The organism is Streptomyces sp. NPDC057136 (assembly GCF_042670885.1).
Taxonomy (GTDB): domain Bacteria; phylum Actinomycetota; class Actinomycetes; order Streptomycetales; family Streptomycetaceae; genus Streptomyces.
Window position 1 is genome coordinate 1 of the sequence record NZ_JBHUUV010000032.1, and the last position, 55,565, is coordinate 55,565.

Annotated in this window: 54 protein-coding genes, 1 tRNA gene and 1 pseudogene (1 of these 56 running past the window's edge); 24 read left to right on the forward strand and 32 right to left on the reverse strand. The window is 69.6% G+C overall.

The annotated features are described in order from the left end of the window. Window positions 1-51 precede the first annotated feature (51 nt). The 6 genes from mmsB to ACFT7S_RS29515 all read right to left on the reverse strand — a co-directional run bounded on the left by mmsB (window position 52) and on the right by ACFT7S_RS29515 (window position 7,253). Complete coding sequence (mmsB, locus tag ACFT7S_RS29490) at window positions 52-1,284, reverse strand: multiple monosaccharide ABC transporter permease (protein WP_382737070.1); 1,233 nt, start codon at window positions 1,282-1,284, stop codon at window positions 52-54. 7 nt (window positions 1,285-1,291) lie between these two features. After that, window positions 1,292-2,836 (reverse strand): multiple monosaccharide ABC transporter ATP-binding protein, encoded by a 1,545-nt coding sequence (gene mmsA / locus ACFT7S_RS29495; RefSeq protein ID WP_382737225.1) that lies wholly within the window; start codon window positions 2,834-2,836, stop codon window positions 1,292-1,294. Between the two features lie 17 nt (window positions 2,837-2,853). Further along, window positions 2,854-3,957 carry a multiple monosaccharide ABC transporter substrate-binding protein gene (gene chvE / locus ACFT7S_RS29500; RefSeq protein WP_382737072.1) on the reverse strand — a complete coding sequence of 368 codons (1,104 nt, stop codon included), beginning with the start codon at window positions 3,955-3,957 and terminating at the stop codon, window positions 2,854-2,856. A gap of 15 nt (window positions 3,958-3,972) precedes the next feature. Next, on the reverse strand, window positions 3,973-4,974 hold the full coding sequence (locus tag ACFT7S_RS29505; RefSeq protein WP_382737074.1) for a hypothetical protein: 1,002 nt from the start codon (window positions 4,972-4,974) through the stop codon (window positions 3,973-3,975). A gap of 108 nt (window positions 4,975-5,082) precedes the next feature. After that, the gene (locus ACFT7S_RS29510; RefSeq protein ID WP_382737076.1) at window positions 5,083-6,102 is read right to left on the reverse strand and encodes a zinc-binding dehydrogenase; all 1,020 of its coding nucleotides are present in this window, start codon (window positions 6,100-6,102) and stop codon (window positions 5,083-5,085) included. Further along, window positions 6,099-7,253, reverse strand: coding sequence for a mandelate racemase/muconate lactonizing enzyme family protein (locus ACFT7S_RS29515; protein WP_382737077.1), 1,155 nt, complete (start codon window positions 7,251-7,253; stop codon window positions 6,099-6,101). The genes ACFT7S_RS29510 and ACFT7S_RS29515 overlap by 4 nt, the downstream gene beginning before the upstream one ends. A 111-nt stretch (window positions 7,254-7,364) precedes the next feature. On the opposite strand from ACFT7S_RS29515, the gene ACFT7S_RS29520 reads away from it, so the two are divergent. Together ACFT7S_RS29520 and ACFT7S_RS29525 are read left to right on the forward strand one after the other, a co-directional pair. Further along, window positions 7,365-8,144: an EI24 domain-containing protein gene (locus tag ACFT7S_RS29520; protein WP_382737079.1), complete on the forward strand. Its 780-nt coding sequence runs from the start codon at window positions 7,365-7,367 to the stop codon at window positions 8,142-8,144. Between the two features lie 6 nt (window positions 8,145-8,150). Next, window positions 8,151-8,759 carry a LysE family transporter gene (locus ACFT7S_RS29525; protein WP_382737081.1) on the forward strand — a complete coding sequence of 203 codons (609 nt, stop codon included), beginning with the start codon at window positions 8,151-8,153 and terminating at the stop codon, window positions 8,757-8,759. Here ACFT7S_RS29525 and ACFT7S_RS29530 read toward each other — a convergent pair. After that, on the reverse strand, window positions 8,737-9,336 hold the full coding sequence (locus ACFT7S_RS29530; protein WP_382737083.1) for a TetR/AcrR family transcriptional regulator: 600 nt from the start codon (window positions 9,334-9,336) through the stop codon (window positions 8,737-8,739). The two genes, ACFT7S_RS29525 and ACFT7S_RS29530, sit on opposite strands and share 23 nt — an antisense overlap. Window positions 9,337-9,458: 122 nt before the next feature. Here ACFT7S_RS29530 and ACFT7S_RS29535 point away from each other — a divergent pair, with 122 nt between their 5' ends. Continuing rightward, window positions 9,459-12,011, forward strand: a complete 2,553-nt coding sequence (locus ACFT7S_RS29535; RefSeq protein ID WP_382737085.1) for a glycoside hydrolase family 3 protein — start codon at window positions 9,459-9,461, stop codon at window positions 12,009-12,011. Between the two features lie 54 nt (window positions 12,012-12,065). Here ACFT7S_RS29535 and ACFT7S_RS29540 read toward each other — a convergent pair whose 3' ends face one another. Both ACFT7S_RS29540 and ACFT7S_RS29545 read right to left on the reverse strand, forming a co-directional pair. After that, window positions 12,066-13,088 (reverse strand): aldose epimerase family protein, encoded by a 1,023-nt coding sequence (locus ACFT7S_RS29540; protein ID WP_382737087.1) that lies wholly within the window; start codon window positions 13,086-13,088, stop codon window positions 12,066-12,068. An 11-nt stretch (window positions 13,089-13,099) separates the two neighbouring features. Further along, window positions 13,100-14,017, reverse strand: coding sequence for an SGNH/GDSL hydrolase family protein (locus ACFT7S_RS29545; protein WP_382737089.1), 918 nt, complete (start codon window positions 14,015-14,017; stop codon window positions 13,100-13,102). A gap of 372 nt (window positions 14,018-14,389) precedes the next feature. On the opposite strand from ACFT7S_RS29545, the gene ACFT7S_RS29550 reads away from it, so the two are divergent. Continuing rightward, a complete protein-coding gene (locus ACFT7S_RS29550; RefSeq protein WP_382737091.1) occupies window positions 14,390-14,884 on the forward strand; it encodes a DUF3145 domain-containing protein in 495 nt (164 codons plus the stop codon). Window positions 14,885-14,993: 109 nt separating this feature from the next. On the opposite strand, the gene fabF is transcribed toward ACFT7S_RS29550, so the two are convergent. From fabF to ACFT7S_RS29575, 5 genes are all read right to left on the reverse strand, one after another. Further along, window positions 14,994-16,256: a beta-ketoacyl-ACP synthase II gene (fabF, locus tag ACFT7S_RS29555; RefSeq protein ID WP_382737093.1), complete on the reverse strand. Its 1,263-nt coding sequence runs from the start codon at window positions 16,254-16,256 to the stop codon at window positions 14,994-14,996. A gap of 79 nt (window positions 16,257-16,335) precedes the next feature. After that, window positions 16,336-16,584 carry an acyl carrier protein gene (locus ACFT7S_RS29560; RefSeq protein WP_185301100.1) on the reverse strand — a complete coding sequence of 83 codons (249 nt, stop codon included), beginning with the start codon at window positions 16,582-16,584 and terminating at the stop codon, window positions 16,336-16,338. A gap of 62 nt (window positions 16,585-16,646) precedes the next feature. Then, complete coding sequence (locus ACFT7S_RS29565; RefSeq protein ID WP_382737095.1) at window positions 16,647-17,648, reverse strand: ketoacyl-ACP synthase III; 1,002 nt, start codon at window positions 17,646-17,648, stop codon at window positions 16,647-16,649. Window positions 17,649-17,661: 13 nt separating this feature from the next. Beyond that, window positions 17,662-18,576 carry an ACP S-malonyltransferase gene (locus tag ACFT7S_RS29570; protein ID WP_382737097.1) on the reverse strand — a complete coding sequence of 305 codons (915 nt, stop codon included), beginning with the start codon at window positions 18,574-18,576 and terminating at the stop codon, window positions 17,662-17,664. Between the two features lie 89 nt (window positions 18,577-18,665). Beyond that, window positions 18,666-19,865 (reverse strand): PucR family transcriptional regulator, encoded by a 1,200-nt coding sequence (locus ACFT7S_RS29575; RefSeq protein ID WP_382737099.1) that lies wholly within the window; start codon window positions 19,863-19,865, stop codon window positions 18,666-18,668. A gap of 93 nt (window positions 19,866-19,958) precedes the next feature. On the opposite strand from ACFT7S_RS29575, the gene ACFT7S_RS29580 reads away from it, so the two are divergent. After that, window positions 19,959-20,630 (forward strand): pirin family protein, encoded by a 672-nt coding sequence (locus tag ACFT7S_RS29580; RefSeq protein WP_382737101.1) that lies wholly within the window; start codon window positions 19,959-19,961, stop codon window positions 20,628-20,630. An 18-nt stretch (window positions 20,631-20,648) separates the two neighbouring features. Here ACFT7S_RS29580 and ACFT7S_RS29585 read toward each other — a convergent pair whose 3' ends face one another. Beyond that, entirely contained in the window at window positions 20,649-21,467 is an 819-nt protein-coding gene (locus ACFT7S_RS29585) for a serine hydrolase domain-containing protein (protein ID WP_382737103.1), read from the reverse strand. 76 nt (window positions 21,468-21,543) lie between these two features. On the opposite strand from ACFT7S_RS29585, the gene ACFT7S_RS29590 reads away from it, so the two are divergent. Next, window positions 21,544-22,005: a MerR family transcriptional regulator gene (locus tag ACFT7S_RS29590; protein ID WP_382737105.1), complete on the forward strand. Its 462-nt coding sequence runs from the start codon at window positions 21,544-21,546 to the stop codon at window positions 22,003-22,005. Beyond that, window positions 22,005-23,018 (forward strand): aldo/keto reductase, encoded by a 1,014-nt coding sequence (locus tag ACFT7S_RS29595; RefSeq protein WP_382737107.1) that lies wholly within the window; start codon window positions 22,005-22,007, stop codon window positions 23,016-23,018. The genes ACFT7S_RS29590 and ACFT7S_RS29595 overlap by 1 nt, the downstream gene beginning before the upstream one ends. A 127-nt stretch (window positions 23,019-23,145) precedes the next feature. Here ACFT7S_RS29595 and ACFT7S_RS29600 read toward each other — a convergent pair whose 3' ends face one another. The 7 genes from ACFT7S_RS29600 to ACFT7S_RS29630 all read right to left on the reverse strand — a co-directional run bounded on the left by ACFT7S_RS29600 (window position 23,146) and on the right by ACFT7S_RS29630 (window position 30,812). Further along, window positions 23,146-24,354 carry an acyltransferase gene (locus ACFT7S_RS29600; protein WP_382737109.1) on the reverse strand — a complete coding sequence of 403 codons (1,209 nt, stop codon included), beginning with the start codon at window positions 24,352-24,354 and terminating at the stop codon, window positions 23,146-23,148. After that, the gene (locus ACFT7S_RS29605; RefSeq protein ID WP_382737227.1) at window positions 24,351-25,403 is read right to left on the reverse strand and encodes an alpha/beta hydrolase; all 1,053 of its coding nucleotides are present in this window, start codon (window positions 25,401-25,403) and stop codon (window positions 24,351-24,353) included. The genes ACFT7S_RS29600 and ACFT7S_RS29605 overlap by 4 nt, the downstream gene beginning before the upstream one ends. 158 nt (window positions 25,404-25,561) lie before the next feature. Continuing rightward, window positions 25,562-26,242, reverse strand: a complete 681-nt coding sequence (locus tag ACFT7S_RS29610; RefSeq protein ID WP_382737111.1) for a response regulator — start codon at window positions 26,240-26,242, stop codon at window positions 25,562-25,564. Beyond that, on the reverse strand, window positions 26,239-27,573 hold the full coding sequence (locus ACFT7S_RS29615) for a sensor histidine kinase (protein ID WP_382737113.1): 1,335 nt from the start codon (window positions 27,571-27,573) through the stop codon (window positions 26,239-26,241). The genes ACFT7S_RS29610 and ACFT7S_RS29615 overlap by 4 nt, the downstream gene beginning before the upstream one ends. 81 nt (window positions 27,574-27,654) lie before the next feature. After that, window positions 27,655-28,605 (reverse strand): DUF4429 domain-containing protein, encoded by a 951-nt coding sequence (locus ACFT7S_RS29620; RefSeq protein ID WP_382737114.1) that lies wholly within the window; start codon window positions 28,603-28,605, stop codon window positions 27,655-27,657. Window positions 28,606-28,689: 84 nt separating this feature from the next. Continuing rightward, window positions 28,690-29,898 carry an alpha/beta hydrolase gene (locus ACFT7S_RS29625; protein ID WP_382737115.1) on the reverse strand — a complete coding sequence of 403 codons (1,209 nt, stop codon included), beginning with the start codon at window positions 29,896-29,898 and terminating at the stop codon, window positions 28,690-28,692. A gap of 239 nt (window positions 29,899-30,137) precedes the next feature. Then, window positions 30,138-30,812 (reverse strand): TetR family transcriptional regulator, encoded by a 675-nt coding sequence (locus ACFT7S_RS29630; RefSeq protein ID WP_382737117.1) that lies wholly within the window; start codon window positions 30,810-30,812, stop codon window positions 30,138-30,140. Between the two features lie 129 nt (window positions 30,813-30,941). Between ACFT7S_RS29630 and ACFT7S_RS29635 the strand changes: the two genes are divergently transcribed. After that, window positions 30,942-32,552 (forward strand): MFS transporter, encoded by a 1,611-nt coding sequence (locus tag ACFT7S_RS29635; protein ID WP_382737118.1) that lies wholly within the window; start codon window positions 30,942-30,944, stop codon window positions 32,550-32,552. A gap of 193 nt (window positions 32,553-32,745) precedes the next feature. Continuing rightward, window positions 32,746-33,108, forward strand: a complete 363-nt coding sequence (locus ACFT7S_RS29640) for a peptidase inhibitor family I36 protein (RefSeq protein ID WP_382737119.1) — start codon at window positions 32,746-32,748, stop codon at window positions 33,106-33,108. A gap of 63 nt (window positions 33,109-33,171) precedes the next feature. Here the strand turns inward: ACFT7S_RS29640 and aceE are convergent, their stop codons facing one another. Beyond that, window positions 33,172-35,913, reverse strand: a complete 2,742-nt coding sequence (gene aceE, locus ACFT7S_RS29645; RefSeq protein ID WP_382737121.1) for a pyruvate dehydrogenase (acetyl-transferring), homodimeric type — start codon at window positions 35,911-35,913, stop codon at window positions 33,172-33,174. Between the two features lie 481 nt (window positions 35,914-36,394). Between aceE and ACFT7S_RS29650 the strand changes: the two genes are divergently transcribed. The 6 genes from ACFT7S_RS29650 (at window position 36,395) to ACFT7S_RS29675 (ending at window position 40,960) form a co-directional block, all read left to right on the forward strand. Beyond that, the gene (locus tag ACFT7S_RS29650; protein ID WP_030564649.1) at window positions 36,395-36,832 is read left to right on the forward strand and encodes a DUF3052 domain-containing protein; all 438 of its coding nucleotides are present in this window, start codon (window positions 36,395-36,397) and stop codon (window positions 36,830-36,832) included. Between the two features lie 143 nt (window positions 36,833-36,975). Further along, a complete protein-coding gene (locus ACFT7S_RS29655; protein WP_382737122.1) occupies window positions 36,976-37,434 on the forward strand; it encodes a peroxiredoxin in 459 nt (152 codons plus the stop codon). A gap of 168 nt (window positions 37,435-37,602) precedes the next feature. Beyond that, a complete protein-coding gene (locus ACFT7S_RS29660; protein WP_185302899.1) occupies window positions 37,603-38,178 on the forward strand; it encodes a TerD family protein in 576 nt (191 codons plus the stop codon). 80 nt (window positions 38,179-38,258) lie between these two features. Next, a complete protein-coding gene (locus ACFT7S_RS29665) occupies window positions 38,259-38,834 on the forward strand; it encodes a TerD family protein (RefSeq protein ID WP_382737124.1) in 576 nt (191 codons plus the stop codon). Between the two features lie 67 nt (window positions 38,835-38,901). Then, window positions 38,902-40,053, forward strand: a complete 1,152-nt coding sequence (locus ACFT7S_RS29670) for a DUF475 domain-containing protein (RefSeq protein WP_382737125.1) — start codon at window positions 38,902-38,904, stop codon at window positions 40,051-40,053. A gap of 172 nt (window positions 40,054-40,225) precedes the next feature. Continuing rightward, window positions 40,226-40,960: a Tellurium resistance gene (locus ACFT7S_RS29675; protein WP_382737127.1), complete on the forward strand. Its 735-nt coding sequence runs from the start codon at window positions 40,226-40,228 to the stop codon at window positions 40,958-40,960. Between the two features lie 56 nt (window positions 40,961-41,016). Here ACFT7S_RS29675 and ACFT7S_RS29680 read toward each other — a convergent pair whose 3' ends face one another. After that, window positions 41,017-41,874, reverse strand: a complete 858-nt coding sequence (locus ACFT7S_RS29680; protein WP_382737128.1) for a TerD family protein — start codon at window positions 41,872-41,874, stop codon at window positions 41,017-41,019. Window positions 41,875-42,103: 229 nt separating this feature from the next. On the opposite strand from ACFT7S_RS29680, the gene ACFT7S_RS29685 reads away from it, so the two are divergent. The 3 genes from ACFT7S_RS29685 to ACFT7S_RS29695 are packed head-to-tail and all read left to right on the forward strand — an operon-like array spanning window position 42,104 to window position 46,567. Further along, entirely contained in the window at window positions 42,104-43,264 is a 1,161-nt protein-coding gene (locus ACFT7S_RS29685; protein ID WP_382737129.1) for an HpcH/HpaI aldolase/citrate lyase family protein, read from the forward strand. Window positions 43,265-43,274: 10 nt separating this feature from the next. Then, window positions 43,275-45,743, forward strand: a complete 2,469-nt coding sequence (locus ACFT7S_RS29690; protein WP_382737131.1) for a phosphoribosyltransferase — start codon at window positions 43,275-43,277, stop codon at window positions 45,741-45,743. Continuing rightward, on the forward strand, window positions 45,740-46,567 hold the full coding sequence (locus ACFT7S_RS29695; RefSeq protein ID WP_382737133.1) for an HAD family hydrolase: 828 nt from the start codon (window positions 45,740-45,742) through the stop codon (window positions 46,565-46,567). Before ACFT7S_RS29690 ends, ACFT7S_RS29695 begins: the two co-directional genes overlap by 4 nt. A gap of 87 nt (window positions 46,568-46,654) precedes the next feature. Here ACFT7S_RS29695 and ACFT7S_RS29700 read toward each other — a convergent pair whose 3' ends face one another. The 4 genes from ACFT7S_RS29700 to ACFT7S_RS29715 form a co-directional block, all read right to left on the reverse strand. Continuing rightward, entirely contained in the window at window positions 46,655-46,873 is a 219-nt protein-coding gene (locus tag ACFT7S_RS29700) for a zinc ribbon domain-containing protein (RefSeq protein WP_382737135.1), read from the reverse strand. Between the two features lie 37 nt (window positions 46,874-46,910). Beyond that, a complete protein-coding gene (locus ACFT7S_RS29705; RefSeq protein ID WP_382737137.1) occupies window positions 46,911-47,492 on the reverse strand; it encodes a DUF4383 domain-containing protein in 582 nt (193 codons plus the stop codon). Window positions 47,493-47,672: 180 nt separating this feature from the next. After that, window positions 47,673-49,043 carry a hypothetical protein gene (locus tag ACFT7S_RS29710; protein WP_382737139.1) on the reverse strand — a complete coding sequence of 457 codons (1,371 nt, stop codon included), beginning with the start codon at window positions 49,041-49,043 and terminating at the stop codon, window positions 47,673-47,675. A 71-nt stretch (window positions 49,044-49,114) separates the two neighbouring features. Next, window positions 49,115-49,891: a DUF4097 family beta strand repeat-containing protein gene (locus ACFT7S_RS29715; protein WP_382737141.1), complete on the reverse strand. Its 777-nt coding sequence runs from the start codon at window positions 49,889-49,891 to the stop codon at window positions 49,115-49,117. Window positions 49,892-50,100: 209 nt separating this feature from the next. Here ACFT7S_RS29715 and ACFT7S_RS29720 point away from each other — a divergent pair. Next, window positions 50,101-50,175: transfer RNA gene (locus ACFT7S_RS29720), tRNA-Val, on the forward strand. A gap of 194 nt (window positions 50,176-50,369) precedes the next feature. After that, complete coding sequence (locus ACFT7S_RS29725) at window positions 50,370-51,149, forward strand: hypothetical protein (RefSeq protein ID WP_382737143.1); 780 nt, start codon at window positions 50,370-50,372, stop codon at window positions 51,147-51,149. Between the two features lie 68 nt (window positions 51,150-51,217). On the opposite strand, the gene ACFT7S_RS29730 is transcribed toward ACFT7S_RS29725, so the two are convergent. From ACFT7S_RS29730 to ACFT7S_RS29740, 3 genes are all read right to left on the reverse strand, one after another. Then, entirely contained in the window at window positions 51,218-52,360 is a 1,143-nt protein-coding gene (locus ACFT7S_RS29730) for a tyrosine-type recombinase/integrase (protein ID WP_382737145.1), read from the reverse strand. After that, on the reverse strand, window positions 52,360-52,557 hold the full coding sequence (locus ACFT7S_RS29735; protein WP_382737147.1) for a helix-turn-helix domain-containing protein: 198 nt from the start codon (window positions 52,555-52,557) through the stop codon (window positions 52,360-52,362). The genes ACFT7S_RS29730 and ACFT7S_RS29735 overlap by 1 nt, the downstream gene beginning before the upstream one ends. Window positions 52,558-52,869: 312 nt before the next feature. After that, window positions 52,870-53,670, reverse strand: coding sequence for a DUF3987 domain-containing protein (locus ACFT7S_RS29740; RefSeq protein ID WP_382737149.1), 801 nt, complete (start codon window positions 53,668-53,670; stop codon window positions 52,870-52,872). A 106-nt stretch (window positions 53,671-53,776) separates the two neighbouring features. Here ACFT7S_RS29740 and ACFT7S_RS29745 point away from each other — a divergent pair. The 4 genes and pseudogenes from ACFT7S_RS29745 to ACFT7S_RS29760 all read left to right on the forward strand — a co-directional run. Continuing rightward, a pseudogene (locus tag ACFT7S_RS29745) lies at window positions 53,777-54,220 on the forward strand (N-acetylmuramoyl-L-alanine amidase); the annotation flags it as partial. Further along, on the forward strand, window positions 54,217-54,474 hold the full coding sequence (locus ACFT7S_RS29750; protein ID WP_382737150.1) for a hypothetical protein: 258 nt from the start codon (window positions 54,217-54,219) through the stop codon (window positions 54,472-54,474). The pseudogene ACFT7S_RS29745 and the gene ACFT7S_RS29750, both read left to right, overlap by 4 nt. Window positions 54,475-54,494: 20 nt before the next feature. Further along, on the forward strand, window positions 54,495-54,788 hold the full coding sequence (locus tag ACFT7S_RS29755; protein ID WP_382737152.1) for a hypothetical protein: 294 nt from the start codon (window positions 54,495-54,497) through the stop codon (window positions 54,786-54,788). Then, on the forward strand, window positions 54,788-55,318 hold the full coding sequence (locus ACFT7S_RS29760; protein ID WP_382737154.1) for a hypothetical protein: 531 nt from the start codon (window positions 54,788-54,790) through the stop codon (window positions 55,316-55,318). Before ACFT7S_RS29755 ends, ACFT7S_RS29760 begins: the two co-directional genes overlap by 1 nt. Window positions 55,319-55,470: 152 nt before the next feature. Here ACFT7S_RS29760 and ACFT7S_RS29765 read toward each other — a convergent pair whose 3' ends face one another. Beyond that, a protein-coding gene (locus tag ACFT7S_RS29765; protein WP_382737156.1) for a 4a-hydroxytetrahydrobiopterin dehydratase crosses the window boundary here: on the reverse strand, window positions 55,471-55,565 show its 3' portion. The gene runs 223 nt beyond the window's last position; 95 of the gene's 318 nt are visible here — the last part of the coding sequence; its start codon lies beyond the right edge, outside the window; the stop codon is at window positions 55,471-55,473.

Below are 55,565 nucleotides of genomic sequence, written 5' to 3' on the forward strand. Positions count from 1 at the left end.
GTACAGGGGGCGCCGCTCCTGATGCCCGAACTCCGTCTGTGAGAAGGGGTGTTACGAGCCGGCCTTGCGCTTGTTCCAGACGTCGAAGCCCACCGCCGCAAGCAGCACGAGCCCCTTGATGACCTGCTGGTAGTCGGTTCCGATACCGACCAGGGACATCCCGTTGTTGAGGACACCGAGGACCAGGCCGCCGATGACGGCCCCCATCACCGTGCCGACGCCGCCGCTCATCGAGGCGCCACCGATGAACGCCGCCGCGATCGCCTCCAGTTCGAAGTTGAGGCCCGCCTGCGGGGTGCCCGCGTTCAGCCGGGCCGCGTAGACGCAGCCGGCGAGCGCCGCGAGGACGCCCATGTTGACGAAGACGAGGAAGGTGACCTTCTTGTCCTTGACCCCCGAGAGCATCGCCGCGGCCTTGTTGCCGCCGAGCGCGTACACATGACGGCCGACGACCGCGTTGCGCATGACGTAACCGAGGCCGAGCAGCAGCGCGCACATGATCAGCATCACCACGGGCACGCCGTGGAAGCTCGCGAGCGTCAGCGTGAAGGCGACGACCGCGGCGGTCATCGCCACGCACTTCGCCGCCCACAGGCCGGTCGGGAGCACCTCCAGCTCGTACGCCAACTGGCGCTTGCGGTCCCGCCATTCGCGAAGGAGCAGGAAGGCGATCGTGGCCAGACCGATGAGGAGGGTCGGGTTGTGATACTGCGTGTACGGGCCCATTTCCGGGATGAAGCCCTTGGCGATCTTCTGGAAGCCCTCCGGGAACGGCGACAGGGACTGGCCCCCGAGCACGATCTGCGTCAGGCCCCGGAAGAGCAGCATTCCGGCCAGCGTCACGATGAACGACGGGATGCCGAGATACGCGATGAAGTAGCCCTGCCAGGCCCCGGCGGCCGCGCCGATCAGCAGCGAGAGGACGAGCGCGAGTACCCATGGCATGTCGTGTTTGACCATCATCACCGCCGACATGGCGCCGACGAAGGCCACCAGCGAGCCGACGGACAGATCGATGTGACCGGAGATGATCACGATCATCATCCCGATGGCCAGGATGAGGATGTAGCCGTTCTGCTGGATCAGGTTGGAGACGTTGTTCGGCAGCAGCAGCGTGCCGTCGGTCCATATCTGGAACAGCACGACGATGAAGACAAGGGCGATGAGCATGCCGTACTGGCGCATGTTCGACCGCACGCTCTGTGCGAGCACCTGCAGGGCGGGCTGTGTCACGGACGGCGGGGTCGCGTCCTTGGGTGGGGTGGCGGTGGCGGTGGTCCTCATGGCGGCCTCAGCTTCTGTTCTCTGATGTCTGGCGCGTCATCCGGCGCATCAGGGCTTCCTGGGTGGCGTCGGCGCGGTCGATCTCACCGGTCAGCCGGCCTTCGGCCATCGTGTAGATCCGGTCGCACATGCCGAGGAGTTCGGGCAGCTCCGAGGAGATGAAGAGCACTGCCTTGCCGTCGGCCGCGAGCTTGTCGATGACGCTGTAGATCTCGAATTTCGCCCCGACGTCGATCCCTCGGGTGGGCTCGTCGAGGATCAGTACCTCGGGGTCGGCATGGACCCACTTGCTCAGCACGACCTTCTGCTGGTTGCCGCCGGACAGCCGGCCCACCTGCTCGAAGACCGTGGGCGCCTTGATGTTCATCGAGGCGCGATAGCGCTCGGCGACCCGGCGCTCGTGATGCTCGTCGACGATGCCGCGCCTGGCCATGCCGGGCAGTGAGGCCAGCGAGATATTGCGGTTGATGTTGTCGATGAGGTTCAGGCCGTACGTCTTGCGGTCCTCCGTGACGTACGCGATGCCCGCCGCGACCGCCTCCGGCACGGTCTTCGTACGGACCGCCTTGCCGTTGACCTCCACGTCCCCGGCGACGTAACTCCCGTAGGACCGGCCGAACACCGACATGGCCATCTCGGTACGGCCCGCGCCCATCAGGCCCGCGATGCCGACGATCTCGCCCCGGCGCACGGTCAGCGAGACGTCGTCGACGACCTTGCGCTGGTGGTCGACGGGGTGCCGGACGGTCCAGCCGCTCACCTTCAGCGCCGTACCCTGCTCGCCCTCGTACCTCGTGCGCTCGGGGAAGCGGTGATCGAGGTCGCGGCCGACCATGCCGCGGATGATGCGGTCCTCCGACAGCTCCGGTTCGGCTTCCGCGTTCTCCCGCACCGTCAGCGTCTCGATGGTCCGCCCGTCGCGCAGGATCGTCACCGAGTCGGCGATCTCCCGGATCTCGGTCAGCTTGTGGGAGATGATGATGCACGCGATGCCCTGCTCGCGCAGCTCCCGGATGAGACCGAGGAGTTTCGCGCTGTCCTCGTCGTTGAGCGCGGCGGTCGGCTCGTCCAGGATGAGCAGCTTCACCTCCTTGGACAGGGCCTTGGCGATCTCCACCAGCTGCTGTTTGCCGACGCCGATGTCCGAGATCGGGGTCTGCGGATTCTCCGGCAGACCTACCCGCTTGAGCAGCCGCGAGGCCTCGCGCAGGGTGCCGTTCCAGTCGATGAAGCCGCGCCTGCCACGCTGTTCGTTGCCGAGGAAGATGTTCTCGGCGATCGACAGATGGGGGACGAGCGCCAGCTCCTGATGGATGATCACGATGCCGTGCCGCTCGCTGGCCCGGATGTCCTTGAACGCTACGGGTTCGCCCTCGAAGAGGATCTCGCCCTCGTAACTGCCGTGCGGATGAACCCCGCTGAGGACCTTCATCAGGGTGGACTTGCCTGCGCCGTTCTCGCCGCAGATCGCGTGGATCTCCCCGGCGTGCACGGTCAGATTCACCTCGGAGAGCGCCGTGACCCCGGGGAAGGTCTTGGTGATGGAGCGCATCTCCAGTGCGGGGCGGCTCACTTGAGCTGTCCTGCGGTGAAGTACCCCTCGTCGACGAGGAGATCGGTGTTCGACTTGTCGATGGAGACGGGCTTCAGCAGAAACGACGGCACGGTCTTCACACCGTTGTTGTAGTCGCTCACATTGTTGACCTCGGGCTTCTTCCCGGTGAGGACCGCGTCGCCCATCTGCACGGCCTGCTTGGCGAGCTTGCGGGTGTCCTTGAAGACGGTCTGTGTCTGCTCGCCCGCGATGATCGACTTGATGGAGGCGAGCTCGGCGTCCTGCCCGGTGACGACCGGCAGCTCCTTGCCGCCGTAACCGGCGCTCTTCAGGGCCGAGATGATGCCGATCGAGATGCCGTCGTACGGCGAGAGGACCGCGTCGACCTTCTCGGTGCCGTAGCTCTTGCTGATCAGGTCGTCCATCCGCTTCTGCGCGGTGCCGCCGTCCCAGCGCAGGGTGGTCGCCTGGTTCAGCTGCGTCTGCTTGCTGCGGACCACGAGCTGCTCGGACTTCAGATACGGGGTGAGCACCTTCATGGCGCCGTTCCAGAAGTACTTGGTGTTGTTGTCGTCGGGCGACCCGGCGAACAGCTCGATGTTGAACGTCTCGCCGGAGCCCTTCTCCGGCTCCTTCAGCCCCAGCCGGTCCAGGATGTACTGGCCCTGGAGCTCGCCGACCTTCTCGTTGTCGAAGGAGGCGTAGTAGTCGATGTTCTTCGTGCCTGTGATGAGGCGGTCGTAGGAGATGACGGGGATGCCCGCGTCGTGCGCCTTCTGGAGGACGTCGGAGAGTGCGGAGCCGTCGATCGCGCCGACGACGAGCAGCCGGTGTCCCTTGGTGATCATGTTCTCCAGCTGGGCGACCTGGTTCTCCACCTTGTCGTCGCCGTACTGGAGGTCGGTCTTGTAACCGGCCTTCTTGAACTGCGAGGCCATGTTCTGGCCGTCGGCTATCCAGCGTTCCGAGGATTTCGTGGGCATGGCGAGGCCGATGGTCCCGCCCTTGGCGTCATCGGCCTTGTAGCGGCTGCCACCCCTGGCCTCCTGGCCGCAGGCGGTCAGAACGAGCCCCAGGGTGACAGCGGTTGCGGCTACGGCGGCTCCGCGTATACGCATCGTGATCAGTGCCTCTCAGTGGTTCCGGACAGTTCCGGACAGTTCCGGGCTGGTGGGGAAGCGGTGCAGCTCGCCCGGCAGCCGTGAGCCGAGCGGCGACATGCCGCCGTCGGCACCGTGCCGCGCGAGCAGGTCGAGTACGAGCCGGCCGCGGCGGACCCGTTCCCGCGCGGTGGCGAGCGCGAGCTCGCGCAGCTGCCTGCCGTACGGGTAGATGCCGGGCGACTTGCTGAGCCCGAACTTCAGATAAAGCGGGGCGCCGCGCCGGATCAGCTCGGCCGCCTCGTACATCCGGACGTACCCGCCCAGGTCGTCCGGTGCCTCGACATACAGATCGAGGGGGACGCGACTGGCCCGCCGTATCTCCGTGAAGTGGGCGAGCGTCAGGTCGGAGGGCACGTTCACCGAGTCGGCGCCGAGCCGCTCCTGCACCTGTACGGCGGCCGGGTTCACCGAGCCGATGAGCGCGGACACCTTGAGCGTGGTGTCGGCGGGCAGCAGCCCTTCGTTCCGCATCCGGTGAAGGGTCCACAGGACCCCTTCGTCGGCGATGAGCAGGCACTTCACGCCCAGCTCGGTCGCCCTGACGGCATCCTCGATACACCCGGCCAGGGCGTCGTGGCCGCGGGCCCGCAGGCCCGCGCCGCCGGAATCCGTACGCGTGGACGCGCCGATGTCCCAGGTGCCGCGCGGTCCGGTGAACAGGCACAGCTCGATGCCGCGCTCGGCGCAGCCCGCCACCATCTCGGTGATCTCGGCGTCGCTGAGCATCCAGATGCCGCTGCCCTGGCTGATCCGGTGGACGGGGACGTCGAGTTCGGCGGACTCCTTCAGCACGACGGAGAGCGCCTCCGGGCCCTCCACGGACGGGATCTCGGTACGCCAGGTGCCGCCGTCGGGGAAGGAATGGGGCGAGGCGTCGGCGGAGGACAGGGCCGCGGCGCCGAGGCCGAGCGCGGTGAGCGCCGAGTCGCCGGGGCGGCGTGGGCCGGGGGGAGAAGCTGTGGCGTCGTTCACGGCTGGTCCTTCATATTCGATATTTCGGAACAAGGGAAGGGTGGGTGTACGCCGGTACGGAGGGTCGTCGGTCGCCTCCGTACCGGCGTACGGATCAGGGCTGAGCCGTCACGGGCGCAGCAGCACCTTGCCGGTCTCCGGGCCCCCGGCGCCGACGAGGGCCACGGCCTCCGCGAACTGTTCCAACGGGAATTCATGGGTGATCAGCGGCGCCGGATCGAGGAGCCCGGCGGTGAACGCCCGCACCGCGTACGACCAGGCCGCCGACGGCGCCCCGAACACGCTGCGCACGGTGAGCTGGCTCAGCGACAGATGCACCGGGTCGATGCCGACCGCCCCCGGGGTGAACATGCCGGTGAGCACCACGCGCCCGCCGCGCCGCGCCAGCAGGCACGCGTCGGCGGCGGTGGTCGCGGCCCCCGCGGTCTCCACGACCAGGTCGTAGCTGCCCCGCGCCTCCTCGGCCTGCTTCGGGGTACGGGTGTCGCTCGCCCCGAAGTCCAGGGCCAGGGAGCCCCGTTCCTCCCGCGGATCGATCACGGTCAGTTCCCCGGGCGATACGGCGGCCAGCAGCTGCACGGCGAGCAGCCCCAGCGTGCCCGCGCCCACCACCGCGACGCGCTCGCCCGGCTCGGGCGCCCCGGCCCGCACCGCGGCGGCGACCACCGCGGCCGGCTCCAGCAGGGCGGCGGACCGCAGATCGGCGTCGTCGGCCAGCAGGTGCAGCAGCCGGGCCGGGACCACGACATGGTCGGCGAAGGCGCCGGGCCGGGTGAACCCCGTCTCGTCGTATCCGGCCGTGCACAGCGAGGTCTCCCCGCAGCGGCACCGTTCGCACCGCCCGCAGGCCCGGAATCCCTCCGCGACCGTCCGCCGGCCGGTCAGCGCCGGGTCGACGCCCTCGCCCACCGCGTCGACGGTCCCGGACCACTCGTGTCCCGGCACCACCGGATAGCGGACGTAGGCCGCGTCACGATGGCCGTCGTACACCTCGCGGTCGCTCATACAGATCCCGGCTGCGGCGACCCGCACCCTGACCTCGCCGGGCCCCGGCTCGGGCAGGGGGCCCGTGGCGAGGCGGTGCTGCCCCGGCCCCTCGACGATCAACGCGCGTGAGAGGGGGCTCACTTGGGCTGCCTCTTCTCCCAGCCTTCGGCCCACAGGTCGAACCGGGCCTGCTGCTGCGGGAATTCGGCCGCGGCATCCACATCGAGTTCCACACCGAGCCCGGGGGCGTGCGACAGCTCGAAGCAGCCGGTGGCGGGGTCGACCTGCGGTGCGCCCTTCACGACCTTCTTGATGTCGGCGTCCGCGAAGTCGTTGAAGTGCTCGAGGATCTTGAAGTTGGGTGTGCAGCCGGCCAGCTGGAGGCTGGCGGCGGTCAGTACGGAGCCGCCCACGTTGTGCGGGGCGATCAGCGTGTAGTGGGTCTCGGCGGTCGCGGCGAGCTTGCGGGCCTCCAGGATGCCGCCGATGTGGCCGACGTCCGGCTGGATGATGTCGGCGGCCTGCGACTCGAAGAGCTCACGGAACTCGATCCGGTCGTGGATGCGCTCGCCGGTCGCGATCGGCAGATCGATCTTCTCGGCGACCTTGCTCAGCGCCTTGAGGTTCTCCGGCGGCACCGGCTCCTCCAGCCACGCGGGCCGGAACGGCGCCATCTCGCGGGCGATCCGCACCGCGGTCGAGGGGCTGAACCGGCCGTGCATCTCGAGCATCAGCTCGGTGTCGGGGCCGATGGCGTCCCGCACGGCCTCGATGAGGGACACCGCGTACCGGGTCTCCTCCTGGCCCAGCTCGAAGTGGCCCGTACCGAACGGGTCGATCTTCAGCGCGCGGTATCCGCGCTCCACGACCGCCTGCGCGGCCTTGTGGTACGCCTCCGGGGTCCGCTCGGTGGTGTACCAGCCGTTCGCGTACGCCTTGACCCGGTCGGTGACCTTGCCGCCGAGCAGCTGCCAGACCGGGACGCCCAGGGCCTTGCCCTTGATGTCCCAGCACGCCATCTCGATGACGGCGATACCGGACATGACGATCTCCCCGGCCCGCCCGTAGTCGCCGTACTTCATGCGGCGTACGAGATCCTCCACCGCGAACGGATCGGAGCCGGTGACGTGGTTCGCCGCCGCCTCGTGCAGATACCCGACCAGCGCGTCCGTACGCCCGAGCATCCGGGTCTCCCCGACGCCGGTGAGGCCCTCATCGGTGTGAACCTGGACATAGGTGAGGTTGCGCCATGGTGTGCCGACGACATGCGTGCTGATTCCGGTGATGCGCACGGAAGACGCCTCTCGGTTGTTCGATATTTCGTCACTCGTTCGAAATGCTGGCGTGACCGTAATGACGGGCCAGGGGACGTGTCAATGGTTGACACAAGTACGCTGAGCCGCATGAGCGATCTCGGGGTGGGCTTCGGCTATCTGATGAAGGGTCAGCGCTGGGCCTTCCAGCACGGCCGGTGGCTGGGATTCGGTCTGCTGCCCGGGCTGATCACCCTGGTCGTATACGCGGCCGCGCTGATCGGACTCGGTTACGGCGCCGACGACTTCGTCGGCTGGGCGACCCCGTTCGCCGACGACTGGTCCTCGCCCTGGCTCGGCCTTCTGCGCAACACCCTCGTCGTGCTGGTCTTCGTCTTCGGGCTGTTCCTCGCGGTGATCACCTTCACCGCCGTGACCCTCCTGGTCGGCCAGCCCTTCTACGAATCGCTCTCCGAGGAGGTCGACCGCAGCGAGGGCGGGGAGGTCCCCGAGTCGGGGCTGCCGCTCTGGCGCGAACTGTGGATCTCCGCCCGCGACTCCGCCCGTATCCTGCTGCGCGTCGCGCTGTACGGGGTGCTGCTCTTCGCCCTCGGCTTCATCCCGGTCATCGGGCAGACCGTGGTCCCGGCGATCGGCTTCTGTGTCTCCGGCTACTTCCTCGCCCAGGAACTGACCTCGGTCGCCCTCCAGCGCAGGGGCGTGGTCCTGGTCGACCGGCTCGCCCTGCTGCGCGGCCGGCGCCTGCTGGTCCTCGGCTTCGGCGTTCCGCTCACGCTCTCCTTCCTCGTCCCGTTCGTCGCCGTGTTCCTGATGCCGGGCGCCGTCGCCGGAGCCACGCTGCTGGTCCGCGACCTGGTGGCGCCGGCCGCCCCGGAGCCGTCGTCCCCGTACTCGCTGAACAAGGGCTGACCCGGTATGACCGAGATCTTCGCCGTCGCCGTCATCACCGTCCTCGCCGTCATCAGCCCCGGCGCCGACTTCGCGATGGTCGTACGCAACAGCTATCTGTACGGGCGCACGACCGGCCTCCTGGCCGCCACCGGAGTCGCCGCAGGCGTCCTCGTCCACGTCACGTACACGATGCTCGGCGTCGGCCTGCTGATCGCGTCATCCACCGCCCTGTTCACGGCGATCAAGCTGGCGGGAGCGGCCTACCTCGTCTACATCGGGGTACGCACGTTCTTCGCCCGCAACGATCTCTCCGTCGATCTGGCGTCGAAGCCCGAACTGAGCCCGTTCGGCGCGCTGCGCGCCGGCTTCCTCACCAATGCGCTGAACCCCAAGACGACGCTCTTCGTCGTCTCCACCTTCACCCAGGTCGTCGGCCCGGACACGGCTCTCTGGCAGCAGGCGGGCTATGGTCTCTTCATGTCCGTGGCGCACTTCGGCTGGTTCGGTCTGGTGGCGCTCTTCTTCTCGCACTCGCATCTGCGCACCGCGATGCTGCGCTGGCAGAAGGTCCTCAACCGGACGATCGGCTCGGTGCTCGTGGGCCTCGGCGTCACGCTGGGGCTGGCCCGCTGACCCGGTCCTGCCCGTCCCGCAGCAGCCGCAGGAAGTCCCGGAACGCTCCCGGCATGTCCACCGTGTCCGGGTCCAGCAGCCACTGGTACTGCAGGCCGTCCATCACCGCCACCATCAGCGTGGCCGCACGCTCCGGCGTCAGCCCGCCCGGCAGCTCCTCGCCGTGCTCGGCCCGGAGCGAGGCCGCCATGTCCGCGCGGACCTGCGTGTAGCGCAGGGTGAAGAACTCCCGCGCCGGATGCTCCTCCGTCACGCTCTCACCGAGCAGTGCCGAGAAGGTCTGGACGATGGCGGGGCGCATCGCGTTGTACTCCACGAGCGAGCCCAGCAGTTCGAGCGGCCACGCGCCGTCGCCGCGGCTTCCGCCGCCCCCTGTGTCCCACCGGTCGCGGTCCTCCAGCACGGCGACGAGCAGCGCCTCCTTGGTGGGGAAGTAGTGCAGGAGCCCCTGCTGGCTGAGGCCCACCCGCTCGGCCACCGCGCTCAGCGTGGCCCCGCGGTAGCCGCGCTCGGCGATGACTTCGAGGGTGGCGCGGAGGATCTCCGCCCGCCGCTCCTCGCTCCTGGCCCGTACCATCGCCGGCCCCTTCCGTGCGCATCCGCCCCCGTCAGCAGGACCGTACGGCATCCGGAGGGCGCACAGACCCTGGATAACGGAATGGTAACCAAAACTACCGTCTTACCTGGACCGACGTCACTATGGAGACCTTCGCAGTAACTCGACGAGGAGGTACGGCCGTGGCAGACGCGTCCACATCCAGCACGCCCGAGGCGGTCCGCGGGGCCGCGGTGGAAGCGGCGCTCGCCGCACTCGGCCTCGACGACAAGGCACGGCTCCTGGCCGGCCAGGACATGTGGTCGCTGCCCGCACTGCCCGCGATCGGACTCCGGTCGCTCGTCATGTCCGACGGCCCGATCGGCGTACGCGGGGTCCGCTGGACCGCCGACGACCCCTCCGTCGCCCTGCCCTCGCCCACCGCCCTCGCCGCGACCTGGGATGCGGGCCTCGCCCGCCGCGCCGGCAGGCTGCTCGCCCAGGAGGCCCGCCGCAAGGGCGTCCACGTCCTGCTGGCTCCCACCGTCAATCTGCACCGGTCCCCGCTCGGCGGCCGTCACTTCGAGGCGTACAGCGAGGACCCGTACCTCACGGGCGAGATCGGCACCGGCTATGTGCGCGGCGTACAGGAGGGCGGAGTCGGCACCACCGTCAAGCACTTCGTGGCCAACGACGCCGAGACGGACCGCTTCACCGTCGACAACATCGTCGCCCCGCGCCCCCTGCGCGAGCTCTACCTCGCCCCGTTCGAGCGGATCGTCAAGAACGCCCACCCGTGGGGCATCATGGCCGCCTACAACCAGGTCAACGGCTCCACCATGACCGAGCACCACTACCTCCAGAACGCGGTGCTGCGCGGCGAGTGGGGCTTCGACGGCTTCATCGTCTCCGACTGGCTGGCCGCCCGCTCCACCGTCGGCGCCATCACCGGCGGCCTCGACGTCGCCATGCCGGGACCGAGGACGGTGTACGGGGACGCGCTCGCCTCCGCCGTCAGGGCCGGTCAGGTCGACGAAGCGGTGGTCGACAGCGCCGTACGCAACGTACTGCTGCTCGCCGCCCGCGTCGGCATCCTCGCCGGCGCCCCGCCCGTCGTCGACCCGGCCGACCGGCCGACGGGCATCGACGGCGCGGCGCTGGCCCGCGAGATCGCCCGCCGCTCCTTCGTCCTCGTACGCAACGAGGGCGCCGCGCTCCCCATCCGCCCCGAGGCCGTCCGCAAGGTCGCGCTCATCGGCGCCCTGGCCCGGGACGCGCGCGTCCTCGGCGGCGGATCGGCCCAGGTCTTCCCCGGCCACATCGTCTCCCCGCTCGCCGGCCTGACCGCCGCGCTCCCGACAGGCGTGATCGACTACCGCGTCGGCGCCGACCCGAACGACGAACTCGCCGCCGCCGAGCAGGGCTTCGGGCTGAAGGCCGTCTGCCGCGACCGGTCCGGCACCGTCCTCGGCACGGCCCCGCTGCACAGCGGCTCCGTCCAGTGGGTCGGCACCGATGTGCCGGACGGCGTCACCCTCGACACGCTCCACAGCGTCGAGGTGACCGGCACCTTCGTCCCGCGCGAGACCGGCGAGCACACCTTCGGCACCCGTGGCACGGGCGCCCTCACCCTGAAGGTCGCCGGCCAAACCCTGTACGACGGCGTGCACCGGGTCACCGGCTCCACCGACCCGGGCGAGGCGTTCTTCGGCAGCCCCGTGGAACGCGGCCGCCTCACCCTCACCGAAGGAGTCCCGGTCGAGGTCTCCCTCCGCCAGGTGCCCGACACCCTCGGCGCCGACTCACCGATCCCCGGCGTCTCGTTCTCCCTCGTCCACCTCGGTCCGCGCCTTGACCCCGCCGAACTGATCGCCGAAGCCGTCGACGCGGCCCGCGCCGCCGACACCGCCGTCGTCGTCGTGGGCACCACCGAACATGTCGAGTCCGAGGGCTTCGACCGTACGGACCTGGCGCTCCCCGGCCATCAGGACGACCTCGTGAGGGCGGTCGCCGCTGCCAACCCGAAGACGGTCGTGGTCGTCAACTCCGGTTCCCCGGTGGAGCTTCCGTGGCGGGACGAGGTCGCCGCCGTGCTGCTCAGCTGGTTCCCGGGCCAGGAGGCGGGGCACGCACTCGCCGACGTCCTGCTCGGCGTGGACGGCGCCGAACCGGGCGGCCGCCTCCCCACCACCTGGCCGGCCACCCTCGCCGGCGCTCCGGTCTCGGGCACCGCCCCCACCGGGGGCGAACTCCACTACGACGAGGGCGTCTTCATCGGCTACCGGGCCTGGGAGCGGTCCGGCACGGCCCCCGCCTACCCCTTCGGACACGGCCTCGGCTACACCACCTGGGCCTACGAATCCCTGCACGCCACCCCCGAAGCCGCGACCGTCCGCCTCCGCAACACCGGCCCGCGCTGCGGTGCCGAGACCGTCCAGCTCTATCTGGCACCGGAGAGGGAGACGGAGAGGGAGACGAAAAGAAAGACGGAGACGGAGACCGCCGGACGCCCGGCCCGCCAACTGGCCGGGTTCGCCCGCGTCGAGGCGGCACCGGGCGAGACGGTCGAGGTCACGGTCCCGCTGGACCGGCGGGCGTACGAGATCTGGGACGAGAGCGCCTACGGATGGCAGCTGGTCCCCGGCGTCTACCAGGTGCAGGCGGCCCGTTCCGTCGCCGACATCCGGCTGACCGCCCCGGTGGAGATCAAGGAGTAGACAGCGGCGCCCCGTGGGCGGAGAAGTCCCTCCGCCCACGGGGCCCGGACGTGGTCAGCGCACCGAGAAGCCGTACACGGTCGTCGACACGTACTCCTCGCCCGGCCGCAGCACCGTGCTCGGGAACTCCGGCCGGTTCGGCGAGTCCGGGAAGTGCTGGGTCTCCAGCGCGATGCCCGCGCAGGGTCCGAACGGCTGCCCGTCGAAGTGATCGGCGGTGTACAGCTGCATCCCCGGCTCCGTCGTACGGACCGTCAGCACCCGCCCCGACCCGGGTGCGTACAGCTCGGCCGCGACCCCGTCCTCCGTGGACCCGTCGAGCACATAGTTGTGGTCGTAGCCCGCGCCCACCGCCCTCGGCTCCCTGAAGTCGAACCGGGTCCCCTCCACCGCGGCGAGCTCGCCCGTCGGCAGCGAGGCACCGTCCACCGGAGTGATCCGCCCGGCCGCGATCCGCAGCTCGTGCCCGAGCGCGCTCGTACCGTCCGCGCCGTTCAGATTCCAGTACGTGTGGTTCGTCAGGTTCACCACCGTGGGCGCGTCCGTCGTCGCCCGGTAGGCGATCCGCAGCGCCCCGTCGGCGTCCAGGCTGTACGTCACCGAGACCGTGAGCCGCCCCGGGAAGCCCTCCTCGCCGTCCTCGGCCACCAGGGAGAGGCACACGCCGTCCGGGACCTCCCGCGCCTCCCACACCCGCTTGTCGAAGCCCCGCGCCCCGCCGTGCACATGGTTGCCGCCCTCGTTCGGCGTGACCTGATGGGCCGTGCCGTCGAGTACGAAACCGGCGCCCGCGATCCGGTTCGCGTACCGCCCGACCAGGGCCCCGAAATAGGGCCCGGAGAACTCCTCGTACGCCGCGAGATCCGGCAGCCCCAGCGCCACCTGAACCCGGGCACCGTCCCGGCCGGGGACCTCGACCGACTGCACGATGCCGCCGTACGTCAGCACGCGCACCCGTGTGCCGTCCCGCTCCAGAGTCCAGCGCCGGACGGCCGCGCCGTCGGCGAGGGAGGAGTAGTCCTCCGCGTATATGTCCGTGCCCGTTGTACCCGACGTATCCGTCGTACCCGTCGTCATGATCAGGGACCCTACGCGGGCGGCCTGACGGCCGTGACATTGCGGTAAGCGATTTCTGCCAGCCGGGCCTGGCCGTCGCGGCCCGGGTGGAACCAGTCCCACTGGCTGAGCTGCTTCCCGGTGAACCGGTAGTCGAAGACCGCCCCGCCGTCGTACCGGCAGCGCGCGTCCTTCGCGCAGACGTCATTCAGGACCTGGTTGTACGCGATCACCCGCTTCCGTACCGTGTCCCGCCGCGTCACGGCCGCCGCGTCCATGTTGTCCGCGTCGCCCAGCATCGACCGGCAGATCCCGAGCTTCCAGATCTGCTTGCCCAGCTCATTGGTGCGCCCCGTCGACCAGAGGCGCTTCAGATCCGGCACGCTCGACACGTACACCTGCGCCTTGGGCGCGGTGGCCCGCAGCTGCCGCATCGACGCCTCGAACGAGGCCCGGAAGTCCGCCACCGGGGTCATGATCCGCGCCGAGTCCCGGCATGCGTCGTTGGCGCCGATCGTCACGGTCACCAGATCGGGCTTCTCCTTCGCCGCCAGTGCCATCTGCTCCGGCAACTGCGCTATCCGGGCGCCGGAAACGGCATGGTTCCAGCTGTGCGACGCCGCCTTCGAGGCGCCGAGCAGCCGCACCGCGAGGCTGCGCACCGCGCTGTCCGTACCGGTGGCCCAGGAGACCTCCGGGCAGTCGGCCAGCACCGAGCAGGCGTCGAAGCCACGGGTGATGGAATCCCCGACGGCGGCGAGCGAGGCCGGCGTACGGTCCCAGAGCGGCGCCGCGGCGGGGGAGGCCCGGCGCGGGCCGTCCGAAGCGCGTCCTGTCGGTCCCTCGGAGGCGCCGGAACAGCCGGCGAGCGAGAGGCCCGCGGTGAGCGAAACCGCCGCCAGCGCGGCAACAGCGGTGCGCCTGCGACGGCGTGACGAACGTTCCGGCATTCCTGGTCCCCTCCGGTCGAAGCCCCTGGTTATGCCGCTGGCCATGCCTCGGGCAAACCCCTGCGGTGCAGGTGGCGGGCCCGCGCGCCCTGCCGGGTGAAAGCTGTTCGAATCATGGGCCCGGGACCGACGGTACGTCACACGCCCGGCCCCGGCGCACGGTAGCTTTTCCCCGTCGGCCCAGTGGAGCCGTGCTCACCGCGTACATATGGGTGGCTCCGGTACGTTACATCTCATCACATACTGTCCCTTTTCAGGAGATTCACTCCCGATGCTGTTTACTGATGACAACCTCGGGAGCCGACCGGGAAGAGGCGGTACGGGTACGAGGCCGCTGGGCAAGGCGAACTTCGTCCCACACTGGAGGTCCCGGTGACGACACGTGGAGTTCTGTACGTTCACTCCGCACCGCGCGCGCTGTGCCCACATGTCGAATGGGCGGTAGCGGGTGTTCTCGGTCTGCGGGTCCAGCTGGACTGGATCAGACAGCCGGCGGCCCCCGGCACCTGGCGGTCCGAATTCTCCTGGCAGGCCAGGCCCGGCACCGCGTCGGAGCTCGCTTCGGCGCTCCGGGGCTGGGATCTGCTGCGCTTCGAGGTCACGGCCGAGCCGTCCGCGACGGCCGAGGGCGAGCGCTACAGCTCCACGCCCGGACTGGGCATCTTCCACGCGGTGACCGGTATACACGGCGACATCCTGATCCCCGAGGACCGGCTGCGGGCGGCGCTCGCGCGGTCCGTGCGCGGTGAGACGGACCTGGAGGCGGAGATCGCCAAGCTGCTGGGCAAGCCGTGGGACGACGAACTGGAGTCCTTCCGCCACGCGGGCGAGGGCGCGCCGGTGCGGTGGCTCCACCAGGTGGTGTGACCCTCTGGGGCTCCGCCCCCGGTCTGGGGCGGAGCCCCAGGTTGCAGCGCACGAGGCCCGCCTCCCCTGACCGGGGAGGCGGGCCTCGTAGCGTTCGTGCGACGCGCGATCAGGCCGAACGGAACGCCAGCACCACGTTGTGGCCACCGAACCCGAACGAGTTGTTGATCGCGGCGATCGGCCCCTCCGGCAGCGCTCGCGGCTCGTCGCGGACGACGTCCGCCTCCACCGCAACGTCGAGGTTCTCGACGTTGATGGTCGGCGGTGCCATCCGGTTGTACAGCGCCAGAACCGTGGCAACGGTCTCGATGCCGCCCGCGCCACCCAGCAGGTGACCCGTCATCGACTTCGTCGCGGAGATCGCGACATGGTCGAGGTCGTCGCCCAGGACCTTGCGAAGGGCCTTGATCTCGGCGACGTCACCCTGCGGGGTCGACGTGGCGTGCGCGTTGAGGTGCACGATCTCGGCCGGCTTGAGGTCCGTCGCGTCGAGCAGATTCTGCATCGCCGTGGCGATCCCCCGGCCCGTGGGCTCGGGCTGGGCGATGTGGTGCGAGTCCGCGGACAGACCCTGGCCCACCACCTCGCAGTAGACCCTGGCGCCACGCGCGGCAGCGTGCTCCGCGGACTCCAGGACGACGACGCCCGCGCCCTCGCCGAGGACGAAGCCGTCACGGGCCGTGTCGTACGGGCGTGAGGCCTTCTCGGGCTCGTCGTTGCTCTTGGACATCGCCATCATGTTGGCGAACGCCGCGATCGGCAGCGGGTGGATGGCCGCTTCGGTGCCACCGGCGATGACCACATCGGCACGGCCGGTGCGGATCATCTCGACGGCGTACCCGATGGCCTCGGCACCCGACGCGCAGGCGGACACCGGGGTGTGGACACCGGCCTGGGCGTTGACCTCCAGGCCGACGTTGGCCGCCGGGCCGTTGGGCATGAGCATGGGAACGGTGTGCGGGGAGACGCGGCGTACGCCCTTCTCCTTCAGCACGTCGTACTGGTCGAGCAGGGTGGTCACGCCACCGATACCGGAGGCGATGACCGAACCGAGCCGCTCGGGGCGGATCTTCTCGTCCTCACCGGCCTTGCCGGTGTAACCCGCGTCGGCCCACGCCTCACGGGCCGCGATCAGCGCGAACTGCGCCGAGCGGTCCAGCTTGCGGGCGAGCGGGCGGGGCAGGACATCGCCCGGGTCGACGGCCGCGAGGGCGGCGATCCGGACGGGCAGTTCTGCGAAGCGCTCGCCCTCGAGGGGCTTGACGCCGGAACGGCCTGCCATCAGACCTTCCCAGGTCGATGCGGTGTCGCCACCCAGCGGAGTGGTTGCGCCGATACCGGTGACGACCACGGTGCGATTGGTCGGGCTCACTGGAAAATCTTCTCCACGTGTAGAGGGTCGTGAATCAGCGGCGCCACCGCCGGGTGGCGACACACGAACCTGGGCTGGATCAGCCCTGGTTCTTCAGGATGTAGCCGGCAGCGTCGCCGACGGTCTTGAGGTTCTTGACGTCCTCGTCCGGGATCTTGACGTCGAAGCGCTCTTCGGCGGCGACGACGACCTCGACCATGGACAGCGAGTCGACGTCCAGGTCGTCGGTGAAGGACTTGTCCAGCTGGACGTCCTCGACCGGGATACCGGCGATCTCGTTGACGATCTCGGCGAGACCGGTGACGATCTCTTCCTGAGTGGCGGCCATGTGGCGCTCCTTCGGTGGTTTTCTGCGGGGTTCTGGCGTACGGACCGGAAGGTCCGGTGTGACTAGGGGAGGGTAACGACCGTCGCGGCGTAGACGAGACCCGCCCCGAAGCCGATGACGAGCGCGGTGTCGCCGCTCTTCGCCTGACCGGTCGCCAGGAGCCGCTCCATTGCGAGCGGAATCGAGGCGGCGGACGTATTGCCGGTGGTCTCCACGTCACGGGCGACCGTGACGTGCTCCGGCAGCTTCAGGGTCTTCACCATCGAGTCGATGATCCGCATGTTGGCCTGGTGCGGAATGAAGACATCCAGGTCGTCCGCAGTGATCCCGGCCGCCTCCAGCGCCTGCTGGGCGATCTTCGCCATCTCGAAGACGGCCCAGCGGAAGACCGCCTGGCCCTCCTGCGTGATGGCGGGGAACTTCTCCGGACGCTCGGCGTGGAATTCGTCCCACGGCACGGTCTGCTTGATCGTGTCGGACTTGTCGCCCTCGGAGCCCCAGACGGTCGGGCCCATGGCCGGTTCCTTCGAGGGGCCGACGACGACCGCGCCGGCGCCGTCGCCGAACAGGAAGGCCGTCGCGCGGTCTTCCAGGTCGGTGAGGTCACTCAGCCGCTCGACGCCGATGACGAGCACGTACTCCGCCGAGCCCTCGACGATCATGCCCTTGGCGAGCGTCAGGCCGTAGCCGAAGCCCGCGCAGCCGGCGGAGATGTCGAAGGCTGCGGGCTTGCCCGCGCCGATCTTGTGGGCGATCTCGGTCGCGACGGCCGGGGTCTGCTTGAAGTGCGAGACGGTGGAGACGATCACTCCGCCGATCTGCTCGGGCGTGATCCCGGCATCGGCGATCGCCTTGCCCGACGCCTCGACGGACATCGCGGACACAGTCTCCTCGTCGGATGCCCAGTGCCGGGAGGCGATGCCGGAGCGCGAACGAATCCACTCGTCGGACGAGTCGATCGTCTCGAGGATCACCTCGTTGGGCACGACACGGGTCGGGCGGTAGCCACCGACACCCATGATGCGTGCGTACGGGGCGCCCTTGCTGGGCTTGATCTTCGACATGCTCTCGGGCTCCTTAGGCGCCTGCGTGCTCAAGCATGAGCGCGCGGGCCGCGTCGAGGTCGTCGGGGGTCTTGAGCGCCAGGGTCTTCACACCGGGCAGCGCACGCTTGGCGAGACCGGTGAGGGTGCCGCCGGGGCAGACCTCGATCAGTGCCGTGACACCGAGCTGCTGGAACGTCTCCATGCACAGGTCCCAGCGGACCGGGTTGGCGACCTGGCCGACCAGCCGGGCGATGATCTCGCTGCCGGTGGCGACCGTCTTGCCGTCGGCGTTCGATACGTACGTCACGGCCGGGTCGGCGACGGTCAGGTCCACGGCGGCCACCCGCAGCTTCTCCACGGCCGGAGCCATGTGGTGCGTGTGGAACGCGCCGGCCACCTTGAGCGGCACGACACGGCGTACGCCTTCGGGCATGTCCTCGACCAGTGCGGCGATCTGCGCGGCGGTGCCCGCGGCGACGATCTGGCCGCCACCGTTGACGTTGGCCGGGGTCAGACCCAGCTTCTCCAGGTGCGGGACCGTTACGTCGGTGTCGCCGCCGAGGAGCGCGGCCATGCCGGTCTCGGTGACCGCGGCGGCCTCGGCCATGCCGAGCCCGCGGGTGCGTACGAGACGGAGCGCGGCCTCGTCGCCGATGACACCGGCGAGGGCGGCGGCGGTGATCTCACCGACGCTGTGACCGGCGACGACACCGGGCGAGGCGTCGAGTGCCGCAGCCGACAGGAGGCCCGCGGCGACGAGCAGCGGCTGAGCCACCGCCGTGTCACGGATCTCGTCCGCGTCGGCCTTCGTGCCGTAGTGGGCAAGGTCGAGCCCGATGGCGTCGGACCAGGCCGCGATGCGGTCGGTGGCACCGGGGAGGTCGAGCCAGGGAGTCAGGAAGCCGGGCGTCTGAGCGCCTTGGCCGGGAGCGACGAGTACGAGCACCCTCACACTCTCTCTTGTGGACGGTCCCGGGCACCCGTGGGGACAGGGACGAAGAACCGTCGGGGGAATTGTTGAAGTCCGACAAAAGTCTAGGACTGAGGATCTCCGGCGGCCAAGCGCCCCAGGATCAGGGCGATCCGGAGCGTGAACGCGGACCGCACATCGGACGGCGACCAGCCGGTGACGTCGGTCACACGTCGTAGCCGGTAGCGCACGGTGTTGGGGTGCACGAACAGCATCCGGGCGGCGCCTTCGAGGCTGCTCGCCTGTTCCAGATACACACTCAGCGTCTCCAGGAGGGCCGATCCCGCTTCTTCGAGCGGTCTGTAGATCTCCTCCACCAGCTGGTCCCGCGCGGCAGGGTCTCCCGCCATGGCGCGTTCCGGAAGAAGATCGTCCGAGAGTACGGGACGCGGCGCGTCCTGCCAGGCAGAACACGCCTTGAGCCCCGCTGCCGCCGCCTGTGCGGACCGGGTGGCCGCCAGCAGGTCGGGCACCACGGGCCCGGCGACGACAGGACCGGCCGCATAGGGGCCGATCAGAGCCTTGGCGACATGCAGGGGGTTGTCGCTGCCGCCCGCGATGACGACCAGCCGGTTGCCGAGCACCCCGGTGAGGACCTGGAGCTTCGCGTGCCGGGCGGCCCGGCGGATCGCCTCGACCGTCAGCTCGCTGTCGCCGTCGGGCGCGGTGCCGAGCACCACGCAGACGTGCTCGGGGGAGCTCCAGCCCAGCGCCGCGGCCCGGGACACGGCACCCTCGTCGGCCTCGCCGGACAGCACCGCGTTGACCACCAGCGATTCCAGCCGGGCGTCCCACGCGCCCCGCGCCTCCGCGGCCTGCGCGTACACCTGGGCGGTCGCGAAGGCGATCTCCCGGGCGTAGACGAGCAGTGCCTCACGAAGGACCGATTCGTCGCCGGGTGCCGCGACCTCCTCGATCGCGGTCTCCATGACCTCGATCGTCGTCCGCACCATCTCGACGGTCTGCCGCAGGGTGATCGCCCTGGTCAGCTCGCGCGGGGCCGTGCCGAACACATCGGTGGAGATGGCCTGCGGGGCCTCCGGATGCCGGAACCACTCGGTGAAGGCCGCGATACCCGCCTGGGCGACCAGGCCGATCCAGGACCGGTTCTCCGGTGGCATCGCCCGGTACCACGGCAGCGTCTCGTCCATGCGGGCGATCGCGTTCGCGGCCAGCCGGCCGGAGGACTGCTCCAGCCGCTTCAGCGTCGCGGCATGCAGATGGGCTTTGTTCGCAGCGGGCTGCTCAGGATCGGGTCGGGGCACGGACACAAGACTGCCTTATCGGGGCACCGGAACGGAGGGGCGGGGCGTCCGGGACCGCTGCGGTCACCGGCCCGGCGGGGTTAGCGTGTGCACGTGATGGACGTACGCCGCTCCGGCGACCGCTTCCGCGGCGGGGACCCGGCCCCGGGAGTATCCGCGGGCATCGAGACACTGCACGCCTTTTCCTTCGGGCGCTTCTACGACCCCGGCAATCTGCGCTTCGGGCCCGTCCTGGCCTGCAACGAGGAGCGTCTCGCCCCGGGTGCGGGCTTCGACGAGCATCCGCACAGCCACACCGAGATCGTCACCTGGGTCGTGGAGGGCGAGCTGACCCACCGCGACTCGGCGGGCCACGCCACCCTCGTCGGGGCCGGTGACCTCCAGCACCTCAGCGCGGCAGCCGGCGTCCGCCACATCGAACGCAACGACGGCGAGCACCCGCTGACGTTCCTTCAGATGTGGCTGGCGCCCCTGTCCCCGGGCGGCGAACCCTCGTACACGGTCGTCCCCGGCATCGCCGACTCCACCCCGTACGCCCTCCCAGCGGCCGGTGCCATGCTCCACGTCCGCAGGCTGGCCGAGGGGGAGCGCACCGCGGTGCCGGACGCGGTGGGGGTGTACGTGCACGTGGTGAACGGCGACGTACGGATCGGGGGCGAGGATCTGGGCCCCGGCGACTCGGCGCGGATCACGGGCTCGGAGGGCCTCGACGTACTCGCCGTCACGCCCGCCCAGCTGCTCCTCTGGGAGCTCGGCGCCGCCTGACGGCCGGGAGCCGTCCGCTCACCGCCCCGCCAGCTCCGCGAGCACCGCGTCCGTGAACGGCGGCCACACCTCGGCGGCCCACGGTCCGAAGGCCCGGTCGGTGAGCGCGACGCAGGCCGCTCCCGCCACCGGGTCGATCCACAGGAACGTACCGGACTGGCCGAAGTGCCCGAAGGTCGCCGGGGACGAGGAACCGCCCGTCCAGTGGGGCGACTTGGAGTCGCGGATCTCGAAGCCGAGCCCCCAGTCGTTGGGGTTCTGGTGGCCGTAGCCCGGCAGCACACCCTTGAGGCCGGGGTGGACGACGGTCTGTGCGTCCAGCACCGTGCGCGGGTCCAGAAGCCGGGGTGCCTGTACCTCCGCGGCGAACCGCATCAGGTCCTCTACGGTCGAGACGCCGTCCCGGGCGGGCGAGCCGTCCAGGGTGGTCGACGTCATGCCCAGCGGCTCCAGGACGGCCTGGTGCACGTACTCGGAGAACGGGATGTCCGTCGCCTTCGCGATGTGGTCCCCGAGCACCTCGAAGCCCGCGTTCGAGTAGAGCCGGCGGGTGCCGGGCGGGGCCGTCACGCGGTGCTCGTCGAAGGCGAGGCCGCTGGTGTGTGCGAGCAGGTGCCGCACGGTGGAACCCTCGGGTCCGGCCGGTTCGTCCAGCTCGACGGCCCCCTCCTCGTACGCCACCAGCGCCGCGTACGCCGCGAGGGGCTTGGTGACGGAGGCGAGCGGGAAGCGGTGTGCGACCGGACCGCGCGTACCGAGTACGGTGCCGTCCGCCCGTACGACGGCTGCCGCGACGGTGGGGGCGGGCCAGTTGTCGATCATCTCCAGGCTCTGCATGATGGTGAGCCTAGTCCGAAACACGCAGCCGATTGTGCTTGCTTCGAGTGCACTCCAAGGTTCTAGCGTGGAGGGCATGACGGTGATGGAGAGCACTTCCGAAGGGACGGCTGTCTGCGCTGCGCCCCCACGGGCGTACCCGCGACCCGAGGGTCAGGACCGCTACACGATCAGCGAGGTCGCCGCCTTCACCGGCCTCACGGCACACACCCTGCGGTGGTACGAGCGGATCGGGCTGATGTCGCACGTCGACCGTTCGCACACCGGTCAGCGCCGGTTCACCAACCGGGACCTGGACTGGCTGGGCTTCGTCGGCAAGCTCAGGCTGACCGGGATGCCGGTCGCCGACATGGTCCGGTACGCGGAGCTGCTGCGCGAGGGCGAGCACACGTTCGAGGCCCGGCAGGAGCTGCTTGAGGCGACCCGCCGCGATGTACGGACGCGGATCGCGGAGCTCCAGGACACTCTTGCCGTACTCGACTTCAAGATCGAATTCTATGCAAGCGCCCGACGGGCGCCGGAAAGGCCAGGTGTCTGATGTCTGACAACAAGATCGCCACGGTGCGGCTCGGCAGTGACGGTCCTCGGATCGGCGTGCAGGGACTCGGCTGCATGGGCATGAGCGAGTTCTACGGCGACACCGACGAGGCCGCTGCCCGCGACACCCTGGAAGCGGCGCTGGAGGCGGGCGTCACCCTCTTCGACACCGCCGACGTCTACGGGCGCGGCGCCAACGAGGAGTTCCTCGCGCCCTTCGTCGGGGCGCACCGTGATCAGATCACGGTGGCCACCAAGTTCGCCATAGAGCGGACCGACGACCCGCACTACCGCGGTATCCGCAACGACCCGGCCTACATTCAGCAGGCCGTCGAGGCCAGCCTGCGCAGGCTGAACACCGAGGTCATCGACCTGTACTACATGCACAGGCGGGACCCCATCGTGCCGCTGGCCGAGTCGGTCGGCGCCATGGCCGAACTGGTCCAGCAGGGCAAGGTCAAGCAGCTCGGGCTGAGCGAGGTGACCGGCGCCGAACTCCGCGAGGCACACTCCGTGCACCCGATCGCCGCCCTCCAGTCGGAGTGGTCGCTGTTCAGCCGGGACGTGGAGCACAGCGCGGTGGGTGCCGCGGTCGAGCTCGGGGTGACGTTCGTGCCGTACTCGCCGCTCGGCCGTGGCTTCCTGACCGGGGCGTTCGCGGACGCGGGCAAGGAGCTGGCGGCGAACGACTTCCGGAAGTTCCAGCCGCGCTTCACCGGCGAGAACGCGAAGACGAACGCGGCCCTTCTGGAGCCCGTGCACAAGATCGCCGCGGCGCACGGGGCGACGGCCGCGCAGGTGGCCCTCGCCTGGGTGCAGCAGCGCGCGGAGGTGTACGGGCTGGCCGTGGTGCCGATCCCGGGGACCCGTAAGCGGAGCCGCCTGCTGGAGAACGTGGGCGCGACGCGGCTGACGCTGACGGGGGAGGAGCTGGCTCTGCTGGAGCCGATCGCCGGGCAGGTGGCGGGGGACCGCTACCCGGACATGAGCAGCACGTCGGCGGCGCGAGAGTAGGGGGCTGCGGCTCGCTCGTCCTCAAGCCGGACGGGCTGTCCTCAATTGCCGGACGGGCTTGGTGGGTCGGCCACATCAAGCCCGTCCGGCGATTGAGGACCGGGGTGCCCCCGGACCTGCCGGCGCCTCACGCGAGCCGCAGTGCGAAGACCGCGAACCCCGCCGCAAGCGCCCCCGCCACCGCCCGGTGGACATGCGCGGCACGCGTGCCCGTCTGCCACGGCGCCTCGAACCGTCGCGCGTACCGCGCGATCAGCACCAGCAGCCCCGCGAATACCGGCATCCACGCCAGCCGGGCCAGAATCCAGCCCAGCGTGTCCGGACCGGTCGTCAGCCCCGGCAGCGCACCGGCGAACGAGGCCGGTACGGCCGCGGCCAGCATCGCCGTCTGGTGCCAGCACAGGATCGTCATCGCGGAGAGGTTGATGACGACGACCGGCGCCCACACCAGCGGCCTGCGCAGGAACCGGGCGATCCGGTCCCGAAGGAGGATCGCCGCCCCGCTCTGTGCCGCCGCCAGCGCGAGGACCAGCAGGGACGGCGGATGCGAGTTGGTGCGCGCCTCGCCCGGTACGCCGACCATGGAGGCCGGGTAGTGGAAGGCGAACAGCAGCACGGCGAACAGGACGCCTCCGCCGACGAGCAGCAGCCGGGCGCCGCGCTTCCCGATCCGCCCCTCACCCCAGGACACCCCGAGCTGATACGCGAAGAGCCAGCCCGGCACGATGTTCAGCAGGCTCAGCCAGGACGGCACGGCGTCCGCGTACGGCCCGTACCGCAGGAAGTCCACGACGGCGACCGAGGCGAGCAGCGGTGCCGCGGCCCAGCCGCCGAGCTTCTTCGCCAGGCGTACGCAGTACGGGGTGAGGGCCGTGACCACGGTGTACACCCCGACGAACCAGAGCGGCTGGATCACCAGCGTCGACGCCGTGTGCAGGGTGTCGCCGGGTACCCCGAGCGCGTACAGCACGGGGATCATCGCCGCCCAGACGGCGGTCACCCCGAACACCGGCCGGCTCAGTCGGACCAGTCGGCCGCGCAGCCAGGCGCCGGTCGTGGACTTCCGGCGGCGGTACGAGAGCACGGAGGCGTATCCGCCCACCAGGAAGAAGATGCCGAGCATCTGGAGCACCCAGCTCAGCGGGGCGAAGAAACCGAACGCGGCGAGCGGGCTCGCGTTGTGCAGGGCGCCCCCGCTGTCGAGCGTGAAGCCACCGAGCAGCCAGTGCCCGGCCGGGACGGCCAGCAGGGCCAGGGCGCGCAGGCCGTCGATCGCGCGGTCGCGGTGGGAGGGGGTACGGGCGTCGATCCGCGCCGCGAGCTGCTTGACGCTCATCGGGCCACCCCTTCGGTGAGGGAGGCGATGGCGGCGAACGAGCGGAGCGAGTCCGTCCCCGGCGCGAAGTAACCGGTGTGCCCCTGGGCGCCCTTCGTGGGTACGGGGCGGGCGCCGAACTCCGGATCGGTGGGGTCGGTGCCGTGCCCCAGACCGGCGACCTCGACGTTCGGTACGTCGTCGATCCAGTCGGTGGCGTCCTTGGCGGCCCAGACCCGGGCGCCGGTGTGCAGCTCGCCGACGGAGTCGGCACGCATACCGGGGGAGCCGAGGACGACCAGATCCGTGGCCCGGAGCCGGGGCGCGGCCAGGCCGCACACCACGGAGCCGTAGCTGTGGCAGAACACGGCAGGCGCGGGCAGGGAGTCGGCGGCGAGTCCGTCGGCGAAACGGGTCAGCCGCCCGGCCCCGGCCTCCGCGAGCCTGCCGCTCGCGGCGTCGATGCCCACACCGACGGGGGTGGTGTATCCGGCCCAGGCGATCACCGCGCTGCCCGGCCCGGTCTCGGCGTACAGCGACTTCGCCATGCCCGACGGAGTGCCGTACACATCGTGCGTACGGTCGAAGGTCCCCGCGTCGATGTCCGAGCCCGGCACCACCACGGACACCCGCCGCGCCGACCTCAAGTCACCGAAGACCTCGGCCACTTGGCCTCGGCCCCGGGGGTCGAAGGCGAGGATCTGCCGGTCGTCGCCCTGGAGGTGGGTGTACCGGGGGTCGTGACCGGCCTTCAGGGCAAGGGCGTTGGCCCGGTAGCGCAGCTCCACGGGTGCCCCGTCGAGGTTGCCGACCACCAACGGGTGCCGGTTCACCAGCTTCTGCCGCTCGGCGCCGGTCAGCCCCCGGAAGAACCGCCCGACTTCGGCGGGCGTCGCCTCGGCCGGATCGGGCAGCTTCCGCCCCAGGACACCGTCCGCACTCCAGGCGGCGCTTCCCGGCGGCGGCCCGGTCAGGGCGTGCTGGGCGTCCCCCGACACCCAGCCCGCGCTCCCGGCCACCACGGTGGTCGCCAGTGCGACCGCGACCAGGGTCCTCGCGTAACGGCGCATCTCGCCCTCCCCCTCCGGCTGGTGCACGCCGTTCGGCGTGACGGAGAGGAAGGTAGGAAGAGGGTGGGTGCGAGGGCGTCACACCACGGAGCCAAGTGCGAAGTGATACCGGGGTAGGGGGTGTACGGGGTACGGGGTGTACGGGGTACGGGGGCGGGTCAGCTCCCCGGAGCCACCAGCCCCGACTCGTACGCGAAGATCACGGCCTGCGCCCGGTCCCGCAGATCCAGCTTGGCCAGCACCCGCCCGATGTGCGTCTTCACCGTCTGCTCGGCCAGCACCAGCCGCTTCGCGATCTCCTGGTTGGACAGCCCCCGGGCGATCAGCTCCAGCACCTCCGTCTCACGCGGTGTGAGCCCGTTCAGCCGGAGCGCGGGGCCGCTGCGGGCGGTACCGGACGGCCGCTGCGCCGCGAAGTCCGCGATCAGCCGCCGGGTCACCGACGGGGCCAGCAGCGCGTCCCCCGCCGCCACCACCCGTACCGCCGCGATCAGGTCGGCGGGCGGTGCGTCCTTCAGCAGGAAGCCGGACGCGCCGGCGCGCAGCGCCTCGTACACGTAGTCGTCCACGTCGAAGGTGGTGAGCATCAGCACCTTCGGCCGGTGGATCACGCCCACGGGCGGGTTCAGCAGCTCGCGGGCCGCCGCCAGCCCGTCCATCTCGGGCATCCGGACATCCATCAGCACCACATCGGGATGCTGATGGCGGCTGACCTCGATCGCCTGCCGCCCGTCCGGTGCCTCGCCCACCACATCGATGTCGCTCTGCGCCGCCAGCAGCGCCGCGAACCCCGCGCGCACCATGGCCTGGTCGTCGACGATGATCACGCGGATGGTCACGAGTCCTCCGAGGTCGGGGGCGCGTCCAGGGGGAGCCGTGCGGCCACCCGGAACCCGCCGTCCGGCAGCGGACCGGTGTCCAGCGTGCCGCCGGTCAACCGTACGCGCTCACGCATACCGACCAGCCCGTGTCCCGTCCCGCTCGTCTCCAGCGGCGAACCGGGCCGTTCGGCCCGGTCGTTGACGACCACCACCGTCAGATGACCGTCCCCCGAGGTGACCGACACCCGGGTCCGCGCCCCCGGCGCATGCCGGACCACGTTCGCCAGCGCCTCCTGCACGATGCGGTACGCCGAAAGCTCCACCGCCTGCGGTACGTCCCCGCGCCCGGCCGCCTCCATCACCTCCGTGGCCAGCGACAGTTCGGCGGGCAGCCCCGCCCGTACCGTCGCCTCCACCAGCGTCTGCACCTGCCCGATCCCGGGCTGCGGTGCCCGCTCGCCCTCCGTACCGTCGCTGCGCAGCACCGAGAGCAGCCGCCGCATCTCGGTCAGCGACTCCCGGGCACTCGCCGCGATGGAACCGAACTCCTCGCGCGCCTCCTCGGAGAGCCCGCTGATCCGGTACGGGGCGGAGTCCGCCTGGACCGTGATCACCGACATATGGTGCGCGACCACGTCGTGCAGCTCGCGGGCGATCCGGGTCCGCTCCTCCAGGAGCGTGCGCTGCGCCCGCTCGGCCTCGCTGATGGTCTCCTGCTCGACGAGCCGCCGCTGGGCCTCGCCCCGTTCCCGTACGGCTGCCCCGATCACCAGCACCACCGCACCGAGGATGAACAGGAGGAGCGCGCTGCCGTTGCTGCGCTCGGGATCGACCAGGTGCAGGGCCAGCCCCGCGGCGCCGGTCGCCAGCCACACGCTGATCACGGTCCTGCGGGTCTCGCGCAGGCCCAGCGCCAGCAGGACGAAGAGGTAGCCGACGATGACCGGCGGGGTCCACGGCCAGATGTCGTACTTCTCGACCGGTTCGGCCAGCAGGATCAGGGCGCCCACGATGTCGGCCGGGAAGATGATCCACCAGGCCTGCAGAGGCCGGTGCGCCAGCATCAGCAGCGGCGCGGCCTGCGCGACGGCGAGCGCACCCGCCACCCCGCCGCCCACCCCGTACTGCGAGGTCAGGACGGCGATCGTAACGGGGACGAAGGTGGCCGCCAGGGCGATGACGACACCGTACGGAAGCAGCCGCTGCCACAGTTTCGGGGCGTCGGCGAAGAGCGGGGTGGGCGGATGGGACGCGTGGGACAGCCCGTGGGCGAGCTCGCGCAGATTGCGGCGGGCGGCGCTCAGCAGGCCGTCGGCGGGCGGCGGCGGCCCGGCGGGTGAAGTGGACATGGCCCGCCCACCCTAGGAGCGAACCCGTCCGACCACGTCATACCGGAGTACGGGATGCCGCGTCCGGTGCCCCGGGCCCCGCTACAGCTCCGAGAGCAGCTGCGCCTTCTTCGCGCCGTACTCGTCATCGGTGACCAGCCCCGCCTGGTGCAGTTCCCCCAGGTGTCTGATCCGCTCGGCGATGTCCGCCGGATCGCGCCGCCCTGCGCCGACCAGGGCGGCGGGCGCCGTCGCGGGCGTCGCCTGACGGCGGCGTACGGATTCCAGTACGGCGGCGGCGAACGGCAGCGACTCGTGCACCGGGCCGTAGCCGAGACCGAAGACGACCGCCGCCGGGTCCTGGTCCGCCTGTGTGGGGCGGACAGCGGCCCGGAGGCCCTGCGCCCCGCCCACTCCTCCGTAGGTCTCACCGGGCGCGTCCACCGGGCCCGCCATGACGGAGTCCGTCACCGCGGTGCGCGGCACGAGCCGCAGATAGCCGTCGAACGCCTCGGGCGAACGCCACTCGACGCCGCACAGCTCGCCGACCGGGAACGTCTGGTCGCCGGCCTTCCACTTGGCGCTGGACGCACCGGCCCAGGACCACCGGAAAGAGATCCGGTCACCGTCGAAGCCGGCCCGGCCGTCGTACGCCTTGAAGCTCATCGGGGCCTCGGGCGCCGCGACCATGAACCGGTCGGCGGGCTGTGCCGCGTCCGGCCCCAGCACGGCGCGCAGCTCGTCCGCGTAGTACTCGGCGAGCATCTCGCGTTCGGCGGGAAGCACCAGCCGGTACGGATCGCAGCCGTCCTTCAGCTGCCCGGCCGCAGCCTCAAGCAGTGGATCGGCACCGGGTCGCGGCACCGCGTGCAGAACCACCGTGCCCCGCTTGCCCGGGGTCAGCGTCACCGACGACAACGCCGCGTGCGGGACGCGACGTTCACGCAGGCTCTGGAAGAGCTTCGGCGTGCGGATACCCCGTTCGAAGCGGATGAGCACGGAGTCGGTGTCGAACTCCCAGGTGGCATGAATTCCGGCCAGCACATCACCCATGTGCCTCATCGTATGCGGCACCGGCCCCCACGTCCCCCCTCGAAGCGAGCCGCAATTCGGCTCAGGTACCGCGCTCTACGCGCGTCAGGAGTTCCGCTCGCCGGAAATCCCGCTGTGGCAGGCGCCGTCGCCGCTCGCGCAGCTGACCGAGTCGTAGGCGCCCACGCCGATCGCCGCGAAGTTGCTGAGGCTCTCCGTGCCCGGCTCGAAATAGCCGCTGTGCCCGATCGCGCCCCGCGCCGACATGATCCGCGCACCGAACTCCGGATCGACCGGATCGGCGCCGTGACCGATGCCGCCGACCGCCAGATGCGGCACGTCCTGAATCCAGTCGTCGTGGTCCCGCATCGCCCACACCCTGGCCCCGGTGTCCAGCTGCTCCGCCCGCTCCACCCGCATGCCGGGACTGCCCGCGACCGCGATGTCCGTCACCCGTGACGGCAGGTCGTCCGCGGCGACCCCGCACAGCACGGAGCCGTAGCTGTGGCAGAACAACGAGACGCGTGAGGTGCCCGGCAACACGTCGACCAGCGCGTTCAGCCGCACCGCCCCGGCCCTCGCCAGCCGGCCCAGCGCGGCGTCCACGCCGATCCCGGCGGGGGAGGTGTAGTCGGCCCACGCGATGACCGCGGTACGGGTACCGGGGCGGGCGGCGCGCTCGGCCGCGTACAGCGACTGCGCCATGCCGACAGGGGCCGAGTACTTCCGGCCGGAGCGCTCCAGGGTCAGCAGATTCGTATCGACACCGGGGACCACGACCGAGACCCGGCTCGCCGTGTCGAGATCGCCGAAGACCTCTGCGGCGAGTCCCTTGCCCGACGGGTCGAAGGCCAGGATGTGGCGGTCGTTCGCGAGCATCGAACGGAAGCGGTCCAACCTGCGCAGCGCCTCGTTACGGCCGCCGGGCGAGAGTCTCGTGTCGTGCATCCGCCGCTGCTCCACGGCCCTCGCCTGTTGCAGGGCCTGCCGGTTGGCGTGGTAGCGCAGAGTCACCGGGGCGCCGTTCAGATTTCCCACGACGAGCGGGTAGGTGTCGGCGAGCGTGGTTTGCTGCCGGGCGGTCAGCGTGGCGAAGAAGTGGGCCAGCCGGTAGGGCGGCGAACCGACGTCCGGCAGGGCGTGACCGGCTATCCGTCCTTGGGCCCAGGAGGCCAGCGCGATCTCGCGTGGCTCGTCGGAGCGTTGCTGACGCACGGCGGTCCACCCGGTGGTCGCCAGCATCACGAACACGACCGCGACGGCGAGCAGAGCGCGCCATGCGGTGAGCGTGGGGGAGGAGTCGAAGGAAGTCACTGAGCCTCACCCTAGGAGACGCGCGCCGGAGCCCGTGGCAGGGGTGACACGCATCACCCGTTGGCGAGGAATTCGGCCGCCGTTCCTCACACTGCGTGTGTGCCCCGCGTACGCTGCGGTGCGCCTGACGCCCTGTTGGCGCGGGATGCGGGTTGCCTGGCCGGCCGTGTGTGAGGTCCGCCATGCGGAGACCCTGAGATGTGCGGCACACCCGGAGCCGGAACTTGGACCGACCGGTCTTACTGGGCCGAGGCCCCGGTTGGCGGGGTCCGCCAGTTTTCGGCCAGCGCGGGACCGAGGTGGTCCAGGTACTCCTCGGTCAGGACCCGCAGCGATTCCATGCTGGTGTCGTGCCCCTGGCCCCACTGCTGTCCGGCCACCCGCATCACCGCGGCGAACGCGGCGACGGCGATCCGCGGGCGCGTATCGGTCTCCATGTCGAGCCCTTCGCGCCGGGCGATCAGCTGGGCGATCTCGTCCTCCAGGGCGACACCGCGGCGCATGTGGGCGGCGATGAGCGACGGGGTCGATTCGATCATCCGGTACGTCCTCATGTGGAGGTCGATCGGGATGAGCGCCTCGATGGCCTCGCCGATGCTGTTCCAGGCGCACAGGACGGACCGGCGCATCGCCTCGAAAGGGGCTTCTGCGGCGGGGCGTTGACGCAGCTCCGTGAGGAAGCGGGACTCGACCATCGTCTGTACGGCGAAAGCGGCCTCCTCCTTGTTCGCGAAGTAGCGGAAGAAGGTGCGCTGGGAGACCTCGACGGCCTCGGCGATCTCGTCGACGGTCGTCCGGTCGTAGCCCTGCGTGGTGAAGAGTTCCAGGGCGGCGTTCAGCAGGGCGTCACGGGTGCGTTGTTTCCTGCGTTCACGCAGCCCGGCCGGAGGTTCGGCTTTCTGCCCTTCTGGCACGTATCGGCTCTCTTTCTGACGCTGCGACCTGATGCCTCGACCGGCTTGGATGGCCTGTGGGCTACGGGACAGTTACCGAGTTGTGAATCCGTTTGTCAACTGTCAGTGGCTGACACTAATCTCCAGCGCATGACTAGTCAGACCACCGTTGAGAAGGCGTCGCGGGAACCGGAGAAGACGGTTTCCCCAGCCCCGGCCAAGGGTCTTCGCGGCCACCCCTGGCTGACGCTGTTCGCCGTTGCCATCGGCGTGATGATGGTCGCGCTCGACGGCACGATCGTCGCGATCGCCAATCCCGCCATCCAGAAGGATCTCGGTGCCTCGCTGGCCGACGTCCAGTGGATCACCAATGGCTACATGCTCGCACTCGCGGTGTCGCTGATCACCGCAGGCAAGCTCGGTGACCGCTTCGGTCACCGCCAGACCTTCCTGATAGGCGTCGTCGGCTTCGCCGCGGCGTCCGCCGCCATCGGCCTCTCCGACGGCGTCGCCCTGGTGATCACGTTCCGCGTGCTCCAGGGTCTCTTCGGCGCCCTGCTGATGCCGGCCGCGCTCGGCCTGCTGCGCGCCACCTTCCCGGCCGAGAAGCTGAACATGGCGATCGGCATCTGGGGCATGGTGATCGGCGCGTCGACCGCCGGTGGCCCGATCCTGGGTGGCGTGCTCGTGGAGCACGTCAGCTGGCAGTCCGTCTTCTTCATCAATGTGCCGGTCGGTGTCGTCGCGGTCGTCCTCGGCCTGGTGATCCTCAAGGACCACCGCGCGGAGAACGCCCCGCGATCCTTCGACATCGGCGGCATCGTGCTGCTGTCCCAGGCGATGTTCTGCCTCATCTGGGCCCTCATCAAGGGTGCGGAGTGGGGCTGGGGCGACTACAAGACGCTCGGCTTCCTGGGCGCCGCGGTGATCCTTTTCGTCGTCTTCGCGCTCTCCCAGAAGAACGTGCGCGAGCCGCTGATCCCGCTGGCCATGTTCAAGTCCCTGCCGCTGTCGGCGGGTGTGGTCCTGATGGTGCTGATGGCCTTCGCCTTCATGGGCGGGCTGTTCTTCGTCACCTTCTATCTGCAGAACGTGCACGGCATGAGCCCCGTCGACAGCGGTCTGCATCTGCTGCCGCTGACCGGAATGATGATCGTCGCCTCGCCCCTCGCGGGCGTCCTCATCACCAAGTTCGGTCCGCGCGTGCCGCTCGTCGGCGGCATGGTGTGCACCGCTGTCGCCTGCTTCGGCATGTCCCAGCTGACCATCGGCACGGGCACGCTGACCATGTCGATCTGGTTCGGTCTGCTCGGCCTCGGTCTCGCACCGGTCATGGTCGGCGCCACGGAGGTCATCGTGGGCAACGCCCCGATGGAGCTCTCCGGCGTCGCGGGTGGCCTCCAGCAGGCCGCGATGCAGGTCGGTGGCAGCCTCGGTACGGCGGTGCTCGGCGCGATCATGGCTTCCCAGGTCGACTCGAAGCTGGCCGGCAACTGGGCGGAGGCGGAGCTTCCGCCGGTCTCCCCCGAGCAGCTGGAGAAGGCGTCGTCGGCCGTCGAGGTCGGTATGCCGCCGATCGCCCCCGGCACCCCGCCGGAGGTCGCCGCGAAGATCGCGGGCGTCGCGCACGACACGTTCGTGTCGGGCATGAGCACCGCGTTCATGGTCGCCGGGATCGTCGCCGTGGGAGCGGCCCTGGTCGCCACCCTCACCAAGCGCGGCGACAACGCCGAAGCGGGCGCGGGAGCCGGACACATCTAGGTCCGCTCGGCCTCCGGGCCGCACTCCTCTCCCCGATCGCCGGACGGGCTCCATGGCCCGTCCGGCGATTTCTTTGTGCCCGGCGTCAGAAACCCCTATCAGGGTGGCGCCGCCCGAGACCCCTTCCCCCGGGGCTGCCCCGCAGGTCAGGGTGCGGACAACTGATCCGCACGACCACGGGGGACGAACCATCATGCGCACCACTGTCCTTGCGGCCGCACTGGCCGCCACCGCACTGATCCCGCCGACCGGTGTCCACGCCGCACCCGTCCAACTCGGCACCTGTGACGCCGGGCAGCTCTGTCTCTGGAAGAAACCGGACTTCACCGGCGCCCGCCAGGTCCACGAGCTGTCCACCGTCGACGTCGACAGCTGCGTCCCGCTCCCCGCGGGCACCAAGGCCCAGGCGCTCGCCAACCGCACCGGGCGGCCCGTCACCACCTACCAGTCGGCGGAGTGCGCCGAGACCGGTGAGTTCGAGACGTACCCGGGCGGCGGCACCTGGGTGCCCAGGTCCTCGTACCAGGTCAGGGCCTTCAAGATCTGGGAGAGCTGACCCGGACACGGCGAAGGGGCGGCGCGACCTTCCGGTCCCGCCGCCCCTTCGCTATCTGTCTGCTTACGCGTCGCCGCCGGCCGGGCCCGGATCGGCCGCGGCCACATCCAGGAGGTCGTAACGGTCGACCGCCGTCTTCAGGGCGGACCGGTCGATCCTGCCCTCCTTCGCGAGCTCGGTGAGCACCGCGAGCACGATCGACTGGGCGTCGATGTGGAAGAAGCGGCGGGCCGCGCCACGGGTGTCGGCGAAGCCGAAACCGTCGGCGCCCAGCGACTGGTACGCGCCGGGAACCCACCGGGAGATCTGGTCCGGTACGGAACGCATCCAGTCCGAGACCGCGACGAACGGGCCCTCGGAACCGGAGAGCTTCGACGTGACGTACGGGACGCGCTGCTCCTCCTCGGGGTGGAGCAGGTTGTACCGCTCCACGTCCACGGCCTCGCGGCGCAGCTCGTTCCAGGAGGTCGCCGACCAGACGTCCGCCTTGACGTTCCACTCGTCGGCGAGGATCTGCTGTGCCTCGACCGCCCACGGGACCGCCACACCGGACGCCATGATCTGGGCCGGGATCTGGCCCTTCTCGCCGCTCTTGTAGCGGTACACGCCCTTCAGGATGCCCTCGACGTCCACGTCGGCGGGCTCGGCCGGGTGCTGGATCGGCTCGTTGTAGACGGTGAGGTAGTAGAAGACGTCCTCGTTCTCCTCGGGCGTCCCCCCGTACATCCGGCGCAGACCGTCCTTGACGATGTGCGCGATCTCATACCCGAACGCCGGGTCGTACGCGACACAGCCCGGGTTCGTCGAGGCGAGGAGCTGCGAGTGGCCGTCCGCGTGCTGGAGACCCTCACCTGTCAGCGTCGTACGACCGGCGGTCGCACCCAGCACGAAGCCGCGCGCGAGCTGGTCGGCCATCTGCCAGAACTGGTCACCGGTGCGCTGGAAACCGAACATCGAGTAGAAGACGTAGACCGGGATCAGCGGCTCGCCGTGTGTGGCGTACGCCGATCCGGCGGCGATCAGCGACGCCGTACAGCCGGCCTCGGAGATGCCGTCGTGCAGCATCTGCCCGGTCGGCGACTCCTTGTAGGCGAGGAGCAGGTCGCGGTCCACGGCCTCGTACTGCTGACCGAGCGGGTTGTAGATCTTCGCACTCGGGAAGAATGCGTCCATGCCGAAGGTGCGGTACTCATCGGGCGCGATCAGCACGAAACGCTTGCCGATCTCCTTGTCCCGCATGAGGTCCTTCAGGATGCGGACGAACGCCATGGTCGTGGCGATCGACTGCGTACCCGAACCCTTCTTCGCGGTCGCGTACGTCTTCTCGTCGGGCAGGGCCAGCGGCTTCGCCCGCACCACGCGCGTCGGGACGTAACCGCCCAGACCCTGGCGGCGGTCGTGCATGTACTGGATCTCTTCCGAGTCGCGGCCCGGGTGGTAGTACGGCGGGTAGCCCTCGTCCAGCTGCTTGTCCGTGATCGGGATGTGCAGCCGGTCGCGGAAGCGCTTGAGGTCCTCGACCGTGAGCTTCTTCATCTGGTGGGTCGCGTTGCGGCCCTCGAAGTTCGGCCCCAGGGTCCAGCCCTTGACCGTCTGCGCCAGGATCACCGTCGGCTGGCCCTTGTGGGCCTTGGCCGCCGCGTACGCCGCGTAGACCTTCTTGTGGTCGTGGCCACCGCGGCCCAGGTGCAGGATCTGGTGGTCGGACATGTCCTTGACCATGTCCCGCAGCCGCGGGTCGTCGCCGAAGAAGTGGTCGCGGATGTACGCACCGGTCTCGGTGGCGTACGTCTGGAACTGCCCGTCCGGCGTGGTGTTCAGCTTGTTGACCAGGATGCCCGTGCGGTCCTGCGCGAGCAGCGGGTCCCACGTGCGGTCCCAGACCAGCTTGATGACGTTCCAGCCGGCGCCGCGGAACTGCGACTCCAGCTCCTGGATGATCTTGCCGTTGCCGCGGACCGGGCCGTCGAGGCGCTGGAGGTTGCAGTTCACCACGAAGGTGAGGTTGTCCAGGCCCTCACGGGCGGCGATGGACAGCTGGCCCAGCGACTCGGGCTCGTCCATCTCGCCGTCGCCCAGGTAGGCCCACACATGCGACTTGGAGGTGTCGGCGATGCCGCGCGCCTCCATGTAGCGGTTCATCCGGGCCTGGTAGATCGCGCCGAGGGGGCCGAGGCCCATCGAGACGGTCGGGAACTCCCAGAAGTCCGGCATCAGCCGCGGGTGCGGGTAGCTGGACAGGCCGTTCGGAGCCTTCGACTTCTCCTGGCGGAACGCGTCGAGCTGCGCCTCGCTCAGCCGGTCGAGCAGGAACGCGCGGGCGTAGATCCCGGGGGACGCGTGCCCCTGGAAGAAGATCTGGTCGCCGCCGTCGCCCTCGTCCTTGCCGCGGAAGAAGTGGTTGAAACCGACGTCGTACAGCGACGCGGAGGAGGCGAACGTGGCGATGTGGCCGCCGACGCCGATCCCGGGACGCTGGGCGCGCGACACCATCACGGCCGCGTTCCAGCGGGTCGCGTTGAGGACCTTGCGCTCGATCTCCTCGTCGCCCGGGAAGAACGGCTCGTCCTTCGTGGCGATCGTGTTGACGTAGTCCGTACTGCGCATCTCCGGCACGGCGACGCGCTTCTCGCGCGCGCGCTCGATGAGCCGGAGCATCAGATAGCGGGCACGCTCACGGCCCCGCTCGTCGACGGCGGCGTCGAGGGAGTCGAGCCATTCCTGGGTCTCTTCGGGATCGAAATCCGGGACCTGGCTCGGAAGGCCGCCAATGATGATCGGGTTGCGATCGGATCCGGAAGCCACGCTGTTCCTTCGCTGTTCGGTGCTGCTCTACGGGGCCTGGTTACGGGGAACGGACCCCCGGGACATCTGTTGTGCGCCGCCTCCATCGTGTACCGCGAGGGCGCAAACGTCATCTCTACCGTGGGGTAACCGCGAGGTTCTGAAGCCTCGCACCCTGGCACGAGTATGGGCGTCGAAGGATGGGTCGGGCCAAACCGCAACCATACGCCCAACCCGTCCAAGCGTTCCCAAAGGCTGTTCGACTCCGATTGGCGGATCGAAACGGCATAAGCTGAGGAAGGACGTAAACGGACTTGGCGCTATCGAGGGCCCCGCAGGAGACCGGCCGGAGGTTGCGGCGACGTGGCAGGGAACGTCACCGTTTAGGCGGTCTCGGGGGCTGGGTACTTGCGCGATTCGCCGAGCCCGTGTGGACTACGGCCAACGCCCCGCGTACGCGCGTGGGTGAAGCATTTTCCGAAACATGATCAGGAGGCAACCCGTGAGCGCGACCGCGGACCACGCGGAGGAGCGGACCAACCCGGCAGCACGCCTGGGGTTCGAGCCCGGACAAGTGGTCCAGGAGATCGGCTACGACGACGACGTCGAGCTGGAGCTCCGTGAGGGCATTGAGGCCACTACCGGCCAGGAACTCGTCGATGAGGAGTACGACGACGTCGCAGACGTTGTCCTGCTCTGGTTCCGCGACGAGGACGGCGACCTTACGGACGCGCTGGTGGATGCCATTGGTCTGCTCGAGGACGGCGGTACGGTCTGGCTGATGACGCCTAAGACCGGCCGTGACGGATACGTCGAGCCGAGCGACATCAACGAGGCTGCCCAGACAGCCGGTCTCGCCCAGACCAAGAGCATCAGTGCGGGCAAGGACTGGACGGGCAGCCGTCTGGTCACCCCCAAGGGGGCCAAGGCCAAGCGCTGAACCCTCTCCCACCACCCGGGGCCCCCGACGGCATCACGCCGCCGGGGGCCTTCGTACAGGTGCGCGCAGGGCCACTGCATAGGGTGGGGACACCCGGACGGACCGGTCCGGGTATGCGGTGGAGTACTGAAGGGACGCGTTTCATGGCGATCGAGGTCGGCACCCAGGCCCCGGAATTCGAGCTGAAGGACAACCACGGGCGGACCGTGAAGCTCTCCGACTACCGCGGCGAGAAGAACGTCGTGCTGCTCTTCTACCCGTTCGCCTTCACCGGTGTCTGCACGGGCGAGCTCTGCGCACTGCGCGACGAACTGCCCCGGTTCGAGAACGACGACACCCAGCTGCTCGCCGTCTCCAACGACTCGATCCACACCCTGCGCGTCTTCGCCGAGCAGGAGGGCCTCGAGTACCCGCTGCTCTCGGACTTCTGGCCGCACGGCGAGACCTCGCGGGCGTACGGCGTCTTCGACGAGGAGAAGGGCTGCGCGGTGCGCGGCACCTTCGTCATCGACAAGGACGGCACGGTCCGCTGGAGCGTCGTCAACGGTCTGCCGGACGCGCGGGACCTCAAGGACTACATCAAGGCCCTCGACTCGATCTGATCCCCGCCTGCTCCCCGGTCGGTCCCCGATCCGGGAGATCTCCTGGCGCCGCCCCGCCAAAAGCCTGTTTTGGCAGGGAACCGGTCACTAGGATCCATTCGTTGATCCGATGCCAACGCACGATGGGGAAGCTGGTTCTGCCGGCCCCTTAAAACTATGGGAGGACTCGTGGGAGTCAGCCTCAGCAAGGGCGGCAACGTCTCGCTGACCAAGGCCGCGCCCAACCTGACGGCGGTCATCGTCGGTCTGGGCTGGGATGCCCGTACGACCACCGGCGGTGACTTCGACCTCGACGCCAGCGCGCTGTTGACGGGTGTCGACGGCAAGGTGGGCAACGACGGCAATTTCGTCTTCTTCAACAACCTGAAGAGCCCCGACGGCTCCGTCGAGCACACCGGTGACAACCTCACCGGTGAGGGCGAGGGCGACGACGAGGTCGTCAAGGTGAACCTCGCCGGGGTCCCTGCCGACGTCGACAAGATCGTCTTCCCGGTCTCGATCTACGAGGCCGAGAGCCGCCAGCAGAGCTTCGGCCAGGTCCGCAACGCGTACATCCGCGTGGTGAACCAGGCAGACAACACTGAGCTCGCGCGCTACGACCTGAGCGAGGACGCCTCGACGGAGACCGCGATGGTCTTCGGCGAGCTGTACCGCAACGGTGCGGAGTGGAAGTTCCGCGCCATCGGCCAGGGTTACGCCTCGGGTCTGCGCGGTATCGCGCAGGACTTCGGCGTGAACGTCTGAGTCACACCAGCTTTTCCCGTCAGGCGCCGCACGATGTGCGGCGCCTGACGTTCTCATCCATCGACACGGGGAGGACACACATGGGCGTCACGCTCGCCAAGGGAGGCAATGTCTCCCTCTCCAAGGCCGCACCCAACCTCACCCAGGTGCTGGTCGGGCTCGGCTGGGACGCACGATCCACCACCGGAGCCGACTTCGACCTCGACGCCAGCGCGCTGCTGTGCCAGTCGGGCCGGGTGCTCGGTGACGAGTGGTTCGTGTTCTACAACAACCTCACGAGCCCGGACGGCTCCGTGGAGCACACGGGCGACAACCTCACGGGGGAGGGCGAGGGCGACGACGAGTCGGTCATCGTGCACCTCGACCAGGTGCCCGCGCACTGCGACAAGATCCTCTTCCCGGTGTCGATCCATGAGGCGGACAATCGGGGGCAGACGTTCGGGCAGGTCAGCAACGCGTTCATCCGCGTGGTGAACCAGGCGGACGGCCAGGAGCTGGCGCGGTACGACCTGAGCGAGGACGCCTCCACGGAGACCGCGATGATCTTCGGTGAGCTCTACCGGTACGGCGGGGAGTGGAAATTCCGTGCAGTCGGGCAGGGGTACGCGTCGGGGCTACGAGGCATCGCTCTAGACTTCGGGGTCAACGTTTCGTAAAGCCGCGTACACGCGGGGGAGCCCCTCACTCACCGGGGGAGGTCCGTACAAACACGATGGGGTGCCAGTGATTCTGAAAACCTTCGGCTGGTCGTTCGCGATTACCGCGCTCGGCCTGGTCGCAGCGGTGTTCTACGGGGGGTGGCAGGCGTTCGGCATTGTTGCCATCCTGTCGATCCTGGAGATCTCGCTGTCCTTCGACAACGCGGTGATCAACGCCGGAATCCTGAAGAAGATGAATGCCTTCTGGCAGAAGATCTTCCTCACGGTCGGTGTGCTCATCGCGGTCTTCGGTATGCGGCTGGTCTTCCCCGTCGTGATCGTCGCCATCAGTGCCAATCTCGGGCCGATCGAGGCCATCGACCTGTCGTTCAACGACCCCGACAGGTACAAGGAACTGGTCACGGACGCGCATCCGTCGATCGCCGCCTTCGGTGGCATGTTCCTGCTCATGATCTTCCTCGACTTCATTTTCGAGGACCGCGACATCCAGTGGCTGCGCTGGATCGAGCGCCCCCTCGCCAAGCTCGGCAAGGTCGACATGCTGTCGGTCTGTGTCGCGCTGATCATCCTGATGATCTCCGCCATGACCTTCGCGACCCACGCCCACCAGCACGGTGGCGGTCACGCGGACAAGGCGGAAACGGTCATGCTGTCCGGCATCGCCGGCCTCATCACGTACCTCGTCGTCGGTGGGCTCTCGGGATTCTTCGAGAACAAGCTCGAAGAGGAGGAGGAGCGCGAGCACGAGGCCGAGGAAGAGGCCAAGAAGGCCGGCAATCCGGTCTCCGCGGTCGTTCTCGCCGGCAAGGCCGCGTTCTTCATGTTCCTCTACCTCGAGGTCCTCGACGCGTCCTTCTCGTTCGACGGTGTCATCGGCGCCTTCGCCATCACCAACGAGATCGTGCTGATGGCCCTCGGCCTCGGTATCGGTGCCATGTACGTCCGTTCGCTCACCGTCTACCTGGTCCGCCAGGGCACGCTGGACGACTACGTCTACCTGGAGCACGGCGCGCACTACGCGATCGGCGCCCTCTCCGTCATCCTGCTCGTCACCATCCAGTACGAGATCAACGAGATCATCACCGGCCTCGTCGGCGTCGTGCTGATCGGTTGGTCCTTCTGGTCGTCGGTCCGCCGCAACAAGGCGATCGACGCGGCAGAAGGCGACGGGGGCGACAGCTCCGGTTCCAAGGCGGAAGTCTCCTCCGGGGTGTGACCCGGTAGGGAATGAGGAACGCTCTCTGCGGGGCGGCCCACACGGCGGCGGTTCTCCGGAACCGGCCCGGGGCCGCCCCGCAGTGACGTACGGGGGCTGTGACGACGCCCGGGACGCCTGGAGCCCAGTCGGCGGCTCCACCCGGGCACAACCGGAAATGTGGGGGGTTGGGATGGCCTTCTGGGACAGCCTGTGGCCGGGGCGGGAAGCGGTGTTCGAGGCGGGCAACTCCGCGACGAACTCGATCGTGCTCTCCAAGCGGCATGCCACGGTCTCACTGAACAAACAGGGCGCCCTGTCCGGAAATCTCCGCGTCAACCTCTCCTGGAGGATGCGCAGCTCGGACATCGAGGGCAGGTCGCGGCAAAGCGGGCGGCTGCTGCGTCCCATGAAGCTCTTCCAGCCCGATGTCGTCCAGGCGCACACCCAGGGCGTGGTCAACGTCGACCTGGACCTGGGCTGCATGTACGAGCTGAAGGACGGCACCAGGGGCGTGGTGCAGCCCCTGGGCAATCTGATCGGTGATCTGAACGGGCCGCCGTACATCCGGCTCAGCGGCGACGACCGCTTCGGGGCGCCGTCGGGGGAGACCGTGTACGTCAACCTCGACCAGCGCGACCAGATCAAGCGGCTGCTGTTCTTCGTCTACATCTACGACCAGACGCCGGCCTTCGACCGTACGCACGCCAAGGTGACGCTCTATCCGGGCAACGGCCCCCGGATAGAGATCGAGCTCGACGAGAGGGCCCCGCAGGCACGGTCCTGCGCCGTGTTCACCGTCGAGAACATCAAGGACGAGCTGATCGTGCGGCGCGAGGTGAAGTTCGTATACGGCTTCCAGTCGGAACTGGACCGGCTGTACGGCTTCGGCATGCAGTGGGGGCGCGGCTACAAGACCCGGGCGTGACGGCGCCCGGGACGCCACGCGTGGCTCAGGACCTGCTCAGTCCTGCTCAGTCCTGCTCAGGACCTGACGAACTGAGGGCCCTGCGGGGGCAGCGTGAAATTCGGGTCCGGCGCGTACGCCGCCGCTGCGGCGGGCTGCGGATAGCCGTACGCGGGCGGGGCGGCGGCCGGCTGCGGGTAGCCGTAGGCGGGCTGGGGCGGGGCGGAGTGCTGCCCGGCAGGCTGCGGGTATCCGTACGCGGGCTGCTGGTGCTGCACCGTGGCCTGGGCGTCGGGGGCGAGCTCGGGCGCGGGCGGGAACGGCGGCGCGGGCACGGGTGCGGCCTGAGCGGGTGCGGACGCCTGGTCCTGCTCGGGGGCCGGCTCCGTGGCCGTCTCGTCGACCGAGATACCGAACGCCGTCGCGAGTCCGACGAGGCCCGTCGGATAGCCCTGCCCGACCGCCCGGAACTTCCAGCCCTCACCACGCCGGTAGAGCTCGCCGCAGATGATGGCGGTCTCCTCGCCGGTCTCCGCCCGGACGTCGAAGACGGCCATCGGATCGCCGTCGGCCGACGCGGCGTCGTACAGCAGGATGCGCAGATCCCTGACCCGTTCGAACGCCGCCCCGTCGGAGGACGCGGCGATCACCACCTGGTCCACCGAGGGGTCGAGCGAGGAGAGATCCGCCTCGATCGTGTCGGTGAGCCCCTCGGGGACGCTGCGCTTGGGCAGGCGTCGTACCAGGCCGGAGGGGTGCCGGGGCTGGTTGTAGAAGACGAAGTCCTCGTCGGAACGCACCCGGCCGGAGGCGCCGAGCAGCAGGGCGGAGGCGTCCACATCGGGGACGCCGGCGCCCGGGGTCCAGCGCAGCACGGCCCGTACGGCCGTGGCATCGAGGGGGACGTTCGAGCCCTTCAGCATCGCGTGCGTCATGCCCGTCATCCTGCCTGTTGGCAGGCCGAACGGACAACGCGGGGGCCCGACGGGTTTCGGTGGCGGCCCCCGCGGAGGCGTTACGGGTGGAGTGGCGGTAACTCGCGGGGAGTGCGCGTAATGGACGGGTTACCCGAAATTCATGCCTCTGGGGAACTGCCGACACCCGTCCGTACGTACTATTACCGGCCATACGTTGTCCGGCCGGTCAGGAAGTACGGGGGATCACATGCGTCATTTCGGGCATATCTCGCCCGCTGTCCGGGAGGGCCTGTTCTTCCAGGAGCCGTGCGTATTCGACGCCGACTCTCCCGCCCGCATGCTCTCGGCGGCCCTCGGGGCCACGCTCTACAGCCCCGCGACCCGGCCGACCCTGGCCGACGACGTGGTCAAGCAGGCCGGTCGCGGAGTCGTCTCGATGGTGCTGTGCCTGGAGGATTCGATCGACGACGCCGAGGTGGCGGACGGCGAAGCGAACCTGGTCAGGCAGTTCGCGGACCTCGCGGCGAGGGGCACGGAGACGCCGCTGCTCTTCATCCGGGTCCGCGCCCCCGAACAGATCACCGACCTGGTGAGCCGGCTCGGCGGCTCGGTCCGGCTGCTGTCCGGATTCGTACTGCCGAAATTCACGGAGGAGCGCGGCGTCCTCTTTCTGGAGGCGCTCGTGAGCGCCGAGGCGACAACCGGGCGGCGGCTCTTCGCGATGCCGGTCCTGGAGTCACCGGAGCTGCTGCACCTGGAGACCCGGGCGGAAGTCCTCCAGGGGATCTCCCGCACCGTGAACAAGTACCGCGAGCGGGTGCTCGCACTGCGGCTCGGCGTCACCGACTTCTGCTCTGCGTACGGTCTGCGCCGGGCCTCCGACATGACGGCGTACGACGTCCAGATCGTCAGCGCCGTCATCGGCGACGTCGTCAACGTGCTGGGCCGGGCCGACGGCACGGGCTTCACGATCACCGGTCCGGTGTGGGAGTACTTCAGGCTCCAGGAGCGCATGTTCAAGCCCCAGCTGCGCCGCAGCCCCTTCGCCGGGCGAGCCGAGGAACTGCGTACCGCCCTGATCGAACACGACCTGGACGGACTGCTGCGCGAGATCGAGCTGGACCGTGCCAACGGGCTGCTCGGCAAGACCTGCATCCACCCGTCCCACGTGCTGCCCGTGCACGCGCTGTCCGTGGTCAGCCACGAGGAGTTCAGCGACGCGCGGGACATCCTGCGGCCCGAGCGCGGTGGCGGCGGAGTGCTCCGGTCGGCGTATACGAACAAGATGAACGAAGTGAAGCCGCACCGCGCATGGGCCGAGCGCACCGTGCAGCGGGCCGAGGTCTTCGGTGTGGCGAAGGAAGACGTCGGGTTCGTGGAGCTGCTGGCCGCGGGCCTGGCGGACTGAGCGCGTATCGATGAGCGAGCGCGCAACGAGGAAAGAGACAGTGGACGTGGTGTGGACGGGCAGCTGGGTTGCCGAGCGGCTGGGAGTCGAGCTCGTCGGCGACGGGGAGCTCCGGGACCTGCTGGGTCTCGCCCTGCGCCGCAACCCCAAGCGGGCACACCTGCTCGTATCGAACGTGCTGGGCAAGCACGTACCGCAGAAGCCCTCCGTGGTCTACGGGGCGGGCTTCGAGCTGGGGGAGCGGGTACGCGACCTCCTTGGTGAGGCGGAGGCCCGCCACGCCGTCGTCCTGGGGTACGCGGAGACCGCGACCGGCCTCGGCCACGCGGTGGCGGACGGGCTCGGTGTGGCGCCGTACCTCCACTCGACGCGCCGGCCCGTCGAGGGTGTGGCCCGTGCGGGCGGCTTCGAGGAGTCGCACTCGCACGCCACCTCGCACCTGCTGCTTCCCGAGGACCCGGCCCTGCTGTCGCCCACCCCCTCCGATGCGCCGCTGGTACTGGTCGACGACGAGTTCTCCACGGGCAACACCGTGCTCAACACGATCCGGGCCCTGCACGAGCTGTATCCCCGTGAGCGGTACGTCATCGTGGCGCTGGCGGACATGCGCTCGGCGACGGACCGGGGGCGGCTGGCCGAGTTCGCCGACGAGATCGGCGCCCGCGTCGACCTGGTGGCCAGAAGCGTCGGGACGGTGCTCCTGCCGGACGGTGTGCTGGAGCGGGGGCAGAGCCTGGTGGCGGCCCAGGAGTCGGCAGCGTCTGCTTTTGAGGCAGGGGACGACGAGCCCGCGAAGCGCGACCCTACCCGGATCGAGCTGGCGTGGCCCTCGGGCGTCCCCGACGGTGGACGGCACGGCTTCACCCCGGCGCACCGCGCAACCCTGGAAGCGGCCCTGCCGGGCATGGCGGCCCGTATCGACGAGGCACTGGGCGACGCCCGGCGCGTACTCGTCCTCGGCTTCGAGGAGCTGATGTACGCCCCGCTCCGCCTCGGCACGGCCCTGGAGGAGGTCTCAGCCGCCGAGGTGCGGTACTCCACCACGACGCGCTCCCCGGTCCTCGCCCTCGATAACCCGGGGTACGCGATACGCAGCCGGCTGGTCTTCCCGGCCCACGACGATCCGGCGGACGGCCCCGGCGACCGGTACGCGTACAACGTCGCGGGTGCCGGCTTCGACGCCGTCGTGGCCGTCGTGGACTCCGCCGCGGACACCCCCGCACTGCACGCCCCCGACGGTCTGCTGGCCCGGCTCGCCGCACACGCCGACCACGTACTGCTGGCCGTGGTCCCTTCGTACGCCCCGTCCCGCGCCGTCGAACGGCAGGAGCCCCCCATGCTGCCCGAGCCCCTCCGAGGCCCCGCCTTCTCCTCCTACGCGGGGGGCGACGTCGGCTGGCTGCTCCAGGACCTCTCGGACACCGAGCTGGAAGCGCCCACCGAGGAGCGCGAGGAAGCGATACAGAGCGGTGGCGCGCACTACGCCGAGTCGCTTCCCGTCGAATACCAGCCGACGCCGCAGTACCAGGACCTCTTCAAGGCCGCGCTCGACACCTCGGCCGCCCGGGTGGCCCGGGCCGTCGGCACCGTCACCGAGACCGTCCTCGCCGAACGGTCCCCCCGCCCCGTCCTGGTCTCCCTGGCCCGGGCCGGCACTCCCGTGGGCGTGCTGATGCGCCGCTGGGCCCAGTACCGCTACGGACTCGACCTGCCGCACTACGCCGTCTCCATCGTGCGCGGCCGGGGCATCGACGCCAACGCCCTGCGCTGGCTGGCGGCCCACCACGACCCGGCGGACGTCGTCTTCGTCGACGGCTGGACGGGCAAGGGCGCCATCACGAGGGAACTCGCCGCCGCCCTCGCCGAGTTCGAGGGCTTCAATCCCGAGATCGCGGTCCTGGCCGACCCCGGTGGCTGCGTCCGGACCTACGGCACACGGGAGGACTTCCTCATACCCTCCGCCTGCCTCAACTCCACGGTCTCCGGCCTCATTTCCCGTACGGTCCTGCGCTCCGACCTGGTCGGCCCGGACGACTTCCACGGGGCGAAGTTCTACCGCGAGCTCGCCGGCACCGATGTGTCCGGCCACTTCATCGACACGGTCGCCGACCGCTTCGGCGAGGTCGTGGACGCGGTGGACGCCGACGTCAAGGAGCTCCTCGCGGCCGACCGCGCCCCCACCTGGGAGGGCTGGGCCGCCGTCGAGAGGATCAGCGAGGAGTACGGCATCCACGACGTGAACCTCGTCAAGCCGGGTGTCGGCGAGACAACACGCGTACTGCTGCGCCGCGTTCCCTGGAAGATCCTCGCCAAGCGCGGCGCGGGCGCCGACCTCGACCACGTGCGACTTCTCGCCGAACAGCGCGGCGTACCGGTCGAGGAGGTCGACGAACTCCCGTACACCTGCGTGGGGTTGATCCACCCGCGGTTCACCCGCGGTGCCACCGGTGCGGACGGCAGGGCGGTGACGGGCAAGTGAGCACACAGGTAACGCTGGTCGCGAGCGACCTCGACCGCACCCTCATCTACTCGGCCGCGGCCCTCAATCTGCCCATGCCGGACGCGGAAGCCCCCCGGCTGCTCTGCGTCGAGATCTACGGGCACAAGCCGCTGTCGTACGTCACCGAGACGGCGGGGGCGCTGCTCGAAGCACTGAGCGGCAGCACGGTGTTCGTCCCCACCACCACCCGCACCCGCGAGCAGTACCACCGCATCCATCTCCCCGGCCCCGCCCCGCAGTACGCCATCTGCGCCAACGGCGGACACATCCTGGTCGACGGGGTCTCCGACCGGGACTGGCAGCGGCAGGTCGCGGCCCGGCTCGCCGACGAATGCGCCTCCCTCGCCGAGGTCAGGGCCCACCTCGTCGCCGCCGCCGACCCCGCCTGGCTCCTCAAGGAACGGATCGCCGAAGACGTCTTCGCGTATCTCGTCGTCGAGCGCTCGCTGCTTCCCGAGGGCTGGGTGAAGGAACTGGCGGACTGGGCGGACGGCCGGGGCTGGACGGTCTCGCTCCAGGGCCGCAAGATCTACGCCGTACCCAGGCCGCTCACCAAGAGCGCCGCGATGAACGAGGTCGCACGCCGCTGCGGCGCCTCACTGACCCTCGCCGCCGGTGACTCGCTCCTCGACGCGGACCTGCTGCTCGCGGCGGACCGCGCCTGGCGCCCCGGCCACGGCGAACTCGCCGACAACGGGTGGACCGCTCCGAACGTCGAGGTGCTGGGCGAGACGGGGATCGCGGCGGGGGAGGAGATCCTGCGCCGGTTCATCGGGGCCGCGGGTGCGGAGCGGCGCCGGTAGCGGGGACCGCGGAAAGCGTGCTGTTCACGGTCGCGGGCGGGCTGACGCTCTCGCGCAAGAGGTAGCGCCGCCCCGCTCATACATCCGTCAGCCGCAGCAACCGCCCCCGCAGCAACCGCCTCCGCCCCCGCCACCGGCCGGTGCGGGCGCGGACTGGGCGGCGCCGCCCACGGCGACGGCGGAGAGCAGCTTCACGGTGTCCTCGTGCCCGGCGGGGCAGGTGGCGGGGGCGGAGGACTCCGCCATCGGACGGCTGACTTCGAACGTGTCGCCGCAGGGGCGGCAGCGGTACTCATAGCGAGGCATGGTCCAAGGGTAGAGCCCAGGGACAGCACCCACGCCGCTACCGCCGAACCTCCGGCATCCGCGGAGCCGGCCGACGACGCGCTTCGCGCGCGGCCTGCTCGGGGTGACGGGCCTGCCAGTACGGGTTGTCGTGCGGAAGGCGGCCGCTGACTCGTCCGTACATGCCGAAGAACATCAGCATCAGGCCGACCACGAAGCTGAACAGCACGTTCTGCATGCGGAAGGCGAGGAAGTTGAAGTCGGAGTCCAGCAGAGCGAGGTTGACGAACCCGCTCAGGATGAACGCGATCCCCAGGACCATGTTGAGCGTCGAGGCGACATTGCCGCCGATCACCATTCCGGCGAAGAGCAGCAGCCCGACGCAGATGGACAGGACACTGAGCGCGCCGTTGGTGTTGAGGCTCGCCACGGTGTCGCCACCGGTATCGAAGAAACCGACCTTGTCGATGAGACCGAGGATGCCGAACACGAGCAGAACGAGCCCGGTGAGCCCGGCGCCGACCCGGTAGACCTGGTTGAGCCGGTGATCGAGGGGGAGATGCTCATCGAGCTGCACGGTCCTGCTGCGTACGCCCGACGGAGTCGGGCCATGCCGTAGATGGGGGACGTGAAGGGCCATACGAGCCTCCTTCGGCCGCAGGCGGATACGGCGCGTCGTACGGGCGAGGACCTGCCTGCCTACTGCGAGGACCTTCCTGCCTACTTCCAGGATCGGCCCATGGACGGCCGGGGACAAGCGTAGAGAAAAGGGGCCACCCCTCCTGTCTCCCGCCCGCCTCTCCCGCCCGCCCGCCCTGCCTCAGGCCCCGGCCCCGCGCTCCTCACGGATGCCCGAGACCACGCGTGCCACGGACTGGCGTACGTCTTCGGTCTCGGTCAGGAAGTGCCAGTAGTCCGGGTGGCGCCCCTCCAGCCCCGCGACGGCCCGGTCCAGCCGGGACACGGCGTCGTCCAGCGGCCGGGCATGGCGCGGATCGGGGGTGTTGCGCCCGTCCATCGCCAGCCGCTGGGCGTCCCGGATCGCGAATCGGGTCCGCTGGATCTCCTGCTGCGGGTCCTTCGCCACCGCGTTCAGCCGCTGCAAGCGGTCACCGGCGGCGGACACCGCCTCGTCCGTCGCGTTCAGCAGGGCGCGGACCGTGCTCAGCTGCGCCGTCGCATCGGCCCACCGCTGCTCGTCACGGGCCTTCGTGGCTTCCGTGAGCTTCTCCTCGGCCTGCCGGATATTCACCGCGGCCTGCTCGGGAACGGGCTGGAGGTCCTGCCAGCACGCGGCCGAGAACCGGCGCCGCAGCTCGCTCAGGACCGGCTCGACCGAGCGCGCGCGCGTTGTCAGTGCCTGGGCGCGGGTACGGAGCGACACCAGACGCCGGCCGATCTCGGCGGCCCGCTCCGGAAGCCGGTCAGCCTCCGCCCGTACGGCCTCGGCGTCCCGCAGCACCTGGTCGGCCCGCTGCAGCGTCTCCGGCACGCCATGCCGGCCGGCGCCCTGATTGAGCCGCGTCAGCTCCGGCGCGAGAGCCGCCAGCCGCGCCGCTAGGTCGTCGGCGCGCAGGCCGGAGGCCCGTACGGCATCGAGGGCATTGCTCGCCCCGAGCAGCGCCTGCCGTGCGCGCTCCACGGCGGGTGCGAGCCGGGCGAGCTGCGTCTCGGCGCTGCCGAGCAGCGGCCCGAGACCTTGAGCGAACCGGTCGAGCTCGCCCTTGACCCGTACGAGCTCGTCCTTCGCCTTCGTCAGCTCGGTCAGGGCGTGGGCGGCGACCGACGGCTCCAGATCGTGCCGGTCGAGGTCGTGCGCGTCGACGGCTGTGATGTACCCATGGCTCACCTCGTCGATCCGCCGCCCCAGCGCGGCGAAGTCGTCGACGGCCTTACGGGCCCGGGGCGAGCTGTCCACGGCGGTGATCGTCTCGATGGAGATCAGCAGATCGCGCTGCGCGGTGTCGAGCTCGTAGAAGGCGGCTGCGGCGGCATCCTTCGCCGCCTGGGCGTCGGCCCGCTGATTCTCGCCCCCGCGCCCGCCGAACCAACGCCGCGTACCTCCGCCCGCGAAGGCCGCCGGCAGCGCGGCGGCCAGCAAGGGGACCGGAAACAGCATCAGTGTCAGGACATCCCGGACGACGGAACCCCCACCCGCTTTCGCCTGCGGCCGCGCGTGTGTCGCCGTCACATCCCTCTCCCGTGCCGTTTCGCCCTGCCCGGTTCATTCTCCCACCAGGTAAGGACGAACACACGGGTCGGTTAGTTCGCGCTTCGGACGGTGACTTCGCCGTTGTCGCTGCGCGCCCGCACCACATGCGGGCTGTCGTCGCGACGCGGCACCTTCACGGATACGTCCCCGTTGTCGGCCTCGGCGGTCACGGCGTACGTGTCCTCGCCCTCGGGCAGCTCGATGGTGATCCCCCCGTTGTCGCTGACGGTCTCCACCAGCGCAGGCACGCTGGTGAACATCAGCCGCACGGAACCGTTGTCCGAGTGGGCGTTCACGGACGAAGCGGAGATCCGCTCCGCCACGACCTCACCGTTGTCGCTCTCCAGCTTCAGCGGCCCACTGGAGTCCCGGACCACCACCTCGCCGTTGTCGGACGCGAGATCGAGCCGCGTATCGAACCCGGAAGCGGTGACCTTCCCGTTGTCCCCGTTCACGGTCACGGCCACCCCACGCGGCACCTTCACCCGGTGTTGCGCCTCGCAGTTACTGATCATCGCGTCGCACTTCACCTGAAGGCGCAGGACCCCGTTGTTCATCTCCCAGACGGCCTCGGGCCCGTTCCCCAGCACGACCCACCCATCGAACCGCCGCGTCACCTCGACCCGCCGCACATCGGCCGGCACGAGCTCCACACTGGAGTTCTCGGAATCAATGGTCAGCGCCTTGCCGCCGAGCGCGAACGACTTGCGCTCGGCGGGAGCATCGTCGACATCGGTACCCCCGCACCCACTGAGGGCAGCAACAAGCACAAGAACCCCGCCGGTGGCGCCGAGGGCGCTGGTGAGTGTGCGCGTACGCAAGGTCATGGTGGTCGGTCCCCCCGATAGTGCCGCCGGTGTGCCTTCACCGTATGTACTCGCACCATCCGGGAGGCATCCGGACGGCTACCGTCTTGGGGGTGGGGATAGCCCCCGCACGCTTCCGGGGCGCGGGGAAGACCTGGGGAAGACCAGGGGAACGGGGAACCGGTTTGCGGGGAGGGGCCGTAAGCCATGTAATCTGTTGCCTCATCCACGGGTGCGTAGCTCAGGGGTAGAGCGCTGCTCTTACAAAGCAGATGTCGGCGGTTCGAAACCGTCCGCGCCCACCAGCCAGAACGCCCCCGCAGCGAGCCGCTGCGGGGGCGTTGACGGTAGTAGTTGACGGCAGTTGGCATCCCCGGCCGACGCCCCCGCTCAGGCGCCTGACCGGGATGGCCCGCTCCCCGCCGTACGCACCTTGCCTTGTGAGTGAGTCGGGTCAAGTGGGCAATTTTGAGCCCGAGGCCAGGGCATCATTTGGCCCATGACGACTCCCGGGCCCTCGGGGCAGCAGACGGATCTTCGCAAGGTCTTCTACCAGTGTCGGTTGGGCAGGGATGACCTTGAGCGCATGTTCTCGATGGCGTGCGAAGGGATACCTCTGCCCGAGGTTCGAATTTCCACCGTGGCCGCCAATACGCGATTTTGGAAAACTAACCTCCCGGATCTCGTCGAAACGGTTCGCAGTGGTGCGCCGGAACTGAACCAAGACTGGAACAATCTATCGCTAGAAGCCGATACCGCCTCGCAAGAGCGGGGGGTGAAGATAATAATCGACAAGGATCGCACCGAAGTAAACGTGTCGGGGTCTGATACGACCTGGGCATTTGGCCAGATCGCCCGAATCGAAAATTTTCTGGTCTCCCGTGGTGCGGTATTCAGCTCCCCAAGATACGAAAACATCGTTGCCTATATTTTTCTAGCCTTCTTTCTCGGCGCGGGTACCTTCTTCCTCGTGCGCGGAGTGGACGACGACAGTGCGGCAGAGTGCATGAAGAGGGTGCGGGAGGCAAGTAGCGGTCGTGGGGCGTTCGACTTGGCATTGATCGCCTTGTACACGGTCGGGGCGCTGATTCCCTCGTACCAGCTCATGAAGCGCAGGGCCTCGCGCGCGCAGTTGAAGGTAGAAGAAAACGTAGCTTCGGGTTCCTGGTGGTCACGACTGTCCGCAGGGGAGAGGATTGCTGCTATTGGGATCCCAGTGGCCGTCATCGCGGCGCTCGCGGCAGCGGTTACGGCGGCCAATGACGTATGGGGGAAATGATCCGCGTGCCCGCACCCCGTGTTGCCCGCAGATTCCAATCTGCGAGCAACACGGGAATTTGCAGCTCTCTATGCCTGACGGCGCTTGAGGAGTCTGTCCATGTGTCCCATAGCCTCCCGCCGACTGGCATCGGAGACGTGGGTGTAGATGTTCATGGTCACGGCGATCTGTGAATGCCCGAGGATTTCCATTACGACCCGTGCCGGCACACCGGCGGCGAACAGGAGCGTGGCGCATCCGTGCCGGGCGTCGTGCAGCCGGATGCGGCGCAGTCCAGCGTCCTCCGTGATGCGCTCAAACGACCGGCTGAGGTTCCTCGGCTCGATAGTTCGCCCGGTCCTGGTCGTGAACACGTAGTCGCTGTCATTGCAGGCGTGCCCTGCGGCGAGGCGCTGCTCACCCTGGCGGAGCCGCTGCCAGCGCAGCGGCGCCACGCACATGAGCGGTACGGGGATGGCGCGCGTGCGGCGGTTCTTCGTGGAGTCCGCGTACAGCTCCTTCTGCACCCGCTGAATCTGGTTCTGTACGGTGAGCGTCCGGCGTTCCAGATCAATGTCCGACCAGCGGAGTCCAAGAACCTCTCCCCGCCGCAGACCCAGAGCAACGGCCAGCACGAACGCTGCGTACAGCGGATTCTTCCTCGCGGCCTCCAGGAAAGTCGCCGTCTCCTCTAGGTCCCACGGCTTCAGCTCCCGCGACTGAACCCGGGGGGCCGGAACGAGCATGACCACGTTTCTGCTGATCAGCTCCTCGCGGCATGCGGCCGTAAGAGCGCTGCGGAGAACGCGGTGCGACTCCTTGGCTGTCGCAGCCGATGCCTGTGTCGTTACGGCTGTGAGCATGCGGCGCACGTCGGCGGCACCAAGGGTTTCCAGGCGCTTGGAGCCGATCTGCGGGATCAGGTAGCGGCGTACGTGCGTCTCGTACTTGGCGTACGTCGTCTTCTTGCGGTCGTCCCTGACGAACTCCTCCAGCCAGTAGGGCAGCCATTCGGAGAGCTTGGCGGAACGAGTGGGCGTGGGGACGCCTTGCCGGTCGCGCAGGACCAATTCCTGCCGCTTGATGTCGCATTCGTCCCAGGTGCTGCCGTAGACGGTCTTACGCTTGCGCGTGCCGTTGGGCTGGGGGACGTACACGCGGGCCTCATACCGACCGTCCTTGCGCCGCCAGATGCTGCCGGCGCCGTTCGGGTTCCTCTTCTTCGGTGCCATCAGGCGGCTTCCTCCAGCTTGGTTTCCATGAAGGTGCGGAGAGATTCGGCGGGGATGCGGCGGGCGCGGCCGATGGTGATGCTCGGGAGCTCCCGCGAGCGGATGAGGTTGTAGACCGTGAATCGGCTGAGTTCGAGCGCTTCCATGACTTGGGGGACGGTGAGCGCTCTGTGGGTGGTGGGCAGAGGGGTGGTCACCAGGGGGCTCCTCGGCTGTCCGGGTGGGGCGGTGGGGCGGTTTCCCGTGACAGAACTGACAGAAATCACCTGCACTGCGTCTGACCTGCTGGTTTGCCCGCTGGGGGCCCTGTGACAGAAATCGCGGAAAATCTGACAGAAATAGCTGGGGAGGCTTTCTGTCACGCGACCCCACCGGACCGGCGTGGCACGGGCTTGATTTCTGTCGGACTTCTTTTTATTTCTGTCACAGGGCCAGAAGCGATCGTCTGTGCAGGTCAGGGGATGTTTCGCTGATTTCTGTCAGTTCTGTCAGCGGTCCAGGGGTTTCTGTCAGCCGCTGGTGAGCGGCGGGGTGACGCTGGGGTGGGTGTCGAAGCGAGGCGACGGCGGCCGGCCCCGTCCGGTGCGGGACGGCTGGGGGTGCTGTCGGACCCATCCGTGTTCTTCGAGGAGGACAAGGGCGGGGTCGAGGTCCGTCATTGCGGGGAAGTCGCTGCGGGCCAGGCCCCGGAATAGTTCGCGTTTGGTGAAGGCGGAGAGGCGCTGTTCCTTGAGGTGGGTGAGGAGTTGGTGGGCGGCTCCCTGGGCAGGGTCGGCGCCCATGGCGTCGAAGACTTCGAGTGCGTGGGCGGTGAAGTAGTCGCCGATCTCGGTGGCGGCGGCCATGGTGGCCGCTTTGATGGGGACCATCCATCCGTTGTCGGCGTGGGTGGCGAGGTGGAGGAGTCCGGCGATGCGGGCCACGGCCCCATCTCGCTTGGAGGCCCACTTGATGATCGGGTGGAGGCTGCGGCCCTTCCCGATACGGGACTCAGTGACCTTCTGGTAGGCCAGGAGCACCGCGTCCGCCTCGGCGGTGAGGGTGAGGACGGCGGGGTCGGTCCAGTCCGCCAAGGCCATCGTGAGGCCGCCCAAGCGCTGGGCGTAGGTGGCGGCGGCTTCCTCTGCGAGCAGAGCGGGGGTGAGGTTGCGGCTCCCGACGAGTGAGAGGGGCTTGGCGTAGAGGAACCGGGCGAGCAGGCCGCGTCCGTCGGCGCCTTTGACGCGTCCCAGGGCGTCCAGGACTTCGGGCTGGATAGCGAGGCCCATGGTGATGGCGGGTGCTTCGACGTGCTGGGCGTCGCGGCCCAAGGTCCAGGCTGCGCCACGCCTTCACCCGCAGTGCCCAGATCTGCGGAATCTCTCCGCCCCCGACGAAGACACCGTGCGCATGGCCGTCCGCGTCGGCCGAGCGCGAGACGACGACGTGCTGTCCGCGACGATCGCTGAGAAGGCGCTGCCCGCGGACAACGAGGCGAACACCGACGGCAACGCCCGCTTCTACGGGTTCGAGTGCGAGAACCTCGGCGACGGCGTCGACCCGTGGCCGGCCGTGCAGCGTGAGGCGATCGTCCGCGCGTCGGCCGCCCTGGTCCGGGCGCACGGCTGGGGCAAGGACGGGGACACGTCGGTCATCGGCCATGCGGAGTGGCAGCCCGGGAAAGTCGACCCCAAGGGGATCAGCGGCGGGATGCCCGGCATTCGGGCCGATGTCGCGGAGCGCCTGAAGCACGCGGCCAGCTGGTCGCCGACGGCGCCGAAGCCGCCGACCAAGCCCCCGGCCCCGAAGCCCCCCACAGCCGATGAGCGGATCACCGCTCTGGAGAAGCGCGTCACCGCGCTGGAGAAGGAATCGTCATGACCGATTTTCCCCTGCCCTCGACGCAGACCGTCATCAAGACCGCGAAGACCTACGGGCGGGACCTGCTGGAGCGGGTGCTGTCCACGTTCCTCCAGGCGGGCATCGCCGGAGTCGTCGTCACGCAGCCGCTCGACGGCAGCATGTGGTACGCCGCCGGGGCTGGTGGGGTCGGCGCCGTCCTCGCCCTGGTGAAGGGGCTCGTCGCCCGGTGGCGGGACGTCACGAACTCGGCCTCTCTCGCGCGCGGCGTCTGATCTGAACTGGAGCACAACCTATGGCTGATGAGCCGTCGAACGGCGAGCTCGGGCGGCTCATCCAGGCCCTGCGCGACGACGTGCGCGAGGACCTGGGAAACCTGAACGGGCGCCTCGACTCCTTCGTCTCTCAGGACGTCTACACCATCGAGAAGACGCAGATCGACTCTCGCGTCGCCACGCTGGAGACCAAACGGGAGCAGGACGCCGACCGACTGGTGGCGACCAGGCGGTGGATGATCGGCGTCGTGATCACAGTCGTGGTCGCGCTACTCCCGTACCTGGCAATGACGGTGAAGGGGGCGGGCGCGTAATGCGGCGACATGCGGAAAGGGCCCGCCCGTGGCTCGGCAACATCCTGACCCTGGCCGGTGCGCTGCTGGCCGGAGCAGCAATCCTCACTGTGCAGGACCTGGCGGCCGACCTACGTGATGCGAACCTCGCCCGGGACCAGCTGGCCCAGCAGGTCGAGCGGCTCGGTGGCCAGCCAGTCGCGGGGCCGCCAGGCAGCCGTGGGAACCCGGGGAAGGAATGGCGGGCCCCACCGGCCCGCCCGGAGTACCGGGGCAGCCGGGGGCGGTTGGCTCTGTCGGCCCGGTGGGCTCGACCGGGCGACCGGGTACGGAAGGCGTCGGGACTACCGGCCCGAGCGGCGCCCCCGGCGTGGATGGCCAGTCCGTTGTCGGCCTGGCCGGGCCGCAGGGCGAGGCTGGCGCTGCTGGTCCGCCGGGCCCCGCAGGGAAGGACGGCGCCGACGGCGCGGCTGGCGAGCGTGGTCCGGCCGGTCCGGCCTGCCCGGACGGGTACAGCCTGCAGCCGCCGCCGGATGATCCGGATGGGCTGATGTGCCGCCGCGACGGTGCGCCCGCGCAGCCCGACCCTGACCCGTCGCCCGGGCCGCTTGCGCTGGACCCGGCCCGACGCCAGTACCCGTGAACCACGACGCCCCCTGTTCCGGCTGCGGCCGGGACGGGGGGCGCTTTCGTGCGTCCGGGTTCAGGTGTTGGGCGTTGCCCCATGCGCTGCCGCGATCTGGTCGATGCGCTTCGCCAGGTCGAAGTCGGCGTCGGTCAGCTTGTGTCCCGCGTCGT

Excerpts from the sequence above, each read along its gene's own strand:
- ACFT7S_RS29615 (WP_382737113.1), bottom strand. The coding sequence starts at position 27,573 with ATGTCCACTTCACCCGCCGGGCCGCCGCCGCCCGCCGACGGCCTGCTG.
- ACFT7S_RS29685 (WP_382737129.1), top strand. The coding sequence starts at position 42,104 with ATGCGTCATTTCGGGCATATCTCGCCCGCTGTCCGGGAGGGCCTGTTC.
- ACFT7S_RS29590 (WP_382737105.1), top strand. The coding sequence starts at position 21,544 with ATGACGGTGATGGAGAGCACTTCCGAAGGGACGGCTGTCTGCGCTGCG.
- chvE (WP_382737072.1), bottom strand. The coding sequence starts at position 3,957 with ATGCGTATACGCGGAGCCGCCGTAGCCGCAACCGCTGTCACCCTGGGG.
- ACFT7S_RS29585 (WP_382737103.1), bottom strand. The coding sequence starts at position 21,467 with ATGCAGAGCCTGGAGATGATCGACAACTGGCCCGCCCCCACCGTCGCG.
- ACFT7S_RS29655 (WP_382737122.1), top strand. The coding sequence starts at position 36,976 with ATGGCGATCGAGGTCGGCACCCAGGCCCCGGAATTCGAGCTGAAGGAC.
- ACFT7S_RS29760 (WP_382737154.1), top strand. The coding sequence starts at position 54,788 with ATGCGGCGACATGCGGAAAGGGCCCGCCCGTGGCTCGGCAACATCCTG.
- ACFT7S_RS29525 (WP_382737081.1), top strand. The coding sequence starts at position 8,151 with ATGACCGAGATCTTCGCCGTCGCCGTCATCACCGTCCTCGCCGTCATC.
- mmsB (WP_382737070.1), bottom strand. The coding sequence starts at position 1,284 with ATGAGGACCACCGCCACCGCCACCCCACCCAAGGACGCGACCCCGCCG.
- ACFT7S_RS29520 (WP_382737079.1), top strand. The coding sequence starts at position 7,365 with ATGAGCGATCTCGGGGTGGGCTTCGGCTATCTGATGAAGGGTCAGCGC.
- ACFT7S_RS29700 (WP_382737135.1), bottom strand. The coding sequence starts at position 46,873 with ATGCCTCGCTATGAGTACCGCTGCCGCCCCTGCGGCGACACGTTCGAA.
- ACFT7S_RS29715 (WP_382737141.1), bottom strand. The coding sequence starts at position 49,891 with ATGACCTTGCGTACGCGCACACTCACCAGCGCCCTCGGCGCCACCGGC.
- ACFT7S_RS29600 (WP_382737109.1), bottom strand. The coding sequence starts at position 24,354 with ATGAGCGTCAAGCAGCTCGCGGCGCGGATCGACGCCCGTACCCCCTCC.
- ACFT7S_RS29605 (WP_382737227.1), bottom strand. The coding sequence starts at position 25,403 with ATGCGCCGTTACGCGAGGACCCTGGTCGCGGTCGCACTGGCGACCACC.
- ACFT7S_RS29705 (WP_382737137.1), bottom strand. The coding sequence starts at position 47,492 with ATGGCCCTTCACGTCCCCCATCTACGGCATGGCCCGACTCCGTCGGGC.
- ACFT7S_RS29565 (WP_382737095.1), bottom strand. The coding sequence starts at position 17,648 with ATGTCGAAGATCAAGCCCAGCAAGGGCGCCCCGTACGCACGCATCATG.
- ACFT7S_RS29730 (WP_382737145.1), bottom strand. The coding sequence starts at position 52,360 with ATGGCACCGAAGAAGAGGAACCCGAACGGCGCCGGCAGCATCTGGCGG.
- ACFT7S_RS29725 (WP_382737143.1), top strand. The coding sequence starts at position 50,370 with ATGACGACTCCCGGGCCCTCGGGGCAGCAGACGGATCTTCGCAAGGTC.
- ACFT7S_RS29755 (WP_382737152.1), top strand. The coding sequence starts at position 54,495 with ATGGCTGATGAGCCGTCGAACGGCGAGCTCGGGCGGCTCATCCAGGCC.
- ACFT7S_RS29750 (WP_382737150.1), top strand. The coding sequence starts at position 54,217 with ATGACCGATTTTCCCCTGCCCTCGACGCAGACCGTCATCAAGACCGCG.
- ACFT7S_RS29595 (WP_382737107.1), top strand. The coding sequence starts at position 22,005 with ATGTCTGACAACAAGATCGCCACGGTGCGGCTCGGCAGTGACGGTCCT.
- ACFT7S_RS29635 (WP_382737118.1), top strand. The coding sequence starts at position 30,942 with ATGACTAGTCAGACCACCGTTGAGAAGGCGTCGCGGGAACCGGAGAAG.
- ACFT7S_RS29535 (WP_382737085.1), top strand. The coding sequence starts at position 9,459 with ATGGAGACCTTCGCAGTAACTCGACGAGGAGGTACGGCCGTGGCAGAC.
- ACFT7S_RS29665 (WP_382737124.1), top strand. The coding sequence starts at position 38,259 with ATGGGCGTCACGCTCGCCAAGGGAGGCAATGTCTCCCTCTCCAAGGCC.
- ACFT7S_RS29540 (WP_382737087.1), bottom strand. The coding sequence starts at position 13,088 with ATGACGACGGGTACGACGGATACGTCGGGTACAACGGGCACGGACATA.
- ACFT7S_RS29560 (WP_185301100.1), bottom strand. The coding sequence starts at position 16,584 with ATGGCCGCCACTCAGGAAGAGATCGTCACCGGTCTCGCCGAGATCGTC.
- ACFT7S_RS29530 (WP_382737083.1), bottom strand. The coding sequence starts at position 9,336 with ATGGTACGGGCCAGGAGCGAGGAGCGGCGGGCGGAGATCCTCCGCGCC.
- ACFT7S_RS29620 (WP_382737114.1), bottom strand. The coding sequence starts at position 28,605 with ATGGGTGATGTGCTGGCCGGAATTCATGCCACCTGGGAGTTCGACACC.
- ACFT7S_RS29640 (WP_382737119.1), top strand. The coding sequence starts at position 32,746 with ATGCGCACCACTGTCCTTGCGGCCGCACTGGCCGCCACCGCACTGATC.
- ACFT7S_RS29675 (WP_382737127.1), top strand. The coding sequence starts at position 40,226 with ATGGCCTTCTGGGACAGCCTGTGGCCGGGGCGGGAAGCGGTGTTCGAG.
- ACFT7S_RS29690 (WP_382737131.1), top strand. The coding sequence starts at position 43,275 with ATGAGCGAGCGCGCAACGAGGAAAGAGACAGTGGACGTGGTGTGGACG.
- ACFT7S_RS29545 (WP_382737089.1), bottom strand. The coding sequence starts at position 14,017 with ATGCCGGAACGTTCGTCACGCCGTCGCAGGCGCACCGCTGTTGCCGCG.
- mmsA (WP_382737225.1), bottom strand. The coding sequence starts at position 2,836 with ATGCGCTCCATCACCAAGACCTTCCCCGGGGTCACGGCGCTCTCCGAG.
- ACFT7S_RS29680 (WP_382737128.1), bottom strand. The coding sequence starts at position 41,874 with ATGACGCACGCGATGCTGAAGGGCTCGAACGTCCCCCTCGATGCCACG.